Genomic DNA, 57,208 nt, shown 5'->3' with positions numbered 1-57,208 from the left:
TCCAAGGTTGTCACCGACTACTACGAGAAGTCCGGCCTGACCCCCTACCTGGAGAAGCTCGGCTTCTACATCGTGGGTTACGGTTGCGCCACCTGCATTGGCAACTCGGGTCCGCTTGAGCCGGAAATCTCCGAGGCCATCCAAGCCAACGACCTCTCTGTGACGGCTGTCCTGTCGGGTAACCGTAACTTCGAAGGCCGCATCAACCCGGACGTCAAGATGAACTACCTGGCTTCGCCGCCGCTGGTCATCGCCTACGCCCTGGCCGGTTCCATGGACTTCGACTTCGAGACTGACGCCCTGGGCACGGACTCCGAAGGCAACGAGGTCTTCCTCAAGGACATCTGGCCGAACCCGACCGAGGTGCAGGAAGTCATTGATTCCTCCATCGACGAGGCCATGTTCGCCAAGGGTTACGAAGGCGTCTTCGACGGCGACGACCGCTGGAAGGCGCTCGACACGCCCGCCGGTGACACCTTTGCTTGGGCCGAGGACTCCACCTACGTGCGGAAGCCCCCGTACTTCGAGGGCATGAAGGCGCAGCCGGATCCCGTCAAGGACATCGCGGGTGCCCGCGTGCTCCTGAAGCTTGGCGATTCCGTCACCACGGACCACATCTCCCCGGCCGGCTCCTTCAAGTCGGACACCCCCGCCGGCCAGTACCTGCTGGCCAACGGTGTGGAGCGCAAGGACTTCAACTCCTACGGCTCACGCCGTGGCAACCACGAAGTCATGATCCGCGGTACCTTCGCCAACATCCGCATCAAGAACCAGCTCCTGGACGGCGTCGAAGGTGGCTTCACCCGCGACTTCAGCCAGGAAGGCGCACCGCAGGCCTACGTCTACGACGCCGCCCAGAACTACCAGGCGGCCGGAACGCCGCTGGTTGTCCTGGCAGGCAAGGAATACGGCTCGGGTTCATCGCGTGACTGGGCGGCCAAGGGCACCGCGCTCTTGGGCGTCAAGGCGGTTGTTGCTGAAAGCTACGAGCGTATCCACCGCTCCAACCTGATCGGCATGGGCGTGCTTCCGCTGCAGTTCCCTGCCGGCGAGTCGGCAGCAACGCTGGGCTTGACCGGTACGGAGACGTTCGCGGTTGAGGGCGTCACCGAGCTGAACAACGGCACCACACCGAAGACGCTCAAGGTGACAGCTACGGCAGAAGACGGAACGTCAAAGTCGTTCGACGCTGTCCTGCGTATCGATACTCCGGGTGAAGCGGACTACTACCGCAACGGTGGCATCCTGCAGTACGTACTGCGCCAGATCTCCGCGTAGCGAACCGGCTGGTTACCAGCTATTCCTAGCCAGACAGCCCCGGCTGGTCGCCCGACCAGCCGGGGCTGTTGGCGTCCGGAACACCGGCTCCCGGAGATCGGTGCCAAGGGCAAACGCGCGGGCCCCGGGCACGCGCTAAAGTTAACGAGCACGTCATTCACCCTAAGGAGGGCCGTTGGGACTTTTGGAAACCGTCAAGGATCCACAGGACCTGGCCAAACTGTCCGGCCAGGAGCTGGAACAACTGGCTGGAGAAATCAGGGAATTCCTGATCACCAACGTAGCCGCTACGGGTGGACACCTCGGTCCGAACCTGGGTGTCGTTGAGCTCACACTGGCTGTCCACCGGATCTTTGAGTCCCCGCGGGACAGCATCGTTTTCGATACCGGGCACCAGTCCTATGTGCACAAGCTCCTGACCGGCCGCCAGGACTTCAGCACGCTCCGCCAGCAGGGCGGACTGTCCGGTTATCCGGAACGGGCCGAGTCCGAGCATGACATTGTGGAGAGCTCGCACGCGTCATCGTCGCTTTCGTGGGCCGATGGCATTTCACGTGCCCGCCAGCTGACCGGCGAAGGCGACCGGTTCGTCGTCGCGGTTGTCGGGGACGGCGCCCTTACAGGCGGCATGACGTGGGAAGCAATCAACAACATTGCCGCTGACAAGCGGCGACGCGTGGTCATTGTTGTCAACGACAACGGGCGCTCGTATGCCCCTACCGTCGGTGGCCTTGCCGATTACCTTGCGTCCCTGCGACCCACCATCGACTCGCTGCGTACCGCCCCGGCGTACGAGGGAATGTTGGACTGGTGGAAGCGGAAGCTGCAGAATGGCGGCCCTGCAGGACAATTCACGTACAAGAGCCTCCATGCCATGAAAAAGGGCATCAAGGACTGGTGGGCACCTCAAGGGATGTTCGAAGACCTTGGCATGAAGTACATCGGGCCTGTGGACGGACACAACCTTCAGGCCATGGAGCATGCGCTGAATACAGCCAAAGCCTATGGCGGACCCGTGATCGTGCACGCGATGACGGAGAAGGGCCATGGCTACGCTCCGGCACTTGCCAATGAGGCCGACCAATTCCATGCGGTGGGAATCATCGACCCCGAAACGGGCGAGTCCACCGAAATGCCGGGTGCCAGGTCCTGGACCTCAGTGTTCGCCGAGGAGATCGCGGACATCGCGGACGAGCGTCCCGACATCGTAGGCATCACCGGCGCCATGCTCATTCCTGTGGGGCTGCATAAGTTCGCCGAGCGCCACCCGGAGCGTGTCATTGATGTTGGCATTGCCGAGCAGCACGCCCTCACTTCCGCTGCGGGCATGGCCTTCGGCGGCCTGCACCCGGTGGTGGCGGTTTATGCGACCTTCCTGAACCGCGCCTTTGACCAGCTCCTCATGGACGTGGCGTTGCACAAGGCCGGCGTTACGATCGTCCTGGATCGTGCCGGTGTGACCGGACCGGATGGTCCAAGCCACCACGGCATGTGGGACATGGCCATGGTCCAGATCGTGCCGGGACTCCACTTGGCCGCCCCTCGCGATGCCAGCCGGCTCCGCGAGGAACTGCGGGAGGCTGTCGCCATCAATGACGCCCCCACGGTGGTGAGGTTCTCCAAAGGCAGCGTGGGATCCGAGGTGGAGGCCATCGAGCGTCTCCACGACGGCGTGGACATCCTCGCCCGGCGCCCGGAGGGTTCCACAGAGAACGACGTCCTGATCGTCAGCGTGGGTGCCATGTCGGAGCTCGCACTCGATGTTGCCGCTCGCTTGGGCGCCCAAGGCATCAGTTCAACGGTGGTGGACCCCCGTTGGGTCCTTCCTGTCCGCAAATCCATCATTGCCCTCGCTGCACGCCACCGCTTGGTGATCTGCATTGAGGACGGCGTCAGGGCCGGCGGCGTAGGATCGCGAATTCGCCAGGAAATGCGCGCCGCAGGGGTAGACACTGCCCTCAACGAAGTAGGTCTGCCGGTGGAATTCCTGGTCCACGGTTCCCGCAGTCAAGTACTTGAGCGCGTAGGGCTCACCGCCCAGAAGATCACCCACGACGTCGTAGCCCAGGTTTTGGGCACGAAGGTCCCCTTTGCCAGGCCCCTCCCGGGCCAGGAGCACCCCACCACCGGCAGTCTGCCCACGTTGTGAGCGACGGTCGCGGTCCGGGCGCACTGCAGCCCGGCGATCTGGTTGTGGCGAGAAACAGGAAGTGGAACGGCACCGCGCATTGGGTTGTGCCCGGCACCTACCTCGGTGAAGACGTCCACGGCTGGTGGATCTTTCAGGGAGCAGGTGAGTTTTGTTCCCGTCCGGGGGCGGCCTTCTACACCGCCTCGGACGCGGTCCTGCTGGTCCCGCGAGCGGGGGAGTTCGTGGCCACGTTCTACGACGACTCGTATCCTGGCGACTTCCGGATTTACGTAGACCTCGCCACTGCCCACGCCTGGAACCCGATCAGACCGGGTGTCACTGAGTTCCACATGATCGACATGGACCTGGACGTCATCCGCTCCACCAGGCACGGGGTGTTCGTGGATGACGAAGACGAGTTCGATGATCACACGGTGGCCATGGGCTATCCACAACCAACGGTGGCCGCCATGCGGGCAGAATGCACGGCCCTTTTCGAAGCAGTGGACACCATGAAAGCACCATTCGACATCACCGGCCATAACAGCACCAGTGCTGAGTGGTTCAGGAAAGGACGAGCATGAGCGGCATTATCCGTACGTACAAGCGGGACGAAGAGGGAGTCCTTCACTTCCGGGAGGCCTGGTACGACGACGAAGACCAGCAGTTCGTGGTCAACCACGGCGTGGTTGGCCACCAGAGCAAGACTGATGAAACAGGCGTGGACGACGACTCCACGGTGGAAGGGCTGATGGATGCCTTTGCCGCCCAATGCGAAGAAGATGGATACGCCGAAATTCCCGAGTCCGAGCAGTTTTGGGTTGTTGCCCAGCTGGCCCTTAAGACCAAGGACGGTACCGAGCGGGATCGGCACCTTGAACGAAAGGCAAAGGCAGCCCTCACTGGTGAATTGGCGTGGCGGGGCCTCGGCATCGTGGATCGCTCCGAAATTGGCAATAGCCGCCTGAACATCTTCTGCCTTTGCCCGGACGTCAGCAAGGCAGTGAACGCCATCAAGATCTGCGTTCGTGGCGAGGACCTGGATTTCACCAAGCTCACCATCGCGGCAGCACCCCACAGCGATCCCACTGCGTTCAAGGTCAAGCACTCGCCCAAGCAGGGCGTGGGCTTTACTCTCTAAGTAGCACCCAACGCACCAGGAGGATCTCCATGCCGTCCAAGAGCAACTGGCCCGGCCATACGCCCCTCCCCAAGGGACTTGCTGCGCCGGCAAAGAGGGCGCTGGCCCACGAGGGGATCGAGACATTGGAGCAGTTGGCTGAGTTCGGTGAAGTGGAAGTGTCAAAGCTCCACGGAATGGGTCCGGCGGCCATTGCCCAACTGGAGGACGCTATGGAAGAGTCCGGAATCTCGTATGGGCCTCGGTAGCGTCGTGTGATCTTTTTGTTGCCTCAGGTGACAATCTGCCCGCAGGCGCGATATAGGCTGAATCCATGACTGAATACCGACGCCTTGGCCATTCCGGACTCACCGTCTCAGCTGTTGGGCTGGGCTGTAACAATCTGGGCCGCGCCAACACCCCTACAGAGTCCCAGGAAGGAACAGACGCTGTTGTCCATGCCGCCGTTGACGCCGGTGTGACCTTCTTCGACGTCGCCGATGTCTATGGTCGTGAGCCGGGCCTCAGCGAGGTCATGCTGGGGAAGGCACTCAAAGGTCGCCGCGACGACGTCGTGATCGGTACCAAGTTCGGCATGGACATGCGTGGCGTCAACGGTAACGATTTCGACGCCCGTGGCTCGCGTCGGTACATCGTGAAAGCGGTTGAAGCGTCGCTTCGCCGCTTGGATACGGAATGGATCGATCTCTATCAGTTCCACACCCCGGATCCGCGGACTCCCATCGAGAAGACGCTCTCCGCCCTGGATGACCTGGTGTCCAGCGGGAAGGTTCGCTACATCGGACATTCAAACTTCGCGGGCTGGCAGATCGCCGAGGCTGAGTATGTGGGACGACAAGGCGGTGGTGCACGGTTCATTTCGACCCAGAACCACTACAACCTCCTGGACCGTCGCGCTGAGCTGGAAGTACTTCCGGCCGCCGGGGCGTTCTCCCTGGGTGTCCTCCCGTACTTCCCCTTGGCCAATGGACTCCTCACTGGAAAGTACTCCGCTGGAAAGGCCCCGGAAGGCTCGCGGCTGAGCCACACCCGCACCAACTTGGTTCACGACGCCGACTGGGAGCAGCTGGGCCGCTTTGGCCAGTTCGCCAAGGAACGTGACATCAGCGAACTCCAGTTGGCTTTCTCCTGGTTGGCTGCGCAACCAGGTGTCAGCAGCGTCATCGCCGGTGCAACCCGCCCCGAGCAAATCCGTGAGAACGCCGAAGCAGTGTGCTGGGTGCCAACACAGGAGGACCGCGAGGAACTCGACGACATCTTCCCCCGCGCTCCGAAGGTGGCACTCTTCTAGGCAAGACGCAGGACGCAGGACGCAGGACGCAGGAGGGCCGTGGCTGGAGCAGGTGCTCCAGCCACGGCCCTCCTGCGTTAAGCGTCTGGTTGCTTAGGCAGGTGCCGAAGCAACGCCCGGAGCAAGGAATCGCTTGCCGTTGACACGCTCTGAGGCGCCCACCCGATCCAAGTATGGTGTGATTCCGCCCAGGAACATCGGCCAGCCGGCACCCATGATGACGCAGAGGTCGATGTCTTCGGGGCCAGCCACGACACCTTCTTCCAGCATGAGCCCAATCTCTTCCGCCAGTGCATCCTGCGTGCGCCGCAGGACCTCCTCGCCAGTGGACGGCGTGTTGCCGAAGGACATGATGGCCAGCGTCTCAGCGGGGATGACAGGCGTTCCGTCCGGGCCGGGTACCCAGAGGGACTTGACGCCGTTGTCGATGAGTTTTTGCAGGTTCTGCGATACAGGGAACCGTTCGCCGAAGGCTGCGTGCAGGGACTCCTGGACGTGCTGGGCTACCGGCAGGCCCACCATTGCACTGAGGGTGAACGGAGACATGGGCAGGCCCATGGGTCGCAGGGCGGTGTCCGCCACTTCGGCAGGTGTTCCTTCATCGAATGCGGCGATGACCTCGCCCATGAGGCGCAGCAAGATGCGGTTCACAACGAACGCGGCAGCGTCCTTGACGAGAACAGCCGTCTTCTTCAGACCCTTGGCGAGTTCGAAAGCGGTGGCCAGGACGGCGTCGTCGGTCTTGGGGGCCCGCACGATCTCCAGGAGGGGCATCACTGCAACCGGATTGAAGAAGTGGAAGCCCACCAGCCGTTCCGGATGCTTTAGGTCCTCGGCCATGGCCGTGACGGACAACGAGGACGTATTGGTGGCGAGGATGCACTCCGGTGAGACGATTTCCTCCACCTCGGCGAAGACCTGCTTCTTGATGTGGAGTTCTTCGAAGACGGCTTCGATGACGAAATCGGCATCAGCGAACACCGCCTTGGACACGGAACCTGTAACAAGGGCCTTGGTCCGGTTGGCGGCGTCGGGCTTGATCCGTTTCTTGGCCAGCATCTTGTCGACTTCGGCGTGGACGTACGCCACTCCCTTGTCCACCCTGGCCTGGTCGATATCCGTCATCACCACGGGGACCTTCAGCTGCCGGGCGAAGAGCAACGCCAGCTGGCTGGCCATGAGGCCGGCACCAACGACGCCGATCTTGGTTACCGGGCGGGCCAACTTACGGTCGGGGGCGCCTGCCGGGTGCTTGGAGCGCTTCTGGACGAGGTCCAGGAACGCGTACACCGTGGAACGGAACTCGTCCGTCTGCATGAGGCCGGCGAGGGTCTCGCATTCCAGCGCAGCAGAGTCCGCCTGCGTCATGGTGCGGTTTGCCTCCATGACGTCAAGAACCTTGGCCGGCGCGGGTGAGGCGTTGGACGTCTTGGCCTCAACGAAGGCGCGACCTGCAGAAATCGCGGCCGCCCAGCGCGCGGCGACACCTTGGTCAGCGGGATCAACAGCGTTGTTACGATCCGGCGTCACATCGCCGGTGATGACGCTGGCCGCCCAGGCGAGGGACTGCTCCACGAAGTCGGCCGGTTCAAAGATGGCGTCCGCAACGCCGAGTTCAAAGGCCTGGGGTCCGGTGAGGGTCCGGTTGTTGCTGAGGGGGTTCTCGATCATCACCTTGACTGCGTTCTCGGGACCGACGAGGCGCGGCAGGATGTAAACGCCGCCCCACCCCGGCACGAGGCCGATGAACGCTTCAGGTAGGGCAAGTGCGCCCGCACCTGTGGAGACGGTCCGGTAGGTGGACTGCAGTGCTATTTCAAGCCCGCCGCCCAGGGCAAGGCCGTTGATGAAGGCAAAGCTGGGAACGCCAAGATCGGCCAACGTAGCGTAAACGGCGTGGCCGAGCTGGGCCATCCAGAGGCCGTGTTCGCGTTCTTTGAGCGTCTTGACCGCGGAGAGATCGGCACCTGCCACCAGGAAATACGGCTTGCCTGTGACTCCGACGCCCACGATTTCACCGCGGGAGGCCCGGTCCTTGAGGTCCTCCAGGACGCCGCCGAGTTCCACCAGGGTGTTGGGACCCAGGGTGGTGGGCTTGGAGTGGTCCAGCCCGTTGTCCAGGGTAATCAGGGCAAACGTCCCGGCGCCGCCCGGGAGCTGGATGTCCTGGACGTAGGAATGCGTCACGATTTCATCGGGGAACAGGGCGGCGAGCTTCTGGAATTCGGCGGCGCTCATGCTGCGGCTCCTTCTGTGACGGCTGTGGCGGCTGTGGTGGCTTGGTCAGAGGTGGAAGATGCGTAGTCGGCGTGGTGGGGGTTCTCCCAGATCACCGTGGCTCCCATGCCCAAGCCTATGCACATGGTGGTGATGCCGTAGCGAACCGAGGGATCCTCCTGGAACTGGCGTGCAAGCTGGTTCATGAGGCGAACGCCGGATGATGCGAGCGGATGTCCGACGGCGATGGCCCCGCCATAGCGGTTGACGCGGGGGTCGTCATCAGCGATGCCGAAGTGGTCCAGGAAGCTGAGGACCTGGACGGCGAAGGCCTCGTTGATCTCGAACAGTCCGATGTCTTCAATGCCCAACCCGGCGTTCTTGAGGGCCTTCTCCGTGGCGGGAACCGGGCCTATGCCCATGACCTCAGGCTCGACGCCGGCGAAGGCATACGAGACCAGGCGCATCTTGACGGGCAGGCCGAGTTCCTCGGCGGCTTCGGCCGATGCCAGGACCGCTGCTGTGGCGCCGTCGTTCAGTCCCGCGGCGTTGCCTGCGGTGACCCGGCCGTGAGCGCGGAATGGAGTACGCAGTTCGGCCAGGTCTTCCACAGTGGTTCCGGGGCGCGGAGGCTCGTCTGTCGTGTGGAGAGTCCAGCCCTGGCCCGGCTTCATGGTGGCCACGGGCACGAGGTCGTGCTGGATTTGCTCGTTGGCGTAGGCCGCGGCGAGCTTGGCCTGGGAAGCTGCCGCGTAGGTGTCCGTGCGGTCCTTGGTGATGGCGGGGAAGCGGTCGTGCAGGTTCTCGGCCGTGTTGCCCATGTTCAGCGCTGCGGGGTCTACCAGTCGCTCGGACATGAAGCGAGGATTGGGGTCGGCGCCGGCGCCCATGGGGTGGTTGCCCATGTGTTCAACGCCTCCGGCGATGACGACGTCGTAGGCGCCGAAGCCGATGCCGCTCGCCGTCGTCGTCACTGCCGTCATGGCTCCGGCGCACATGCGATCGATCGCGAAGCCGGGGACGGTGCGGGGGAGTCCGGCCAGCAAAGCGGCCGTGCGGCCGATGGTGAGGCCCTGGTCTCCGGTCTGGGTGGTGGCTGCGATGGCCACCTCGTCGACGCGGTCCGCGGGCAACGAGGGGTTCCGCCTCATGAGTTCGCGGATGCACTTGACCACGAGGTCATCGGCGCGGGTACCGGCGTAGATGCCTTTCTCTCCGGCCTTGCCGAAAGGGGTGCGGACCCCGTCCACGAAGACAACGTCACGGACGATCCTCTGAGCACTGCGTGTTGGACTCATGTATTACTCCTCGTTGAGACGTGCCGCAGGATCCGCAAGGCGGGTCCCGTTGGCATTACTGCAATGTTACTCATGAGTAACTTAGCTTGCAAGGTCAGTTAAGCCGGCGGCGGGAGGAAGATGCTGGCACGCAAAAGGCCCGCCACCGCGAAGGGAGATTCGGGTGACGGGCCTGCAGACCAACGCAATCAGTCGGAGTCCTTGGATTGTTGCGCTTCCTTGGATTTGGACTCCTTGGCCGGAAGCGGTTGGGGGTTCAGGCATGCTTCGGTGAGGATCGGAGCGGCGAAGGAGATTTGCCATTCGCGTGCACCGAGCGCCCGCAGCTCCGCCGAGATGGATTCCAACGAGGCATCAGCCGGGGGTCGCCAGGCAACCCGACGCAAGTAGTCGGGAGTCAGCAGGTTTTCGACGGGCAGGTTGAGTTCGTCGGCCTTGGCTTGCAGGGCCGGCCGGGCGGTGGCCAACCGTGCCGCCGCTTCCGGATCCCGGTCAACCCACACCCGTGGTGGGGGTGGCGCGTTGGTGGGCAAATGCAGGGGCGGGAGATCCGTGATGGTGCGGGCGTTCGTGATGCAGCGCAACCAACGGGGAGCTTCACGTTGGGCGGACCTGCCGTGGAACCCCTTGGTCGCCAGAAGTTGCGGGACCGTTGTGGGCATGGCCTTTGCTGCAGCGACGAGGGCAGAGTCGGGGATGAGTCGACCGGGCGCTACGTCGCGTTTCCTTGCGAGTTGATCGCGTTCCTGCCACAGTTCACGGACGGCTGCCAGTTGGCGGCGGTCACGGATCTGGTGGAGCCCGGAGGTTTTGCGCCATGGATCGACCCGCGGCGGGGAGATGCCGGCGGCGAGGATTCCCGCGAACTCCTGCTCTGCGTACTCCAGCTTGCCGTCCGCTTCCAGCAGTTCAATGAGTTCCTCGCGGAGTTCAGCAAGGACTTCGACGTCCAGGGCGGCGTACCGCAGCCACGGTTCCGGAAGGGGACGGGTGGACCAGTCTGCGGCAGAGTGTTCCTTCGCGAGTCCGAAGCCGAGAAGCTGCTCGATAACAGCTGCCAGCCCGACGCGGGGGAGTCCGGCGAGCCGGGCCGCCAGTTCTGTGTCGAAAAGCTTGTCCGGCCACATCCCCAGCTCCGACAGGCAAGGCAGGTCCTGGGTGGCTGCGTGCAGGATCCATTCGACGCCACGGAGGGCGTCATTGATGATGTCCAGGTTGTCGAAGGGCTCGGGATCGATCAGCCAGGTGCCCGCACCCTCACGCCGGATCTGCACCAGGAAGGCGCGCTGGCCGTAACGGAATCCGGATGCGCGCTCGGCGTCCACGCCGGCAGGTCCTGTGCCGGCGGCGATGGCGGCTGCGCACCGCTCCAAACCGGCCGCTGTGTCGATGACCAACGGCACGCCTTCGCGTGGGGTATCGAGATCGATAACTTCAGGAACGTGGCTGTCGAAGCCGTCAACCTTGATGTGGGTGGTGGGATCAGCAACCGGATCGCCGGCTGTGGTTTTATCCAGATTTTCAGGGGTCATGGTGGCTTAAGCTTACCGATTCCCGCCGGAGCAGGGTGCCTTCGGGTTGTGGCCAGTCAATTGAGCCTCCTGTTGGGTAGTCCCGTGACCCCTGGCGGAAGGGGCGGAAGGCCGGCGAACGTGCAGACCATGTCTGACCACGCCTCCAAATGTGCTTGGACGTCGGCACTGGCGGGAGTCCAGGACGCGCGAAGTTCGATGTCTATGGTGTCCGGACGGTCAGCCAGGGTGCCAAAGCTTTCGGAGAGAATCCGGGTGGCAGTGCCTCCAGCAGCGCGGTACGGGGCTGCGTGGTTTTCCAAGGCGTCCACGAGCCACGTCCAGGCAACCGACCCAAGCATGGAGTCGTTTCCCATCTCGGCGTCCATTTGGGCCCGGATGTAGGTGACGATGCGGAACTCGCCTTCCCAAACGGCGGAACCATCGGGGTCGTGCAGAAGGATAAAGCGGCCCGTGGCCAACTCGTCGTCCTCTTCACTGGCCGGAGCGTTGCTCTGGCTCGCGGCGAAGGCTTTGGCCGCGGGCCCATGGACGGGGACCTGCCGGGTGGCCGCGGTGGGGCTGAAGACTTCTGCGCCCAGGGCAACTGCGTAGGGTGCCAGACGTGCGGGTGCGGGGATCTCGTCAAGCCGCAGTTCGCTGCGGCATTGTGCTTTTCGTAGCGTTCCCAGGGCGAAGAGAAAGTCCGCGGGAACCTGTGCGAGGGCGTTCACCCTCGCAGGTTATGCGCCCGGGACGGCGATTCTGTGCAGGCTCGCCGCCCCGGATTGCATAGGGTTGCGCGTCAGGCCAGCTCGCCCTTGATCGCCGCCACAAAGGCGTCGATGTCTTCCTCTGTAGTGTCGAAGGAACACATCCACCGGACCTCGCGTCGTGCAGCGTCCCAGTCGTAGAAAGCGAAGGACTGACGCAGGCGATCGGCAACCCCGGCGGGGAGAATGGCGAAGACGCCGTTGGACTGCGTGGCCTGGGTGGGTTCCACGCCGTCGATTTCTTCCACGGCGGAACGCAGGCGCGCCGCCATGGCGTTGGCGTGGGCTGCCGAGCGCAGCCACAGTCCGTCTTCAAGCAAGGCGATGAACTGGGCGGAGATGAAGCGCATCTTGGAAGCCAGCTGCATGTTCATCTTGCGCAGGAACTTCAGGCCGTAGGCGGCTTCAGGGTTCAGGGCCACCACCACCTCACCGAAAATCAGGCCATTCTTGGTGCCACCGAAGGAAAGTATGTCCACGCCTGCGTCGCGGGTGAATGCCCGAAGGGGGACGCCCAAGTACGCCGCTGCGTTGGCGAGCCGGGCACCGTCCATGTGCAGCTTCATGCCCTTGGCGTGCGCATGGTCGGCAATGGCGCGCACTTCCTCCGGCGTGTAGCACGTGCCGAGTTCGGTGGTTTGGGTAATGGAGACCACCAGTGGTTGGGCACGGTGTTCATCGCCCCAGCCCCATGCTTCCCGGTCGATCAGTTCGGGCGTGAGCTTTCCATCATCGGTGGGCACCTGCAGGAGCTTGATCCCGCCGATGCGCTCCGGTGCGCCGTTCTCATCCATGTTGATGTGGGCAGTGGAGGCACAGATCACCGCTCCCCAGCGGGGCAGCAGGGACTGCAGGGACAGGACGTTGGCGCCGGTACCGTTGAACACCGGGAAGCACTCGATGCCCTGGCCGAACTGCTGCTCCATGACCTCCTGGAGGCGGGCTGTGTACACGTCCTCACCGTAGGAAACCTGGTGCCCCCCGTTGGCTGTGGCCAGCGCTGCCAGGATTTCGGGATGGACACCGGAGTAGTTGTCCGACGCGAAGCCGCGGACCGAAGGGTCATGCAGCTGTCCTGATGCTGCTGTCCCGCTCTGGATTGCCTCTGTTGTGCTCGTCACTTGTTCATTCACGCTTTCAAGTCTATTTGGCCAGCAGGATGCGCTGGCCGTTCAGGGTTGCTGCCGGTTGTTCAAAAAGTCCGACGGCGGCAGCGGCCAGGTCTTCGACGTCCGTGTAACCGGGGAATCGACGTTCAGGATGCTCACGACGCATGGCATCGTCAACGAGAGCCTTGACCACGAAGATGACTGCTGCGCTGTGCTGCTCGGTGGTCGGGTGGGGCTGCTCGGTGATTGCGTCGCCATTACCGGACTGGGTGCGACGGAAACCGTCGGCCACTGCCATGGTCCAGGCTTCCGCCGCTGCCTTCGCCGCTGCGTAGCTGGCGACGGCGGCGGTGGGAGCCGAGGCGCTGGTGGACGAAACCATGGCGAATCGTCCGCGCGCAGAAGCTTCGAGCTGGCTGTAGAAAACCCTGGAGACGTTGCGCAGCGTGGTGATCGCGCCCCGCTCCAAGGCTTCCCAGTCCTCATCGCTTTGGTCCTCGATGCCCTTCGCTCCGCGCCAACCGCCGACGAGGTGGATGACCCCGTCGACGCCCCCAATGCCGAGGCCCTCGATGGCTGAAGCCAGTTGACGTACGGATTCAAGACTGGCGAGATCGCAGACCAGTGGCGTAACGCCGTCGCCGGCCTCAAGGGCAGCAGCCTGGATTCTGTCTTCGTCCGAGCCCACGGTGAGCACCCTGTGGCCAGCCGCAGCCAGCGCCCGGGCGGCAGCGACGCCGGAAGCGCTGCTGCCGCCCGTCACCAGAACAGTCAAAACGGTCATCAGGCCGCCGTTGCGCCGGTGATGCCGGTGGTGGATTCGATAACGGGGCGCATCTTCTTCTCCAGTGCTTCGTAGAACATGGACAGCGGGAACTCATCGTCCAGGACCTGATCGGTGAGTCCGCGGGGCGGGCCGTCCAGGGGCAGCGCGTCAGGTCCCTTGGCCCAGATGGATGCGGGGTGGGGAGTCACGGTGCTGGAGATGAGCTCGTAAGCCGCCAGCCAGTGGGCAGCCTTGGGACGATCAATGGAACGCCAGTATAGTTCTTCAATTTTGGCGCCGAGTTCAACCACGACAGCTGCTGCGTCATCCCAGTCGATGGAGAGCTTGCTGTCCGTCCAGTGGAGTACGTGGTGCTGGTGCATCCAGGCGAACAGGAGCTGTCCACCCAAGCCGTCGTAGTTGCGGACTCGGCTGCCGGTGATGGCGAAACGGAAAATCCGGTCGAAGATGACGGCATACTGAACGAGTTTTGCGTGCTTACGGGCATCGGGATCGGCCTCTTCGTCCTTCTCGATGCGCACGGACTCGCGGAACGCCGTGAGGTCGCAGCGCAATTCCTCGAGGGAGTAGAGGAAGAACGGCATGCGCTGCTTGATCATGAACGGATCAAACGGAAGGTCGCCCCTCATGTGGGTACGGTCGTGAATCAGGTCCCACATCACGAACGTGCGCTGCGTCAGTTCCTGGTCCTCGATCAGCTGTGCTGCATCCTCCGGCAACTCCAGGGAAGTTGTTTCCGCGGCTGCCTTGAGGACGCGGCGGAAGCGGGCGGCCTCGCGGTCGGCGAAGATGGCGCCCCACGTGAAGGTAGGTGTCTCACGGACGGCGACGGTCTCGGGGAAAAGGACCGCGGAATTGGTGTCGTAGCCGGGCGTGAAATCAACAAAGCGGATAGGAACGAAGAGCTTGTTGGAGTAGTCGCCGGCTTCCAGGCCGCCGATGAACTCGGGCCAGATGACTTCGATCAATACCGCTTCGACCAGCCTGTTGGTGCTGCCGTTCTGCGTGTACATGGGGAAGACCACCAAATGCTGGAGGCCATCGATCCGCTGCTCCTGGGGCTGGAACGCCTGGAGGGAGTCCAGGAAGTCCGGGACTCCGAACCCGCTGTTCACCCACCGGTCAAAGTCCTCAACCAGGAGCGACAGGTACTGCGCGTCGTGGCGGAAGTGCGGAGCGAGGGCCTTGATGGCGTTGGTGATCGTGGCGACGAGGCCGGCTGCTTCACCATGGACTGCAGGATCGGCAATGGAACCATCCTGCTCCTGGTGCGCTTGGAGGGCCGTTGCTGCGGCCTTGAGGGCGGTCCACTCTGCGTTGTCGGCGGTGACACGCGGGAGGGTGGGGGTGGCGATAGTGGTCATGGTGCTCGGCCCTTTCCGAAGTGGTTATTGCTTCTGGGCCGAGCGTAGCAAGCGGATAGCATCGCTAATCCAAGATTGAGCTGAGCATAAGTAATTCTTGCTCATTCGGCCCCTGAGTGAGCCCTGAGATTCAGTTCGGGAAGAGGATGCGGCGTGGAGGGGCCACTCCGGGCGGACCGCCACCGACGACGGTCCGCCCGAAAGGCCCTAGCCCTCGTCCGGGTTCACCAAACGAAGTGAAATCGAATTAATGCAGAACCGCTGGTCCGTGGGCGTACCGTAGCCCTCGCCTTCGAAGACGTGACCCAGGTGGGAATCGCAGTTGGCGCAACGGACTTCAACCCGGTCCATCCCCATCGTCCGATCATGGAGGTACCGGACGGTGCCCTCAGCCAGCGGCGCCCAGAAGGACGGCCAGCCGCAGTGGGAGTCGAACTTTTCCCGGCTGGTGAACAATTGGCTGCCGCAGGCCCTGCATTGGTAGACGCCTTCAGTGTGCGTGTCCCAGTACTCGCCCGTATACGGCCGTTCCGTTCCCGCCTGCCGCAGGACGCGGTATTCCTCCGGCGTCAACTCCTCACGCCATTGGGCATCGCTCTTCTCCACAGGCACGGAAGACGTCTTGCTGGTGTTGTCAGGAGTGTTCATGTCTTGTGCAACGCTCACGAGTCGCCGATAAATCCCGAGCCTGCATACAAGTGAAGGACCGGAAGCCCAAGCTGGTCCTGAGCCTTGTTGGCCCAGTCCGTATGGAACGTGTCGGCGATGGCATGCGGACGGGTCACCACCACGGCCTGCGCCGCGTCCAAGGACCGAACCTTCGCCACCAAGCCGGCCACGGCACCGCCGTCGACGATTTCACCGGTGACGCCGCCACCCAAGCCATCCAAGGCTGCCAAGGATGCAGCCAGCGTCTCTGCGGCTTCGGCGCGCTCCGCCTCCGGGTCCGGTGATTGCGCAGTGAGTTCACGGAACGCCTTGGCAATATCAAGCAGCGAGAGGTTCTCCAGGAAATCCACCAGGAGGTGTCGCTCAGTATTGGAGGGGACCAGCACCACAAGTGGCGCGTCGCCGCCGTCGAGCAGCTTGGCGATGTTGATGCGGTCGTCGGGGCCCAGGGGCTCTTCAGTCAGGATGACTATGGGATCACTCATGGCTACAGCGTAGTCCCGGGGAACGGGAGTCCGCAGGCTTTCGGGAGCCGATTCCGAGGAACGGTCCGCCGCGCGGTCCGCACCTGCACCAGGCAGCGCTGATCAACGGCAACAATGGAAGCATGGCATCGAATTCCCGGTCAGCGAGAGACGCTGCAGACACCAAACTGTCCCCCCGCACCAAATGGGCGATCGCAGGCTTCCTTGCCGGCGGAACCCTTGCAGGGCTTGTGGGGGCCGGGTCCTCCGCGCTCGCCGTGTACTTTGCCCGTCGTGTCATTACCCCTGCCGCGCGGCACGAGGACCAGGAAATCCTCGCGGTGATCCGCGGGGACAAAGGACTGCAAGTCATCCTGGCCGCCACCCCGGACACCATCATTGATGGCGTTTTCAGCCTCTTCTTCTCCGCCGGCCAGGGGCACGCGCGCATTGGTCGGATTGTGTCCTATTCACCGGCCGAACAAACTGTCCTGCGCGAGGTGGAGGAGGTCTACAGCGGCAATCTTTCCGAGGCCCGCCGCGCCTGGTGGAGCGGCGCAACCTATCCGGATCCGGCCGCAATCGGCCTCGCGGCGGAAGACGTTGAAATAGACGTCGACGGCGGGAAGGCACCTGCCTGGTTGATCCGCGCCGATGCGTCAGCGTCGGCACCGGTGTGGGCGATCATGGTGCATGGCCGCGGGGCTACGCGTCTCGAAGGCCTCCGGGCCGTACGCACCGCACGCGACCTCGGACTGGACAGCCTCCTGATTTCGTATCGTAACGATGGGCTGGCGCCGTCCGCCCTGGATGGACGGTACGGCCTGGGGTCGACGGAATGGCGTGACGTCGAGGCTGCCATCGAGTACGCAATGGACCACGGGGCGCAGGAGGTGGTGCTCTTCGGGTGGTCGATGGGCGGGGCGATCAGCCTGCAGACCGCCGACCTCTCCAAGCACCGCCTCGTCATCCGGGCCCTGGTCCTGGACGCCCCGGTCATCAATTGGGTCAACGTCATGGCCCATCACGCGGAAATGAACAGGATTCCCTACAACGTGGGGCGTTATGGGCAGATGATGCTCAGCCATCCGTTGGGACGCCGGCTCACAGGCCTTGCCGCTCCCGTGGATCTGAAGGCAATGGACTGGGAAGCGCGGGCTGTTGAGTTGCGCACGCCGACGTTGCTCATCCACAGCGTGGACGACGACTATGTTCCGTTCGAACCGTCGGCAAGTCTGGCCGAAAAGAACCCGGAGATGGTTACATTCGAACCCTTCGACGGCGCGCGGCACACCAAGGAGTGGAACGTTGATCCCGAGCGGTGGGAGCGAGTGGTGCGTTCGTGGCTCCAGCGACAACTCGCCCCGCGGAACAACCCCGGCCAGTCGAGTGCAACGGCGCCGGCCCCCGGGGCAGATAAGGGCGCTTGAAGTCAGCCTTTACCGGAACCTATCGCGGCGGTAACGGCTTGTGTGAGCCGGATGAGGTCAACCGGAGCGAGTTCGATGTCCAACCCCCGCCTTCCCCCGGAAACCAGAATGGTGTCAAAGGCCAGGGCCGATTCGTCCAGGACGGTGGGGGAGGACTGGCGTTGCCCCAACGGAGAAATCCCACCGAGCACATATCCCGTGCGGCGTTCTGCCGCTTTGGGATCCGCCATGGCCGCCTTTTTGGATCCCAAGGCAGCTGCTGCGGACTTCAGATCCAGGTTCCCGGACACCGGGACGATGGCCACAGCCAATCGGCCCTCTACCTCCACCATCAAGGTCTTGAAAACCCGTGCAGGCTCGATACCCAGGACCTCTGCAGCTTCCAGCCCGTAGCTGGCCACCGCGGGATCGTGGGCGTAGGGGTGCAGCACAAAAGGAACGCCGGCCGCAGCGAGTGCTGCTGTAGCCGGCGTTCCCTGCGAAGCCATTTTCTTGGCCATGCCGCGCGGCGGAACCCTTCAGTGCTCCAGCCGACTGGCGGCTGAGACTTTCCGCTTGATACGGCCGAGCATTGCCGTCATGCCCCGCATGCGCAGGGGAGTGATGGCCCGGGTCAGCCCCAGCAATTCCGGCATGTCATCCGGAACCGCAAGGATTTCCTGGGCCGTCAGCCCATCGAGTCCCTCATGCAGGACACCGGCGAATCCACGGGTGGTGGGCGCCTCCTGCGGTGCCTTGAAGTAGAGGCGGTAGGCGCGGGGGCCATTGGGCACCTCTGTGTTCTTCTCCGACTCAATGGTGAGGAACAGCGGGGACTGGCACTCGACGACCTGCTCCAACAACTCGGGGTGGTCTTTGAGGCGCTCTGGAAGCTCCGGCAGGCCCCTTGAGAATTCGAGCAGCAGTTGCAAACGGTCAGGCTCCGTCAGTGCCTGGAAGTCATCGACGATTTCCGCCAGCGCGGCGGGCAAAGTGTTGGTACTCATCTCTTCCAGCTTACGCACAACGGCGGCGATTGCATCTTGTGTGCCGGAACACTACGGGCCTTGAAGAACGGGACTAGTTGCTTGCGAAGGCCGCAGGAACGGAACCACGCTCGGCACCCTTGACGATGGGAACACGCACGGCGTTGCCCCATTCGGTCCACGAGCCGTCGTAGTTGCGGACGGTGTCGAAGCCCAGCAAGTACTTCAGGGCGAACCACGTGTGGCTGGAACGCTCGCCGATGCGGCAGTAGGCCACGACGTCGTCGCCGGCCTTCAGGCCGGCCTCACCCAGGTAGAGGGCTTCGAGTTCTTCGCGGTTACGGTAGGTGCCGTCTTCCGCTGCTGCACGGGCCCACGGAATGGAGGCAGCGGTGGGAATGTGCCCGCCACGCAGTGCGCCCTCTTCCGGGTAGGCCGGCATGTGCGTGCGCTGGCCTGTGTATTCCTCGGGGGAGCGGACATCGATCAGGGGATTGCCCAGGTGCGCCAGGACGTCGTCCTTGAACGCGCGGATGGGAGCGTCATTGCGCTCTACCTCGGGGTACTCGCCGGGAGCGGGCGTCGGCACATCGGTGGTCAACTCGCGGCCTTCGGCGATCCACTTGTCGCGGCCGCCATCCAGGAGGCGGACGTCGTCGTGGCCGAACAGCGTGAAGACCCAGAGGGCGTAGGCTGCCCACCAGTTGGACTTGTCACCATAAATCACCACGGTGCTGTCCCGGGAGATGCCCTTGGACGCAGCGAGGGTGGCGAATGCTGCGCCATCCACATAGTCTCGGGTGACCTCGTCGTTAAGGTCGGTGTGCCAGTCGATCTTGACGGCGCCCGGGATGTGGCCGGTTTCGTACAGGAGAACGTCTTCATCGGACTCGACGACAACCAGCTTGCCATCGGCAATGGCGCCGTCAGCAAGTGCTGCCGCGAGCCACTCGGTGGACACAAGGCGTTCAGGGTTCGCGTACGACGCGAACTTTTCGTTCTGTTCAACGGGGTAGGACATGGTGATGGCCTTTCACTGACAACGGACGGAGCCAGGCCGCGGGAATGGTGCAGACGCCGGCCCGGCGTGCTTCAACACTAACCACGGGCTCCCGTGAATGCTTCCCTGGGGTCATACGGTGAAACATGGGCTTGGTCACGTGTCCGTTCCAGGGCGTCCGATGCCGGTATTCTTGCTGGGGACCTAATACCGAAGGAACGGACCACCGTGGTACAGATCGAACAACTGGCTGCCCGCACACCGGCAGTCTCCGTGGAGGAACTCCTCAAGGGTTTCTACCCGTCTCCGCGATTCGGAGAGGTATCGTTCGACAGCTACCGGCCAGACCCTTCGCAGCCGAGCCAGGCCAATGCAGTGAAGCTGCTGTCCGCCTTCGCCGATGGCGTGGGCAACGACGACGGCGGTGGGCTCTTCAAGAAGCTGTTCGCCAAGAAAGCGCCCGCCGCCAGGGCTGGGATTTACCTCGATGGTGGCTTCGGTGTTGGTAAGACCCACCTCCTGGCGTCCCTGTGGCACAGGTCCCCTGGGCCCAAGGCATTCGGCACCTTCGTGGAATACACCAACCTTGTGGGTGCGCTCTCCTTCCGCAAGACCGTGGAAGCGCTCAGCAGCTACAAGCTGGTTTGCATCGATGAGTTCGAACTCGACGATCCAGGCGATACGGTGCTGATGTCGCGCCTGATGCGCGAGTTGGCCGACGCCGGCGTCAAGCTTGCCGCCACGTCCAACACTCTGCCCGGCTCGCTCGGCGAAGGCCGCTTTGCCGCCGTCGACTTCCAGCGTGAGATCCAGGTCCTCGCAGATCAGTTTGACGTCGTGAGGATCGACGGCGAGGATTTCCGCCACCGTGGCCTGCCGGCCGCCCCTGCACCGCTCAAGACCGAAGAACTCAAGCACCGCATGCGGGCCGAATTCGATGGCAAGACTGTGGCCGTGGATGACTTCCGGACCCTCGTCAACCACTTGGCCGCAGTCCACCCCAGCCGCTACCGTCAGCTGATCTCCGGCGTGGAGGCAGTGGTGTGGAGCGACGTGGAAACCATCACCGAACAGGCCGTCGCGTTGCGCTTTGTTGTCCTCGCAGATCGCCTTTACGACAAGGATGTCCCCATCCTGGCCAGCGGCGTAGCCTTCGACAAGCTCTTCACCGAAGAGATGATGACCGGTGGCTACACGAAGAAATACTTCCGGGCAGTGTCACGGTTGACTGCCTTGGCACGCGAGGCACAAAACCACGAGCCCGCCTGATTCAGGCCTTCTGAAGGGGCTCGCGGCTCTTCAGCATCCAGCGCACCAGGATGCCGCCGGCCAAAGCCCAGAAAGCAGCGCCGACACCGGCGAAGCTCAGGCCGGACGCTGCCAGCAGGAAAGTAATACAGGCCGGGATGCGTTCCTCGGCCACAGCCAGGGCAGATGAAATGGACGATGCCAAGGTCCCGAGGAGTGCGAGGCCCGCGACGGCCTCAAGGAGTCCCGGCGGAGCCGCAGCCACCAAGGTAACCAGGGCGGCAGAGACTGCAGCCAGCATCAGGTAGGCAAAACCGGACACGAAAGCAGCGATCCAGCGTCGGCTGTGGTCCTTGCCCGCCTCCTCGCCTGCGGCCAGGGCCGCACTCAGCGCGGCCAGGTTGATGGCGTGCCCCCCGAAAGGAGCCCCTGCGATGGTCCCCACTCCGGTCACCAGCATGGAGGGACGCCACGGCGTGGTGTAGCCGAAAGATTTGAGGACTGCGACGCCGGGAATGTTCTGCGACGCCATGGTGACGATGAACAAGGGCAGGGCCAGGCCTACCGCGGCCTCCAACGTAAAGGCCGGGGTGGTCCACTCCAGCCGGGGGAGGAGACTGTTGGCCGGGACATGAACGCCGTTGGAGGCGATATGGATGCCGATGACCCCCAAGGCCACCATCAGGGACGCCGGCACGGACCAGCGTGGCGCAAATTTCATGAGGACTATCCAGCACAGAACTACAGGGGCAATGAACAAGGGAGCCGATCCCAGCGATTTGAACGGTGCCAGGCAGAGGGGGAGCAAGACCCCGGCGAGCATGGCCTGTGCCAAGGCGGTGGGGATCTTCGACATGACGCGGCCGAGGAACGGGAGCAGGCCCGTGAGGAGGATCAGCGCCCCGACGATCAGGAACGCACCGACGGCAGCCGGCCAGCCGCCGTCGACCATTCCTGCTGAGGCGAGCAGTGCCGCGCCGGGCGTTGACCACGCGAGAGTCACTGGCATCCTGGATCGCCATGACAGCCAGAGGATGCCCACACCGAAGGTCAGGGTCAATGCCAGCAGACCGCTTGATGCCTGTGCCTGATTGGCGCCCACAGCCTGCAATCCGGCCAGTACTACGGCAAAGGACGAAGTGAATCCCACCAAGGCGGTGACGACGCCTGCAGTAATCGGCGGTCCCAACATTTCCCTCGTGGCGCGGCTGTTGGTGGCTGGCGGGGAGACGGAAGGCATAGGGTCCAAAATACCCGACCCATGGGTGGAACCTGTGACGGGCGAAGTCCAGTTAAACGCCAAGGGCACCGGTGGCGCCTCGCGGCGGGACCGGTGCCCCCTTGACGTATCTGGTACGGCGGCTCAGGCAGCTACGGCTGCTTTGGCTCATCCGTGACGGGAGCCTGCTCAGGCTGACCGTCGTTCTTGGCCACGAAGTCGGAAGCGGCATTCTGGACCTTGTCGACGTGACCGGCATACTTGCCGCCCGTCTTCTCGTCCACAAAATCCCCGGCCTTTTCGATGCCATTCTTGATGGCTTCTTCGTTGCCTTGAATGAGACCCTGAGCCTTGCCCTTCAGGTCGTCAATTAAACCCACGGGCACCTCCCTTCCATCGCGGAGCCAGTTCGCTCCTCCGCGTCCGACCCTAACACCAGTTCACTGGGGTGCCAAGGGTTCTGTCGCGGACTACGCCAACGGCTGACTGTCCACCTTGTGGCGCGGGCTGTCCGGGTTCATGAGGGAGTGCCTGCGGCCATAGGCGAAGTAGATGATCAAGCCGATGACCAGCCACACACCGAATCGAAGCCACGTTTCCCAGTGCAACTGGAACATGAGGAACGCAGAGGCGAGCACGCCGAACGCGGGAACGACAGGCATGAAGGGCAGCCGGAAGGTGCGCGGTGCGTTGGGCTTGGTGTAGCGGAACACGATTACTGAGACACAGACCACCACGAACGCGGCCAGGATGCCGATGTTGGTGAGGTCGGCAACTTCCTTGATGGGGAAGACGCCGGCGAGGAACGCAGAAGCGACGCCTGCGATCCACGTGACACGTTGCGGGGTTCCGTGGCGGTCCGTCTTGGCGAACCAGCCGGGCAGGAGGCCATCGCGGCTCATGGAGAACCATACGCGGGTGACACCGAGCAGGAACGTCAGCATCACGGTCAGGATGGACAGCACAGCAAATACCGAAATGATGGTGGCGATGACCGGCAATCCGACGCCGGTGAACGCAGATGCGAAGCCAGCGGTGGGATCGATGTCCTTGTAGTTCTGCATGCCCGTGAGGACCAGTGTGGCGGCAACGTAGAGCAGCATGGCAACGATCAGGGACAGAATGATGGCCTTGGGCATGTGCTTCTTGCCGTCCTTGGCCTCTTCCGCCGCGGTGCTCATGGCGTCATAGCCGAACACGGCGAAGAAGACCGTCGCAGCACCGGCAACAACAGGCCCGAAGCCACTGGGCATGAACGGGTTGTAGTTCTCGGTGTTCACGTAGAAGATGCCCAAGCCGATGATGAACAGGATCAAGATGACCTTGATGGCCACGGCCACGAGTTCGAAGCGGCCAAATGCTTTGGTTCCACGGCTCAGGATCCACGTGACCAGGAGGCAAACGAGGATTGCTGGGAGGTTGATGATGCCGCCCTTGCCCTCATCGGCCGTGGATGTCATCCAGGTGGGCATGTGGATTCCGATGCCGGACAGGAAGGCATCGAAGTAGCCGGAGATGCCGATGGCCACCACGGCGACGATCGCGATGTATTCAAGCAGCAGGTCCCAACCAATGAACCAGCCGATGATCTCGCCCAACGCCACGTAGCCGTAGGTGTAGGCCGAACCTGCGCGGGGGATCATGCCGGCGAATTCGGCATAGGACAGTGCCGCCGCACCCGAAGCCAGGCCGGCGATCAGGAAGGAAAAGAGGACCGCGGGGCCCACGCCCGGATTGCCCTCGCTGCCGTGGGCCACAAGGCCGGCAAGCGAAAAGATGCCGACGCCGATAATTCCGCCGACGCCGATGGCCGTCAGCTGCCACAGGCCAAGACTCTTGAAGAGTCCGCTGTGCTTGTTTTCTTCCTCGATGTCGTCGATCGGCTTGCGCCTCAGGACGGACTTGGAAGCCGTCTGTTGATTCATGGGGGTACTCCTGCCAGTTGGCGTGGAACGGTGATGAGCTCGCAGTACATTATGCGAGCCGAATCACATTAGATAAAGCGAATTCTTCCGAGGGGTATCGGTTACTTCAATTGATGAATTGGATAGCCTGCGTTTGCGGGCATAAAAAAAGCAGCTCCGAAGAGCTGCTTTTCTTATTCTGGAGCGGACGACGAGATTCGAACTCGCGACATCCACCTTGGCAAGGTGGTGCTCTACCAGCTGAGCTACGTCCGCATACTTTGCCGGCCTGGCTGATGCCTGGCCAACAACTACAAACAAGTTGCCTTGTTCTGGTGGGCGATACTGGGATCGAACCAGTGACCTCTTCCGTGTCAGGGAAGCGCGCTACCGCTGCGCCAATCGCCCATGCATCCAGCAGAAGCTGGAAGACATGGTTTTCACCGAGGTGGGTACGGGATTCGAACCCGTGTATACGGCTTTGCAGGCCGCTGCCTCGCCTCTCGGCCAACCCACCGTGTAAGCAGGATTCCGAGGAATTCATGCCTTGACAGTGCCTTGCGAGCGGACGACGAGATTCGAACTCGCGACATCCACCTTGGCAAGGTGGTGCTCTACCAGCTGAGCTACGTCCGCAGTGTCGTATCGGCGGGCAGCCCTGCAGGCATTCCGTCGCTTTCCGACGAGTAAAAACTCTATAGGAGGTTCCGGCAAACTCCAAATCGGCAGCTTGCTTTGGGGTTCGAAGGCCGTTGGATCGTTGATTTTGCGCGGAATCCGAGGAGTTTCATGGCTGTAATTCCATGGTTGTAGTTCAGTCGAGGTTGTGGGGTTCGGATGGGTTTTGCATTCCGGCCACCGTCCGTTAGTGTTTTCTATGCACCCGGGCGATTGGCGCAGTGGTAGCGCGCTTCGTTCACACCGAAGAGGTCACTGGTTCGAACCCAGTATCGCCCACCAATAGAAACCCCCGGACCTCCGGGGGTTTCTTGTTTCTCCGGCACTCTCGCCGGCGCTGACATCTCAAGCCGGCTGCGCTCCACCTGGCCGGATGCGCTCCACCTGGGTTGCTGCTTCCTCGCTCGTCAAGAGCAGGAGGCCCCCAAAGGGAGGCTTGATGTATGGCCCCCTCCGCGCTCCCGTTGTGGACCGGGCGGACTTACTTCCGGGCGAAGTGAAGCAATCCTCTCCACTGAGACACTGAGACACTGAGACACTGAGCTTCAGGGCTGGACTGCGTGATCGACATCGAAAACGAGCATGCACGGACACCTGCGCATCGGGCTGCAGGCAACCGCCCCGGCCGGGGTTCAGGCTGAACCGCCTGCAACCAGCAAGACCGGGTTGACGATCGTGATGATGGCAAAGAATATTGCGAGTCGCCGATTGGAGGCAGCAAGCGTCCGACGGGCGCAGCCGACAAAAACAGCGGCGCCCAGATTGCCAAATAGAATCCGTAGCCACGCTTCGCCGAGCGTTCCGATCGCACCGGGCCCGGGCGCCCTGTCCCAAAGGAGTGAAATTCGAGCCAACACTTCCGTGCTTCGTTTGGTCTTTCTGCGTCACGAAGGAGACGCACGAAGCACATTCCCTATATGCGTGAGCAAGCAGAACCTGAGCGCCCCCCATCCGCCGAGGCTCCAGTCCCGTCCTTTGGGGATCTTTCCTCGACTGCCCCTATCCTGGCGCGAAAGCTGGCCCGGCTATCCCCGGAGCAGCTGACGATGATCTTCGCGCGGGAGAATTCTGTCGGCCCTCTGTGACAAAGTCTTTGTATGACTGCTCCACTGCTTGCCCACGCTACCGATTACGGCCGGATGTACGCCCGCTCCACCACAGAGCACTTCTCCGTGCCATCCATCACTACAGTGATCGGACAACAGGCCCACGCCTTGGACGGTTGGTTCAGTTACATGGGCGCGAGCAGCCTGGCCGCTGATCCCGAGCTTCCAGCGATCCTTGGAAGTCCAGCCAAGACCCGCCAAGCCATCAACAAAGCATCCAAGGCCGCTGAAGTTTACCGGGACCAAGCTGCGGCCCGCGGTGACCGCGTCCACACCTACTGCGAGCAGGTGGCCTTGCGCGCGCTCGGACGCCCGCACCGCATGCAGGAATGCCGGGACGAGCTCGCAGCCAACGGCGAGCAGGCCTTTGCCGCCCGCTTTGACGAGTGGTGGGAGCTTTACCAGGTGGAGCCACTGGCCCCGGAAATCACCGTCTGGAACAAGACCGTTGGTTATGCCGGAACACTTGACCTCGTGGCCCGAATCAACGGGCGCATCTGCCTCATCGACTACAAGACAAAAGGCACCACGCGGGACGGCACAGTCAAGGCACTGGACGACAAAGTGGTCATGCAGCTGGTGGCAGGCATGAAAGCCGAGGAGAGTCTGGTGGATCCCGTGGCCGGCGAATGGGAACCGTGGAAGTACGGGGACAACCCCATGCTGCTTGCGGTTGCCATCGGTGAGACGGAAGTCCGTCCGCAGCGGGCCAACCCGGAGATCCTTAAACACCATTGGTGGAAGTTCTGTGCCTTGCGGCGGGTATGGGAAATGTCGGCGGACGTCACTGCGGCAGGGCAAGCGCTGCTGCCGATCGCCCCGCCCGTGTTCGCGACGGCCGGTGCTGCTCCCACAAACACCGGCAGTGCGATGACCTCAACTAAACTGGCTTAGGCTCCGCAACGCACGGACCAGGTTTGACGATCGTGAGGACTGACAGCACATGGCAATTTTGAGTATCCGAATCATCGGGGATCCGGTGCTTCGCACCGTGGCCGACCCCGTCACTGACTTCGGTCCGGAGCTCGCCAAGCTGGTAGCCGACATGACTGAAACCATGGAGGACGTGGAGGGCGCTGGCCTGGCCGCGCCGCAGGTGGGCGTCAGCCAAAGAGTATTTACGTACCGCATCGGGGGAGTGGAAGGCCACATCATCAACCCCGTCCTGGAAAACAGCGAGGACTTCCAGCCTGACGAAGTCGAGGGGTGCCTCTCTATTCCAGGTCTTGGTTTTCCCGTGCGCCGGTACAGGTCTACACGCGCAACCGGCGTGGACCTTAACGGCAACCCGGTCTCGGTGGAGGCCGAAGGCATGCTGGCCCGCTGCTTCCAGCATGAAACGGACCACCTTGACGGTGTGCTGTACACGGACAGGTTGGAAGGCGAGGACCGTAAAGCCGCCCTTCGCGCCATCCGCAACGCCAATTACCACGCCATCACCGAACAGACCACGTCCAAGCGAGCCAACACTGTGGGCTCCAGCTTCGGTGGCGGCAGTTTCGGGGTTCCCGAGTGAGGGTACTCTTCGCAGGAACCCCCGCCGTCGCCGTACCCTCTCTGGAAGCGTTGGTTAAGGCCGGCTTTGACGTCGTCGCCGTCCTCACCCGACCGGACGCGCCATTGGGCCGCAAGCGTGTCATGACTCCCTCTCCTGTAGCGGCCCGCGCCGAAGAGTTGGGCATCGAGGTCATTCGAGCGGCCAAGGTTGACGCCGCCACCACGGCGCGCATCGCGGAGTACTCGCCGGATGTAGCGGCCATCGTTGCTTACGGCGGCATTGTTCCGCGCGCCGCCCTTGGTGTCCCCACTCATGGTTGGGTCAACCTGCATTTCTCACTTTTGCCCGCCTGGAGGGGCGCGGCCCCTGTTCAGCGCTCCATCATCGCCGGGGATGACATCACCGGCGCCGCCACGTTCCAGCTCGAGGAAGGCCTTGATACCGGCCCCGTGTTTGGAACGCTCACCGAAACTGTCCGCCCGGAAGACACCGCCGGTGACCTGCTTGAGCGGCTGTCCATCAGCGGGGCTGTACTGCTGAGCCAGACCCTTTCAGCCATCGACGCCGGACAAGCTGCTCCGCAGCCGCAAGCAGGGGAGGTGTCATTGGCTCCCAAACTGACTCTGGACGACGGGCGCTTGGACTGGCAGCTGCCAGCGCTCGCCTTGAACCGCCGTGCACGTGGAGTCACCCCGGAGCCCGGGGCATGGACCATGTTGGAGGGCCAACGGGTAAAGCTTGAACCTGTGAAGCTGAGGCCCGAGGTCAAGGATCTCGCACCAGGAGCCATCCGGGTGGATGGTAAATCCGTACTCGTGGGCACTGGTTCCCACGCCGTGGAGCTTGGCCGAATTCAGCCGGCCGGCAAGAAAATGATGTCGTCGGCCGATTGGGCCCGCGGCTTGGCATCGCCTGAGAGAGTGGTATTCGAATGAGTGAGTCCGGCCGTCGAGGCCCCAACAACAGCGGGAGCCGGGACGGCGGAGGGCAAGGAAACCGTGGTGCCGGGGGGCAGAGCAGACGCAACGCCCAAGGGCGGGAGCGGAACAGGGGGCCCCAAAGGGGCTTCTCCAATAACGCCCCGTCGCAGCGCACACGCCGTGCTGACCCAGCGCGGTTGGTTGCTTTTGAAGTGCTCCGCGCCGTCGCTTCCGAGGACGCCTACGCTAACCTTGTCCTTCCAGCACGCATCCGCGAACACCGCCTCGATCGGCGCGATGCCGGATTCGCCACTGAGCTGAGCTACGGCGCCCTGCGCGGTCAGGGCACCTACGATGCCATCCTGGCCCGCTGTGTGGACCGTCCCCTCGAGCAGTTGGATCCAGCGATCCTGGATGCCTTGAGGATCGGTGCCCACCAGCTCCTATCGATGCGCGTTCCCGCCCACGCCGCCTTGGACCAGACGGTCGGCCTGGCGCGGGCGGTCATTGGGGCCGGACCGTCGGCCCTTATCAACGCCGTGCTCCGCAAAGTCACTGCCCACAGCATGGACGAGTGGTTGGACATCCTGCTGGACCAGGAAACGGACGAGACTAGAATTGCTGCCCTGCGCCATGCCCACCCGGAGTGGATTGTCCGGGCCTTGCGCCAATCGCTGGTGAACCATGGTCGGCCCAAGACCGAGATCAACGATCTCCTGGAGGCCGACAACGCCGCGCCGGTGGTTAACCTCGTGGCGTTGCCGGGCTTGGGCAACTTGGATGAAGCCTTTGACAATGGTGCCACCGCTGGTGAATTGGTGGAAGATTCAGCCCTCTCTGCCGGCGGCGACCTCGGCCGTTTTGAGTCGGTCCGCCGCGGCAGTACCCGTGTCCAGGATGTCGGATCACAGTTGGTGGCACGTGCTTTGGCCGGCGTCGAGTTGGCGGGGTCTCCTGGCCAACATGAAAAGTGGCTGGACCTGTGTGCTGGCCCCGGCGGCAAAGCTGCGCTCCTGGCCGCGCTGGCACATCGCGATGGGGCCACCCTCCTGGCCAACGAGCCCGCACCTCACCGGGCCAAGCTGGTTCAGCAGGCGCTCTCTGCTGTTCCTCACGATTCCTGGACTGTGCGGACCGGTGATGGGCGCGAAGTCGGCGCTGAACAGCCTGAGACTTTTGATCGTGTCCTGGTGGACGTCCCGTGCAGTGGTCTCGGTGCCTTGCGCAGGCGGCCGGAGTCTCGCTGGCGCCGCTCACCCAAGGACATCGGCGACCTCGGTCCCTTGCAGCGCGAACTGTTGAAGTCCGCCATTGACGCCGTTAAACCGGGCGGTGTAGTGGCTTATGTGACGTGCTCGCCGCATCCGGCTGAAACCACCGCTGTTGTGGGTGACGTGCTCGGCAAGCGTGACGACCTGGAACTGCTCGACGCCGGACAGGCACTGGACCATGTCAGCCTCACCGGCAACCTGGGCGCCGGTCACGAACTCACGGCCCAGCTTTGGCCCCACGTCCATCAAACGGACGCCATGTTCATGGCAATTATCCGTAAAAAGGCGTAACCGCAAACACCGGCTGCAGCAGGTGGGGCCCTACGCCCGGCCGCCGCAGCACTCCCTCGACAACCACTCACCCGAAGGGGCTGCCTTGTCTCAGTGCTGTATCAACCCGAGCATCCTGTCCGCAGATTTCGTCAACCTTGAGGCGGAGCTACAGCGGATCAGCAACGCCGACGCCGTCCATGTGGACGTCATGGACAACCATTTTGTGCCCAACCTGACGCTCGGCTTACCGGTGGTGCAGAGGATTCAGGCTGTCAGCCCCATCCCTTTGGACGCCCACTTGATGATTTCCGACGCCGATCGATGGGCTCCTGCCTACGCGGACGCAGGAGTCGCGTCGGTGACGTTCCATGCTGAAGCTGCCATGGCTCCGGTCAAACTGGCTCGCGAACTGCGGGCCCGTGGCTCAAAGGCTGGCATGGCGTTGCGCCCTGCCACCCCGGTGGAGCCCTTCTTGGACATGCTCAGTGAGTTGGACATGCTGTTGATCATGACGGTGGAGCCCGGCTTCGGTGGACAGTCGTTCCTGGACATCACGTTGCCCAAGATCCGGCGGGCCCGGGCAGCAATCGAAGGTTCGGGTATTGGAGTGGCCATCCAAGTGGATGGCGGAATCACCGAAGAAACCATTGTTCGGGCGGCAGAGGCCGGTGCGAACGTTTTCGTTGCAGGTTCGGCAGTTTACGGGCACGAGGATCCCGCAGTGGCGATTGACCTGCTCCGCGCTGCGGGTCAGGCGGCTGCTGCTTCGACGAAAGCCTGACGACCGTCACCACATGTTACGAAGATGGCCGGGAATAGCCCGGCCATCAGGGTAGTTGTGGCAGAATAACAACACACATACGTGCTCCGGGGTCGGTGTAAGTCCGAACCGGCGGTTATAGTCCGCGACCCGCGCGCCAGTGGGTTCCAAGTGATTGGGATTCGGTGGCAGACGGTTGAACCGGTGGAATTCCGGTACCGACAGTTAAAGTCTGGATGGGAGAAGCACGTACAGTCATGCCGTGGGAGTTCCTTGAGCGACGCCCGGCATTGCGCTGTCGTACACCCCCGGAGTCATCGCGGCTTACTGGGAAGGAACGGCATGGACTTTCTGCGATGGCTCTTCGAAGCACAGATCCCCGTTGGAGGGTCTGCTCTTGTCTTACGCGAAGTGCTTGGAAACATCTTTGGGCTCCTCAGCGCCCTCGGCGGCATGCGCCGAAAAGTCTGGGCATGGCCGATCGGTATCCTCGGCAACATCCTGCTGCTGACGGTCTTCCTCGGCAATGTTTTTGGCGCGGCCGCTCCGGCTACGCTGTGGGGCCAGGCCGCACGGCAGGTCATGTTCATAGCGGTCGCAGTCTATGGCTGGTACCGCTGGCAGCAAGGAAGGCAATCCAGCACCCAAGGACGAGCGATTGTCCCGGGCTGGGCCAGTAACAAGGTCCGCATTGCCCTGATTGGTGCGATGGTGGCAGGCACCGCGGCGTTGACACCGGTGTTCGACTCCCTTGGCTCCTACCCACCCGTCTGGGCTGACGCCTGGACTTTCATGGGATCGCTCCTGGCTACCTACGGGATGGCTCGTGGATGGACCGAGTTTTGGCTGATCTGGGTTGCCGTGGACATCGTGGGTGTCCCCCTCCTCTTCAGTGCCGGCTACTATGCCAGCGCCGTCATGTACTTGTTCTACGGCTTCTTCACCCTCACTGGATTCTTCGTGTGGTGGCGGGCGGAAAAGCGTGAACGTGACCGCCCCAAGCCAGCAGCCGTTCCCGTGGGAGCTGCCCAGTGAGCATTTCAGACGTTGTCTTCACCAGCGCGGAAAGCACCGCCATGGACGCAGCGCTGGCGGCCGCGCTGGCTGGTCCCCGCGGTGCGAATCCATTGGTTGGTGCAGTGATCCTCAGCCCGGAAGGCGAGCGACTTGCCACCGGCTACCATCGCGGCGCGGGAACCGCCCATGCCGAAGCCGACGCGATCCTTGAGGCCCGTCGGCAGGGTATCGACACCAGTGGGACCACCATGGTGGTCACACTTGAGCCGTGCAACCACGTGGGCCGCACCGGTCCCTGCGCGCAGGCCATCATTGAAGCCGGAATCGCAAAGGTGATTTACGCCGTCGACGATCCCCACGATCCTGCCGCGGGCGGCGCCCGTACCCTCCGCGAGGCGGGCGTTGAGGTCCGGTCCGGGCTGGCGCTTGCCGAGTCGCTGGACCTCAACCGCGAGTGGTTCGACGCCGTTGCCTCCAAACGCCCCTTCGTCACCTTGCACATCGCACAGACGCTGGACAGCCGGATAGCCGCTGCAGACGGCAGCAGCCAGTGGATTTCCAGCCCGGAATCGCTGGCGGACAATCATGGGTTGCGCCGACTTATCGACGCGATCCTGGTGGGGACGGGGACGGTCCTCATCGACGACCCCCGGCTTACGGCCCGCACACCTGACGGTGAACTCTCCGAACGCCAGCCACTTCGGGCAGTCATGGGCCTGAGGGATGTACCCGAAGACGCAGCCGTGCGTGCGGCTGACGGGCGCTTCGTGCACCTTCCCACAAGGGACCCGGTGGAAGCCCTCAGCAGGCTCTTCGATGAAGGAGTCCGCCACGTGATGGTGGAGGGTGGCTCGAGCATCTTGAGTACCTTCCTGGCCGCCGAGCTGGTGGATGAACTGATCATTTACCTGGCACCCACGCTCCTTGGCTCCGGAACGCCCGCCCTCAATGACCTGGGGATCACCACCTTGGCCGATGCCCAGCACTGGTCCTGGGACGAGGCGGGCGGCGGCGCGGTCCAGACCCTCGGAAACGACCTTCGGCTGCACTTGCGGTCCACAAGGACCGCCGCCAGCACCACCAAAAATTCGATTCCGCGCAGGGAAGCTGCGGAATATGTCACAGGAGGACACTGATGTTTACCGGAATCGTTGCAGAACAAGGCACTGTGCTGGGCATTGAACATGACGGCAGTGCCAGCGCGACCCTGCGCTTGAAAGCCCCAACCACCACAGGCGACCTGGCTCTGGGCGGATCCATCGCAGTTAACGGAGTTTGCCTGACAGCTACGCAGATCAAAGGCCAGGATTTCAGCGTCGATGTCATGGGCGAAACCCTCATCCGCACCACCATTGGGGAACTGGCGCCAGGAGACACGGTGAACCTGGAACGCTGTGTTCCTGCCGGTGGACGCCTTGACGGCCATGTGGTCCAAGGGCACGTGGACGGCGTGGGTGAGTTGCTGGAGCGCGAGGCGCTGGGCAACTGGGACCGCCTGCGGTTTGGCGTCCCGGCCCCGCTGGCACGTTACATTGCCGAGAAAGGTTCGATCGCCGTCGACGGTGTTTCGCTGACGGTGACTGCCGTCAGTGCAGCTGCCGAAGCGGAGCCATGGTTCGAAGTGGGCCTGATTCCCACCACCCTGGAAGAAACCGGGCTGGGAGCCAAGGCCGTAGGAGGCCGCGTCAACCTGGAAGTGGATGTGCTGGCCAAATACACCGAGCGGCTTTTGTCGTTCGCGCCGACGCAGGGGGCAAAGCGATGAGCGCCCCGGCCAAGACGTCTGCCCCCGTGCGGCGTACCGGACTCGATCCCGTGGAAACGGCCATCGCCGCGATGGCTGCGGGCCAGGCCGTGGTTGTTGTGGACAACGAGGACCGTGAGAACGAGGGCGACATCATCTTCGCCGCCCAGCACGCCACCCCCGCCCTCATGGGATGGACCATCCGGTATTCATCCGGCGTCATCTGCGTCCCGTTGGAAGGGGAACGGGCGGACGCCCTCGTCCTGCCGCCCATGGTGGAGATCAACGAGGACGCCAAGGGAACTGCCTACACTGTTTCCTGCGACGCCGCGATGGGGGTCAGCACCGGCATTTCGGCAACGGACCGTGCTTTGACGGCCCGCATCCTGGCTGATCCGAGCAGCACTCCGGCCTCCATTACGCGGCCCGGGCATATTTTTCCGTTGCGGGCCGTTAAGGGTGGAGTGCGTGAACGTCCGGGACACACGGAAGCTGCCGTGGACTTGTGTCGTCTTGCCGGGCTTGCCCCGGTGGGTGTGATCGCAGAGTTGGTACATGACGACGGTGAAATGATGCGCTTGGACAGCCTGCGAGGGTTTGCCGCAGAACACGGATGCCCCCTCATCTCCATCGAGGACCTGGTGTCATACGTTGAAGCGGTAGAGTCCCAGGCGGGACATATTTCACGGGCAGACGAGGAGAAGCGATGACCGCATCGACAACACGCAGTGGCGACCACACGGACCCCTCGCCACACCCGGTAAGCGGTGGGCCGATCGTCCAACTGCCCACTGCCTTTGGCGACTTTGTGGCGCAGGCCTGGACGGACCACGTCACCGGCGTTGAACATCTTGCCGTCAGCTCGCCGAACCCTCCCAAAGGTGGACGTGCGCCGCTGGTCCGCCTTCACTCGGAGTGCCTGACAGGCGATGTTTTCGGTTCCTATCGTTGCGATTGCGGCGAACAACTCGCGTTCGCCTTGGAACTCATCCACGAAGAGGGTGGAACGCTGCTTTACCTGCGTGGACAGGAAGGACGCGGCATCGGACTGGCCAACAAAATCAAGGCCTATGCCTTGCAGGAAGCCGGGTTCGATACCGTCGAAGCCAACGAGCAGCTTGGCTTGCCGGTTGATGCCCGGTCCTACACTGCGGCGGGACAAATCCTCGCCGAGATGGGCCTCCACGAGGTCCGGTTGCTGAGCAACAACCCGGACAAGCAGCACCGCCTGGACAAGGCCGGCGTGACCGTCGTGGAAATGGTGCCCACCGAGGTGCCCTCACGCGAACAGAACCTGCGCTACCTGCAGACCAAGAAGGACCGGATGGACCACCGGCTGACACTTGACGTCGAGCCCGTCAGCAACGGTAAGACACCTTCAACGCACACCTTTGACACCAACCAAGACTGAACGGATTCACAGCACACCATGAGCGGACACGGCGCGCCCACCATCGACCTCACCACACTCAACCCCGAGGAAACCTCGCAGCTGAAGCTCGCCATCGTGGCGGCCAGTTGGCATACCCAGATCATGGACGGACTGGTAGACGGTGCCCTTCGCGCGGCCAAAGAAGCCGGCATCGCTGAGCCCACCTTGCTGCGTGTTCCGGGAAGCTTCGAACTCCCGGTCGCGGCAGCGCGGCTGGCACCGCACTTTGACGCCGTGGTTGCGCTCGGCGTCGTGATCCGTGGCGGCACGCCGCACTTCGACTACGTCTGCCAGGCCGCGACGTCGGGACTCACCGATGTCAGCGTCCGCACCGGCGTGCCGGTTGGCTTCGGCGTACTCACCTGCGACACCGAACAGCAAGGTCTTGACCGTGCCGGCCTTCCCGGTTCCCAGGAAGACAAGGGCCACGAAGCCGTAACGGCCGCCCTTGCCACGGCGGTGACCCTCAAGCAATTCAGCTAGGCGTATTGCCCTCAGCGGGCGCCGGAAGGGCTGTGAGTGTGTCTTCACTCACATCCCTTCCGTCATGCAGCGCCCCAACAAGCGGCACCAGCCCCGGAGCAAGTAGTCTGGAGGGCGTGAAGAATTTCGAGACGCTGTTCGCAGAACTGAGTGAGAAAGCAGCGACCCGCCCGGCAGGTTCGCGCACGGTGACCGAACTGGACTCCGGAATCCACGGCATCGGCAAGAAGGTGGTCGAAGAGGCCGCCGAAGTCTGGATGGCCGCGGAGTACGAATCGGACGAGGCCGCTGCTGAGGAAATTTCCCAGTTGCTGTACCACCTGCAGGTCCTCATGCTCGCCAAGGGCCTCAGCCTGGAAGACGTTTACAAGCATCTCTAGCCACGCCACTTCGCCCTCCCGAGGCGAAGCCAAACGCGTGGCCGATGTGCCTGAAACCTCCATTCCAAAAAGAAAGTCTCCCCAATGCTCCGTGTAGCAGTCCCCAACAAGGGATCCCTGTCCGAAGCCGCCTCGGCAATGCTGTCCGAGGCCGGTTACCGCCAGCGCCGCGATTCGCGTGAGCTGGTGATGGTTGATCCCGACAACGACATCGAGTTCTTCTTCCTCCGTCCCCGCGACATTGCTGTTTACGTAGGCCAGGGCACCCTGGATGTCGGCATCACCGGCCGGGACCTCCTCCTTGACGCAAAGGTGGAAGCCGAAGAACTGCTTCCCCTGGGATTTGCCCCCTCGACATTCCGGTTCGCTGGCCCCGTGGGCGACTTCACCGGCGTCGAGCAGCTCGAAGGCAAGCGCCTGGCCACCAGCTACGACGGTCTCCTGCGCGACTACCTCCAAGAGCGCGGCGTCAACGCCAAGGTTGTCCGCCTTGATGGCGCGGTGGAATCCTCTGTACGTCTCGGCGTCGCGGACGCGATCGCCGACGTCGTGGAGACCGGTAATACGCTCAAGGCCGCCGGCATGGAAATCTTCGGCGATCCCATCCTCAAGTCCGAGGCCGTGCTGATCCGCCGCTCCGGTTCCGGTGGTGCTGCCAACGGAACAGCCAAGGAAATCGAGATCCTGATTCGCCGCCTGCAGGGTGTCCTCGTGGCGCGCCAGTACGTGCTGATGGACTACGACATCCGTAAGGACCTCGTTGAAGACGCCGCCGCGTTGACCCCAGGCCTTGAATCTCCCACTGTATCGCCGCTCCGGGATTCCGAGTGGGTTGCCGTGCGGTCCATGGTTCCCAAGAAGGAAACCAACCGCATCATGGACGAACTCTACGACCTCGGAGCACGCGCCATCCTGGTCAGCAGCATCCACGCCTGCCGCATCTGATCCCGGACATCGATCAAGCAGAGCCCAGCAGAATCTAGGAGCAGCACATGGCTGTAGCCGTACGCGTCATTCCTTGCCTGGACGTAGACGCAGGCCGCGTCGTCAAAGGCGTTAATTTCGAAGGCCTTCGGGACGCCGGCGATCCGGTGGAGCTCGCGCACCGGTATGACAATGGCGGGGCGGACGAACTGACGTTCCTCGACGTCACTGCGTCCTCGGGTAACCGCGAAACCACCTTCGATGTTGTCCGTCGCACTGCCGAGGAAGTGTTTATTCCGCTGACCGTGGGCGGTGGCGTCCGCGGTGTGGCGGAGGTGGACAAGCTCCTGCGCTTCGGTGCAGACAAGGCATCCATCAATACTGCGGCAGTCGCACGGCCGGACGTGATTGACGAAATCACCCGCCACTTCGGCTCGCAGGTACTGGTGCTCTCCGTGGATGCCCGCCGCACCCGCGAAGGTGAGGTCCCGACGTCGTCCGGTTTTGAAGTAACCACCCACGGAGGCCGCACCGGCACCGGAATCGATGCCGTCGCCTGGGCCAAAGAAGCCGCAGACAGGGGGGTGGGAGAAATCCTGCTCAACTCGATTGACGCCGACGGTACCAAGGACGGTTTCGACCTTGAGCTGATCCGCCTGGTTCGCGCAGCCGTGAACATCCCGATCATCGCCTCGGGCGGTGCCGGGGTGCCTGCGCATTTCCCGCCAGCTGTTGAAGCCGGCGCGGACGCCGTGCTGGCAGCCTCAGTGTTCCACTTCGGTCCGGACGATATGATCGCTCAGGTCAAGGGAGCGATCCGTGCGGCAGGTTTCGAGGTCCGCTAGTCTGAGCGTTCAAACAGCAATGGAGGGTCACCGCAGGGTGACCCTCCATTCCTGTTATGTCCTGTGGGTGGTTAGAGGCCGATGTCTGCGGACTGCAGAAGTGCGACGGCGTCCGGCTGGCCTTCGAAAGTGACCAGGGCCTGACTGGTGCGGCCATGCGCATGCATGAGCAGTTCGCCCGGCTCGCCAACGATGGCCACGGAAACTGGAGCGCGCTTGGCAACGTGCCGGGGACCGGTAGGCCGAACCAGGACGATGCCGAGATCCACTCCGCGGTACAGGAAGGCCGCGCGCTTGATCAGTTCGTCCCAGAGTGCGTCCGAATAGGCTTCGTCGAGTGCTCGGGGCGCCCAACGATCACCGGCGCGGCGGATGTCTTCGGTGTGCACAAAATACTCGATGAGGTTGGACGTCTCATCCAGGGCTTTGATCTTCAAAGGAGATAAGGCTGGAGGTCCCGCGCGGAAAGTTTTCACGAGATCGGCGTAGGCGTCCGTGTTCTTCAGCTTGGCTGCGAGCTTGGACGTTGCCTTCTCGGACGCCTTGCCCAAGCTGGGGATCAGGAGCCCCAGGCCCACCGCGATTTTCCGTTCGCGAAGATACAAGTGCGCAGCGAGGTCCCGTGTCTGCCACCCTTCGCAGAGCGTGGGGGAGTCAGGCCCGGCCGCCAGCAGGGTTTCGGCCAGTACTTCTCGGGAGGGATCGACGAAATGCATCACTTGTGAAACTAGCACGATCAGGCCACTCTTGCGCAGTGGAACCGCCGCAGAATCCGGCTCCCGCCAAAGGCACTAGACTTAATCCGATGTCAGAGCAGTCCGCCCCCAGCCCAACTCCTGCCCCGGAGCTTTCCAGCGACCCCGCAGGTCCCTTGCCGCAGGAGATCGCAAACGCCCTCAAGCGTGACGCCGCCGGCCTCGTTGCCGCTATCGTCCAGCAGCACGACACCAACGAGGTCCTGATGCTCGGCTGGATGGACGACGAAGCGCTGCACCGCACCATGACCTCCGGGCGCGTCACGTTCTACTCCCGCTCCCGCCAGGAGTACTGGCGTAAGGGCGACACCTCCGGACACGTACAGTTCGTGAAGTCTGTCGCCCTGGACTGCGACGGCGATGCCCTCCTGATCCGCGTGGACCAGATCGGCGCAGCCTGCCACACCGGAACCCGGACCTGCTTCGATGGTCGAGACTTCAGTGTCGTTACGGGCCACCGCGACTAAGGCATCCACCACTTTCCACTGACGCACCACCTCAGACCAAAGGCGGAGAACTATAGCCATGCAGGACCTTGGAATCATCAGCCCGGGCCTGGAAGAGTTCCGCGAACTCGCCGTCCACAGCCGTGTCATCCCCGTGCGCCTCAAAGTCCTCGCAGACGCCGAGACTCCCATCGGCCTCTACCGGAAGCTGGCCAAGGGGCAGCCAGGGACGTTCCTCCTGGAATCAGCAGCGGTTGGGGGTGCGTGGTCCCGCTATTCCTTCATCGGTTCCAAGTCGCGCGCCACGCTGACAACCAAGGAAGGCCAAGCACACTGGATCGGCGAACCACCTGTCGGTGTGCCGGTATCCGGTAACCCGGTGGAAGCGGTCCGCGACACTATTGCCGCTCTGCAGACGGACCGCTTCGAGGGGCTCCCGCCATTCACTTCCGGGCTGGTGGGCTTCCTTGGGTGGGAAGCCGTTCGTCACTGGGAGCGGCTCACGTCTCCGCCCGAGGATGACCTGCAGTTGCCCGAGATGGCGCTGAACCTGGTGACCGACATGGCGGTCCACGACAATGTGGATGGAACCGTCCTCCTGATTGCCAACGCGATCAACTTCGATGACAGTTCCGACCGCGTGGACGATGCGTGGCACGACGCCGTGGCCCGGGTGAAAGGCTTGCTGGACCAGGTCAGCACACCGGTTGCCCAACCGGTGTCCGTGCTGGAGACGGCCGCTCTGGACTTCGCCTCCAGCGTGCAGGAGCGTTGGGACGAGGCCAAATACCTGGAAGCGATCGACCGCGGCAAAGAAGCAATCGTGGACGGTGAAGTTTTCCAAGTGGTGATCTCCCGACGCTTCGAAATGGAGTGTGCAGCGGATCCCCTGGATGTCTATCGCGTACTGCGCAACACCAACCCCAGTCCGTACATGTACCTCTTCAGCCTGCAAGATGCGGACGGCCGCGAGTATTCGATCGTGGGTTCATCGCCGGAGGCCCTGGTCACGGTGACCGGCGAGGAAGTCATCACGCACCCGATCGCCGGATCGCGTCCTCGTGGGAAGACCGTGGAGGCGGACAAAGCGCTGGCGACGGAACTTCTGGCAGACCAAAAGGAGCGTGCCGAGCACCTGATGCTGGTTGACCTGTCCCGCAACGACCTCTCCAAGGTGTGCGTGGCCGGTACCGTCGACGTCACCCAGTTCATGGAGGTGGAGCGGTTCAGCCACATCATGCACCTCGTTTCCACGGTGGTGGGCGAGCTCGCCCCCCAGGCCAAGGCCTACGACGTCCTGAAGGCCACGTTCCCTGCAGGCACGCTCTCCGGAGCGCCCAAACCGCGTGCTTTGCGCCTCCTCGACGAACTCGAACCACACCGTCGCGGAATCTACGGCGGTGTGGTGGGTTACCTGGACTTCGCCGGCGATATGGACATGGCCATTGCCATCCGGTCCGCCCTGCTCCGGGAGGGCCGCGCCTACGTTCAAGCCGGAGGTGGAATCGTAGCCGATTCGCATAAGCCTTCCGAGGCCTTGGAAACAGTGAACAAGGCTGCGGCACCCCTGCGGGCGGTCCACACTGCCGGTTCACTGCAGAACATTTCCGGTGAAACCGTGCGGGACGCAGGAATTGTCGACGGCGGGACTTCAGCCCCATGAGCACGGCCTCTTCCGCTCCAACCAGCACGAAGCCGCCACGGTGGGCGCGCAAGTCCACCCTGATCCTGGCCACGGCGGTCCTTGCGCTGGTGGTCTTTGGAACCACCACCCAGACGTGGATCGAGGTGCAATTGGACCCCACCGGTGCCTCCAACAGCAACCTCCACGTCCAAGGCAGCAAAGCCGCCACTGCCGTCACCGCCCTGGCGCTGGTTGCCTTGGCCGGCGGCTTGGCCGCCTCCATTGCCGGGAAGATCGCACGGTGGATCATTGCGGCCATCATCGCCCTGACTGCCGTAGGGATCATCCTGGCGGCCATTACGGTGCTGGCTGATCCGCTTGGTGCTGCACAGGGTTCCATTGCCGCAGCCACTGGCATCTCCGGAGGCCAGGCGAACGTGGCTGCGACGGCTTTCCCCATCGTCGCCGTCTGCGCAGGCGTCCTGTTGGCCGTCTGCGCAGTCCTGTTGCCGTTCGCCGGGCGCCACTGGAAGTCACGCACCAAGTACGACGCTGCTGCCAGGAAACAGGGCAACGAACCCGTGGACGAGATTGACAGCTGGGACAGGCTGTCGCGTGGTGAAGACCCTACGTAGCAGCGAAAATCGGGCTTTCGGGCCGGTCCGGCGCAACAAAAGCGCCTCGGCCGGTCCTGACGTCGGACGATGTCCCGGACGCCGTCAATAAATGGCAGAATGTAAGCAGTATTCATCCTGAGGAGATTCCACATGAGCAAAACCACAGTGTCCGCAAACCAAGCTGAATCCACCATGGCCAGCCACGCTGACGCCATTGGCCACGGTAATAGCCCGGCTGCCTGGACCTGCGTGATTGTGATGCTGGTTGGCGCCCTGATTTCCTCCATCGCTTTCGTCATCGCCAGCACGCCCATCTTTGTTGGCGGGCTGGTTGTCATGGTCATCGGCCTCATCGTGGGCTTGGTAATGCGCAAGGCGGGCTACGGAGTTGGCGGCAGCAAGCTGCAGAACAACGGCCACTAGTCGTGACCGTTCTTGATGACATCATTGTTGGCGTCAAGGAGGAGATGGACGCCCGCCGCCGGCTCGTGTCCCTCGTCGAGCTGAAGGAGCGCGCCGCAGGTTCCGCTCCTGCCCGTGATGCCTGGGCCGCCTTGGGCGGTCCCTCCTCCGTGCGCAACGACCTCAAGGTCATCGCGGAAATCAAGCGGCGCAGCCCCTCCAAGGGCGACCTCGCACCGATCGCCGACCCCGCGTCGCTTGCGGTGCAGTACGCCGACGGCGGAGCATCCGTCATCAGCGTCCTTACAGAACAGCGCCGGTTCGGCGGGTCGCTGGCCGATCTCGATGCTGTTCGTGCCGCCGTCGACGTTCCCCTGCTGCGCAAGGACTTCACCGTTGACGAGTACCAGATCTGGGAAGCCCGTGCCCACGGTGCCGACCTCATCCTGCTCATCGTGGCGGCCTTGTCCGACTCCGAGCTTGCCGAGTTCAGCGCACTGAGCCACGAGCTAGGCATGAACGTCCTGGTGGAAACCCACACCGAAGAAGAAATTGAGCGCGCCGTTGCGGCGAAGGCCAAGATTGTTGGCATCAACGTCCGCAACCTTAAGACGCTCGACGTCGACCGCTCGGTTTTCGGGTCTTTGGCGGGATTGATTCCGGCTGGGTCCGTCATCGTCGCGGAATCGGGTGTCAGGGGTCCAGAGGACGTATCGCATTACGCAGCGGGTGGTGCCAACGCCATCCTGGTGGGGGAGGCGCTGGTCAGCGACTCCACCCCACGCGAACGTATTACCGAATTCAAGGCAGCTGGAGCTGCAGCCATCGCCGTCAGGAACTGAGGCAGTAACTGAATCACGGCGAATAGTCATAAGGCAGCCCGGGCAAGCGCCCGCGGCTGCCTTGTGGCACGTGGAACTACCCAAAGAACTATCTGGAACAGGACGGTGAGACTGATGGTCGACGCGCCAACAGCCGGCTCAGAAGAGAATGCGGCCGACGCATTCCTGCAAGGTGGCCCTTCGCTGCGTAACGCCTCCGGGCCCTACTTTGGCAGCTATGGCGGACGCTGGATGCCTGAATCCCTCATCGCCGCCCTCGATGAAGTCCAGGACACCTTTGAGAAAGCCAAGGCTGATCCCGATTTCATCGCGCAGCTGAAGGACCTCAACAAGAACTACTCGGGCAGGCCGTCCTTGCTCACGGAGGCCAAGCGCTTCTCGGAGCACGCCGGTGGGGCACGCATCTTCCTTAAGCGGGAGGACCTCAACCACACCGGTTCCCACAAGATCAACAACGTACTGGGCCAAGCCCTTCTGGCGAAACGCATGGGCAAGACCCGCGTTATCGCTGAGACGGGCGCCGGACAGCACGGCGTGGCCAGTGCTACCGCCGCCGCCCTGTTGGGCCTCGAGTGCGTGGTCTACATGGGCGCTGAGGACTGCCGCCGCCAGGCGCTGAACGTGGCCCGCATGCAGCTGCTTGGGGCCACAGTGGTCCCTGTGACCAACGGTTCCCAAACGTTGAAGGACGCCATCAACGACGCCCTTCGTGACTGGGTTTCGAACGTGGAGCACACGCATTACCTGCTGGGCACCGCCGCCGGCGCGCATCCTTTCCCCGCCATGGTCCGTTACTTCCATGAAGTCATTGGTGAGGAAGCCCGCGGCCAGATCCTGGAGCAGACCGGAAAGCTTCCGGACGCTATCTGTGCATGCATCGGTGGCGGCTCGAACGCCATTGGCTTGTTCCACGCGTTCCTGGATGACGCGTCTGTAAAGATCTATGGCTTTGAGGCCGGCGGCGAAGGCGTAGAGACCGGCCGGCATGCTGCAGCCATCTCCCTGGGCCGCCCGGGCGTACTGCACGGCGCCCGTTCGTACCTCATGCAGGATGAAGATGGTCAGACCATCGAGTCCCACTCAATCTCGGCCGGTTTGGACTACCCCAGTGTTGGGCCCGAGCACTCGTACCTTGCGGACATCGGGCGGGTCACCTATGAGGCCGTCACCGACACCGAAGCCATGGACGCGTTCAGCCTCCTGTGCCGGACCGAGGGCATTATTCCTGCCATTGAGTCCTCGCACGCCTTGGCCGGTGCCATCAAGATTGGCCAGCGCCTCACAGCAGGCAAGGAAACGCCCTCCGACGTCTCCGTGATCGTCAATCTGTCCGGGCGTGGCGACAAGGATGTTGAGACGGCCGCCGCCTGGTTCAACATGTTGGATGAGGAAGGGCACGTCAAGGGCACCACGTTGTCCACACGCAAGCCCAAGGGACCCACAGACCGTACGTCCGAAGCAACCGCGGACGTCAACGAGGACCAGAAGTGATGACTGAACAATTCGCCAGCAAATCCGCTGCCGCCATTGACCGGGCCAAGTCCGAAGGCCGGGCAGCCCTGGTGGGCTACCTGCCTGCGGGTTACCCGACGGTACGGGAGAGCATCGAGGCCGGTATTGCGCTGGCCCGCAACGGCGCTGACCTCATCGAAATCGGCATCCCTTACTCGGATCCTGTGATGGACGGCCCCGTCATCCAGGCCGCCACCACCGAAGCCATCTCCAATGGTTTCCGCGTTGCGGACGTTTTCGACGTCGTTGCCGGGATTACCGCGGCAACTGACGCCGCGGTCTTGGTAATGACGTACTGGAACCCGGTGATGCGGATGGGCGTTGACGAGTTCTCCCGCCGCCTGGCCGAAGCCGGGGGAGCAGGGCTCATTACGCCGGACCTCATTCCGGACGAAGCCTCAGAATGGTTTGAAGCCTCGGACAAGTACGGACTGGACCGGGTGTTCCTCGTGGCACCCTCATCGACTCCCGAACGCCTCGACATGACAGTCAAGGCCAGCCGCGGATTCGTCTATGCGGTCTCGATCATGGGCGTCACCGGAACACGCACTTCGGTCAGCAGCAGCGCGGAAGACGTCGTCGCCCGCGCCCATGCAGCCGGAGCGGAGAGGGTCTGTGTTGGTTTGGGTGTCTCCAACCCGGACCACGTCCGTGAAATCGCCGCCTATGCCGACGGCGTCATCGTTGGCACCGCCCTGGTGGCGGCCCTCCGCGACGGCGGCGTGGACGCCGTCGGGCAACTCACCAAGAACCTCAGCGCCGGCCTGGGCCGCGCAGCTGCAGAAGCCTAGGAAAAGGAAACAGCGAAGCGAATGCAGACCGTCCTCCACGCAGCGGCAATGGTCCCCCTGAGTATCCCGAGCCCGTCGTGGTCCGGTTTCGACATTCCGCTGCCGTGGGGGACGTTGCGTATCCACGCCTACGCTCTCTGCATCCTGGCGGGCATCATCGTGGGCCTTTGGTTGACCTCTGCCCGATGGAAGCGCAGGGGCGCCCCTGAAGGAAGCCTGTGGGACATTGCCATCTGGGCGATCCCGTTCGGCATCATCGGTGGACGCCTTTACCACGTGTTCTCGTCTCCCGACGCCTACTTCGGTCCTGGCTTCGACGGCACGGGAGACCTCTCGCTGATTCCGCAGATTCAGCGTGGCGGGCTTGGCATCTGGGGTGCGGTGATCCTCGGCGCCGTGGGCGCTTGGATTGGCTGCCGGCGCGCAGGCGTCAAGCTGACGGCGTTCCTGGACGCAGCAGCGCCCGGCCTCCTGCTGGCGCAGGCCATCGGCCGCCTGGGCAACTGGTTCAACCAAGAGCTCTTCGGTGCGCCCACCACCTTGCCGTGGGGCCTGGAGATTGATCCTGCCAATGCCAATTTCCCGGCCGACATGGCTGCGGGCACCCTCTTCCACCCGACGTTCCTTTACGAGATGGTGTGGAACCTGGTTGGCGTCGCCATCCTCTTGCTGCTGGACAAGAAGTTCAGCTTCCGTTGGGGTCGCTTGTTCTGGCTGTACGCCGTGTACTACACCCTTGGCCGTGTTTGGATAGAGGCTCTCCGCATTGACGACGCAGAGCAAATCACCCTGTTCGGCATCACCACCAGGCTCAACGTGTGGACCAGCATCTTGGTCTTCATCGTGGCACTGGCGATCTTCTTCGCCCTCGGCCGACGTGGCCGGCCGGTGCCCGACACCCCTTATTTGCCGGGCCGGGAGCCAGAAGAGAAGGCCGAAAACGGCCCCTCTGCGGTGACGAGCGTCACCAGTCATGATGTGGACGCATCTGTCTCAGATACTGGTTCGCGTGGTAATCTCCCAGATAACCAAAGCGATCCGGGCCACGTTGACGAGCCGCAGGATGCAGCAGGGGATTCTACGAAGGACACCACGTCCGCCGCGGATTCCACACCTGCTGCGACTGCCGCGAGGAAGGCCCCCGGATCCTCGCCGAAGGCAGACGACACCAAGTAGTCGCCGTCGGTTCAGGGGCAACAGAGTCACCGCTCGTAGGGCCCAGTCCACAGCGTCGTGGCACCCCGGAAACCGGATCGCAGCATACCGATGTTCACTGGTCAAGCCGGGGCCAGAGGTCTGCGTAACTGTTCGTTGCGCTGGATCGGCTGGCCTACAATTCCAATAACTAGCGCTTTGTTGTGCCCGTCACAGGGCAGGCAAGGTGGGGCCAACGTTGTCCCTTCCATACGCACGATCTCGAGGAAGGACGTCTCCCATGACCCATCTTCATAACCCCGGTTGGTCCGAAAATATCGAACCTCAGGGTGCCATGTCTCCGTTCAAGCGCTTTGCCGCGCTCCCGGAGGCCCAGGGTCTTTACAACCCTGATAAGGAGAAGGACGCCTGCGGCTTGGCTATTATTGCCACGCTCCGCGGGGAACCGGGATACGACATCGTGGAAGCGGCACTGACCGCCCTCCGCAATCTCGAACACCGCGGCGCCGTGGGCGCCGACGAAGGTACCGGCGACGGTGCGGGCCTGCTCATGCAGGTTCCGGACGAGTTCTTCAGGGCCGTCACCGAATTCGAACTGCCTGCCCCCGGACAGTACGTTGTGGGCACTGCCTTCCTGCCTGCTGAATCCCGCGAAGCAGACAACGCGAAGGCCGGCATTGAGGCGCTTGCTGCCGACGAGGGCCTCACAGTCCTCGGCTGGCGTGAAGTGCCCGTCGTGGCCGACCTCGTTGGCGCCATGGCGCGGGCTTGCATGCCGTACTTCGCGCAGCCCTTCTTTGCTTCGGCCACCGGCGAGCAGCTCGAACACAATGAGCTGGATTCCCGTGCCTGGCGAATCCGCAAGCGCGCCCAGAACAAGTTCGGCGTGTACTTCCCGTCGCTGTCCTCGCGCACCATTGTGTACAAGGGCATGCTGACCACGGCCCAGCTTGAGCCGTTCTACCCGGACCTTTCGGACAAGCGCTTCAAGACGAAACTCGCCATTGTGCACTCGCGCTTCTCCACCAACACGTTCCCGTCGTGGCCATTGGCGCAGCCTTTCCGCACCATCGCGCACAACGGTGAAATCAACACGGTCAAGGGAAACCGCAACTGGATGCGTGCGCGCCAGTCGCAGCTTGCCAGCCCTCTGCTGGGTTCCGTGCCCGAGGAGCTGTACCCGATCTGCACCCCGGGTGCCTCGGACTCCGCTTCGTTCGACGAAGTAGCCGAGCTCCTGTGGCTCTCCGGCCGCCCCATCACGCACTCCATCATGATGATGATCCCGGAAGCGTGGGAGAACCACGCCACCATGGATCCCGCCCGCCGCGCGTTCTACGAGTACCACTCACTGCTCATGGAGCCGTGGGACGGTCCTGCTGCTGTCTCCTTCACCGACGGCAACCTCGTTGGTGCAACGTTGGACCGCAATGGCCTGCGCCCGGGACGCTACTGGATCACCGAAGACGGCCTGATCATCTTCGCCTCCGAAGTCGGCGTGATCGAGGTTGAGCCTTCCAACGTGGTCAAGAAGGGACGCGTAGCTCCCGGCAAGATGTTCCTGGTGGACACTGAGGCCGGCCGCATCATTGACGACGCCGAGGTCAAGGCCGAGGTCGCCGCCGCCAATCCCTGGGCTGAGTGGCTCAAGGACAACCTGATCGACATCAACGAGCTCCCCGAACGCGAGCACGTGGTCCACACGGCTGCCTCCGTGAACATCCGTCAGCGCACTTTCGGTTACACCACCGAAGAGCTGAAGATCCTGCTTGGCCCGATGTCCCGCACCGGTGCCGAGCCCCTGGGTGCCATGGGTTCAGACACTCCCGTTGCCGTGCTCTCCAAGCGTCCGCGCTTGTTGTTTGACTACTTCGTGCAGTCCTTCGCCCAGGTCACCAACCCGCCGTTGGATGCCATCCGCGAAGAGCTGGTTACCTCGCTGAAGTGCGCGATTGGTCCGAACGGTAACCTGCTGGACGGCAAGCAGGTCCGGCAGCCGCAGATCTCGCTGCCGTTCCCCGTGATCAACAACGACCAGCTCGCCAAGATCGCGAATATCGAAAGCCCCGACGGCGACCGCATCGCCATGAAGGTCCGTGGCCTATACCGCCCCGAAGGTGGGGAAGCGGCGCTGCGTGCCCGCCTGACCGAGATCTGCGAGCAGGTTTCCGGTGCGATCAACCGTGGCGTGCAGTACGTTGTGTTGTCCGACCGTGACTCGAACGCCCAGTGGGCGCCGATTCCTTCGCTGCTCCTTGTCAGTGCAGTCCACCACCACTTGCTCCGCAGCGCCAACCGCACCAAGACCGCACTTGTGGTGGAGGCCGGCGACGTCCGCGAGACGCACCACGTGGCAGTACTTATCGGTTACGGCGCTTCGGCCGTGAATCCGTACCTTGCCATGGAGTCGGTGGAACAGCTGATCTCCAACGGCGACGTTGTGGGTGTGACTCCGGAAGACGGCGTCTACAACCTCATCAAGGGCCTGGGCAAGGGCGTCCTGAAGATCATGTCCAAGATGGGTATCTCCACTGTGGCTTCGTACACGGGTGCCCAGACGTTCGAGGCACTTGGCTTGTCGCAGGAACTCGTGGACGAATTCTTCTCCGGAACGCATTCCCAGCTGGGCGGCGTTGGTTTGGACGTCATCGCAGCCGAGGTTTCAGCCCGGCACCAGATGGCATACCCGGAAGGTGGCATCGAACACCCGCACCAGCCGCTGCTCGGTGGCGGCGAGTACCAGTGGCGTCGTGATGGCGAACCCCACCTCTTCAACCCGGAGACGGTGTTCCGCCTGCAGCACGCCACCCGCGAACGCCGCTATGACATCTTCAAGTCCTACACCAAGGGCATTGACGACCAGTCCGAGAACCTGATGACCCTCCGCGGTCTCCTCAAGTTCAAGAACGATGTCCGTCCGGCTGTTCCCCTCGAAGAAGTGGAACCCGTTTCCAGCATCGTCAAGCGTTTCTCCACGGGTGCCATGAGCTATGGCTCCATCTCCAAGGAAGCGCACGAGACACTCGCAATCGCCATGAACCGCCTGGGCGCCAAGTCCAACACCGGTGAAGGTGGCGAGGACGTGGACCGCCTGCTGGATCCGGAGCGCCGCTCCGCGATCAAGCAGATCGCATCCGGCCGCTTCGGTGTGACCAGCCTCTACCTGACCAACGCCGACGACATCCAGATCAAGATGGCACAGGGCGCCAAGCCTGGCGAAGGTGGCCAGCTGATGGCCCAGAAGGTTTACCCCTGGGTTGCCCGGACGCGCCACTCAACCCCCGGCGTTGGACTCATTTCCCCGCCCCCGCACCACGACATCTACTCGATCGAAGACCTCGCGCAGCTCATCTATGATGCCAAGCGCGCCAACCCTTCGGCCCGAGTGCATGTGAAGCTGGTTTCGGAGGTCGGGATCGGCACGGTGGCGTCCGGCGTCACCAAGGCGAAGGCCGACGTCGTGCTTGTTTCAGGTCACGACGGCGGTACCGGCGCCTCGCCTCTGAACTCGCTGAAGCACGCGGGTGTGCCGTGGGAACTCGGCCTTGCCGAGACCCAGCAGACCCTGATGCTGAACGGTCTCCGTGACCGTGTTGTGGTTCAGGTGGATGGCCAGCTCAAGACCGGCCGCGACGTGGTCATCGCTGCCTTGCTGGGTGGAGAAGAGTACGGTTTCGCCACTGCTCCGCTGGTGGTTTCGGGCTGCATCATGATGCGCGTTTGCCACCTGGATACCTGCCCTGTCGGTGTTGCTACGCAGAACCCCGAACTCCGTTCCCGGTTCAACGGCAAGCCCGAATTCGTGGTCAACTTCTTCGAGTTCCTCGCAGAAGAAGTCCGCGAAATCCTCGCTGAGCTCGGTTTCCGCAGCCTGGAAGAGGCCATCGGCCACGCTGAGGTCCTGGACACCCGTGAGGCGATCGACCACTGGAAGGCCGAAGGCCTGGACCTCGATCCCATCCTGCACGGCCTGGAATTCGACGACGACGTGCCGCTGCGCAACATGACCGGCCAGAACCACGAGCTGGACAAGCACTTTGACCAGCGACTGATCACCATGGCCCAGGAAGCGCTCAGCGACCGCATGCCCGTCAAGATCACCCTGGATGTCATCAACACGGACCGTTCCGTGGGCACGATGCTCGGCCACGTGGTGACCAAGACGTTCGGCACCGATGTGTTGGCGACAGACACGATTGACGTGACGCTGAACGGCACTGCCGGCCAGTCCCTTGGTGCCTTCCTGCCCGCCGGCATCACGCTGCGCATGTTTGGGGACTCCAACGACTACGTCGGCAAGGGTCTTTCGGGTGGCCGCATCATCGTTCGCCCGGACCGGACCAACGTGTTCCAGGCAGAACGCAACGTCATCGCCGGCAACGTCATCGGCTATGGTGCCACCAGCGGCGAAATGTTCCTCCGTGGACAGGTGGGCGAACGCTTCCTGGTCCGCAACTCCGGCGCGACTGCCGTCGTCGAAGGCATTGGCGATCACGGTTGCGAATACATGACCGGTGGCCAGACGCTGATCATCGGCCGCACCGGCCGCAACTTCGGTGCCGGCATGTCCGGTGGTACGGCATACGTGCTGGACCTGCAGCCTGAGCGCGTCAACAAAGCAGCCCTCGATACCGGCGAACTCCAACTTCTGGAGCTCGACGCCGAGGACCGCGACATCGTCCACGGCCTGCTCACCAAGCACGTCGAGGAAACCGAATCCGTCCTGGCCGGCCGTCTGCTCGAGAACTTCGACGACACTGCCGCCCGCATCACCAAAGTGCTGCCGCGCGACTACGCCGCAGTCCTGCAAACCCGTCTCGACGCCATCGAAGAGGGCCTTGACCCCGATGGCGAAGAAGTATGGTCTCGAATCCTGGAGGTAACCGGTGGCTGATCCACGCGGATTTCTGAAAGTCCGGCAGCGCGAGACGCAGCCACGCCGTCCCGTTCCCGTCCGCATCATGGACTGGAAAGAAGTGTACGAAGCCCAGGAAAAGGGCGTCCTGAAAAGCCAGGCAGGACGCTGCATGGACTGTGGCGTTCCGTTCTGCCACCAGGGCTGCCCGTTGGGCAACCTGATTCCCGAGTGGAACGACCTCGTATGGCGGGACAAGGGTGAAGAAGCGATCGAGCGTCTTCACGCAACGAACAACTTCCCGGAATTCACGGGTCGGTTGTGTCCCGCACCCTGCGAAGCGTCCTGCGTGCTGGGCATTAACCAGCCTGCCGTGACCATCAAGCAGGTTGAGGTCTCCATCATCGACCAGGCTTTCGACAACGACTGGGTCCAGCCCCTTCCGCCGACGCGCCTCACCGGCAAGACGGTCGCCGTCGTCGGTTCCGGCCCCGCCGGCCTGGCCGTTGCGCAGCAGCTGACGCGTGTTGGCCACACCGTTGCCGTGTACGAGCGTGACGACAAGATCGGCGGCCTGCTCCGCTACGGCATCCCCGACTTCAAGATGGAGAAGGAACAGGTTGACCGCCGCCTGGAGCAGATGAAGGCCGAAGGTACGCGGTTCCGCACCGGAGTAGCCGTCGGTACGGACGTGACCTGGGAACAGTTGCGTCGCCGTTACGACGCCGTGGTGGTCGCCACCGGGGCTACCGTCCCGCGCGACCTGCCCATCCCCGGCCGTGACCTCGACGGCGTGCACTTCGCCATGGACTACTTGGTTCCTGCGAACCGCGTCGTGGCGGGGGAGACTCCCGAGAACCACATCGATGCCCGCGGCAAGCACGTTGTCATCCTCGGTGGTGGCGATACCGGTGCTGACTGCATTGGCACCGCACACCGTCACCAGGCTGCTTCGGTGACCACGCTCGCGATCGGCAAGCAGCCGCCAGCCGAGCGTGCAGCGCATCAGCCGTGGCCCACCTTCCCCACCCTCTTCGAGATGGCCAGCGCCCACGAAGAAGGCGGCGAGCGTACATACCTTGCGTCCACCGTTGAGTTCGTTGGTGAAAACGGCAAGCTCACCGGAGTCAAGGTTGCTGAAACCGAGTTCGTGGACGGCAAGCGCCTGCCCAAGGCCGGTACGGAGCGGATTATTCCTGCTGACCTGGTGTTCTTGAGCCTCGGCTTCACCGGCCCCGAGCCGGCTGGAATCACCGAGCAGGTCAGCGCAGAATTCGACGGTCGGGGCAACGTTGCCCGCGACGGCTACTACATGACGAACACCGAGGGCGTGTTTGTTGCCGGCGATGCCGGGCGTGGCCAGTCACTGATTGTGTGGGCCATTGCGGAAGGCCGCGCCTGCGCGGCCGCAGTGGACAAGTTCCTGATGGGAAGCACCATTCTCCCGGCACCGGTCGCCCCCACCGACCGGGCGATAGCGGTCTTATAGCGCCGGCAGGAACAATCTTTAACTCAATCAGCATGACACTACTTAGGGTAGGTATATGAGACGCGCGAAAATTGTGGCAACTTTCGGCCCGGCTATCTCCAGCTTCGACAACACCCTCGCGGTGCTGGAGGCCGGCGTCGACGTTGCTCGCATGAACATGAGCCACGGCGACTACTCCGTGCACGACAACACCTACGAGAATGTCCGCAAGGCTGCCGCCCAACTCGGCAAGCCTGTGGCCATCATGGCCGACCTGCAGGGACCCAAGATCCGTTTGGGTCGCTTCGTTGACGGCCCCCACGAGCTGGCGGTCGGCGACACGTTCACCATCACCACCGAAGATGTGCCCGGCACCAAGGACATCTGCTCCACGACGCTTAAGAGCCTCACCGAGGACGTCAACGTCGGCGACGCACTGTTGATCGACGACGGCAAGGTGGCGCTGCGCGCCATCGAAGTTGACGACGTCAAAGTTGTTGCCACCGTTACGGTTGGCGGCAAGGTGTCCAACAACAAGGGCATCAACCTGCCCGGTGTTGCCGTCAACGTCCCCGCGCTGAGCGAAAAGGACGAGGACGACCTCCGTTGGGCCCTCAAGCGCGGTGCTGACCTCATCGCCCTCTCGTTCGTGCGTGATGCCTCGGACATCAAGCGCGTCCACGAGATCATGGACGAAGAAGGCCGCCGCGTTCCGGTGATCGCCAAGATCGAAAAGCCGCAGGCCGTGGAGCAGCTCCACGAAATCATCGACGCGTTCGACGCCATCATGGTTGCCCGTGGCGACCTCGGCGTTGAACTGCCGCTCGAAGAGGTGCCGATCGTCCAGAAGCGCGCCATCGAACTGGCACGCCGTTGGGCGAAGCCGGTCATCGTGGCCACCCAGGTCCTCGAATCCATGATCGACAACCCCCGCCCGACGCGCGCCGAGGCTTCCGACTGCGCCAACGCAGTTCTCGACGGTGCCGACGCAGTCATGCTGTCCGGCGAAACCTCCGTGGGCCAGTACCCGATCGAAACCGTCAAGGTCATGGCACGGATCATCGAATCCACCGAGGTACACGGTCTTGAGCGCGTCCCCCCGCTGGGTACCAAGCCCAAGACGCGCGGTGGCGCCATCACCCGTGCCGCCGTCGAAATCGCAGACCAGCTGGACGCCAAGTTCATCTGTACCTTCACGCAGTCCGGTGACTCCGCCCGACGCCTCTCGCGCCTGCGCCCGGTCAAGCCGGTCTTCGCTTTCACTCCGGTGGAACACGTCTGGAACCAGCTGGCCCTCACCTGGGGCATCCAGCCGGTACTGGTCCCCACCGTGGGGCACACCGACGAGATGACCGCACAGGTTGACCGCAGCCTCCTGGACATGAAGATCGTGGACGAAGGCGACCTGGTTGTCATCGCTGCCGGTTCCCCTCCAGGACAAGCCGGTTCCACGAACTCGCTGAAGGTCCACAAGGTGGGCGACCTCGCCGACACCTCCGCCGTGGACTCGTCGCGCAAGGAGCCCGTTGGCCCGTGGCCTGAAAAGAAGTCCAAGACCAAGGCCTAGTCTTCCGGTTGTGAAAGCGGACCCCGCCGTATGGCGGGGTCCGCTTTTTTATTCTTGTGCGAGTACGACGGCGGCCGCGCACCCCATGTGGGGTACGCGGCCGCCGTCGTGAGTTGCTGTTTGTTAGTTGACCTGGTTGATGATGGTTTCGGCAACCTCACGCATGCTGAGGCGGCGGTCCATGGAGGTCTTCTGGATCCAGCGGAAAGCTTCCGGCTCCGTCAGCCCCATCTTGGTGGTCAGGAGGCTCTTGGCGCGCTCTACGAGCTTGCGCGTGGCGAACTGCTCCTGGAGGTCGGACACCTCGTTTTCGAGCGCCTTGATCTCCTCGTGGCGGGAGAGGGCGATCTCGATGGCCGGGATAAGGTCTGCGGGGGAGAAGGGCTTGACGACATATGCCATGGCGCCGGCGTCGCGTGCCCGCTCCACCAGTTCCTTCTGGCTGAACGCGGTCAGCAGGACCACCGGAGCGATCCGGGCCTTAACGATCTTCTCAGCTGCCGAGATGCCATCCATGACGGGCATCTTGACGTCCATGAGGACGAGGTCAGGCTTGAGTTCCTCAGCCAGCTGCACGGCCTTCTCGCCGTTGTCTGCCTCGCCGACGACGTCGTACCCTTCGCCCTTCAGGATCTCGATAATGTCCAGGCGGATGAGGGTTTCATCCTCGGCTACGACAACGCGTCGGGCCGGCTGGGCTGTGGACGTGGACTCCGTCTGTTCGGTCACGGGATCTCCTTGAAAAGGTTCGGCGGGTTCATGTCCATCTTAGTGTGGACTCTTTGATGGCAGGTTTTTGTTGCATCAGCGCGCCCGGTTCTTTGAATCAGCCTATCTGCATGTATAGTAATTTCGCGTGCTGGGAAAGGATCGCGTTGCTCACAGAAGTGAGCAGTCAGCGAGATTTAACTTCCCGGTAATCCGCGCCCGAGTGGCGGAATTGGCAGACGCGCTGCACTCAAAATGCAGTATCGAAAGGTGTGTGGGTTCGAGTCCCACCTCGGGCACGGCATACCCCCTCGTCAGAGGGGGTTTTTGCTTTAACTGGTGGATGTGTCTGGGCGGGCCCCTCGGGCGTTAGCGGCCCCCTCTGCCCATCGTCCCGGCTGGTGCCTGGCCACCATGTCCGGCCTGTTCAGTTTGGGTGGGGAGCGGGGTGAGCGTCCTGGCGTCTGGGGGCGTTCGGTGTCTTGTCTTTAGGTGTTCCGGCGGCCGTCGTTGGCCGCTCACCATATGAATGACAGCGTAGATCGGTGCGGACGCGGCAGGGGCCGTGCCACGCGGTATTTTCAACCGGGCAGCACGGCCTTCCATTAGTCCCTGTTGTTCCTCACGATGAACGATGCGAAGAGTGCAGTGATCACGGGGATCAGCACTGTCAGCGTCGCACTGAGAATGGTCTGGGAGTCTCCGAGCAGGCTTCGGATCCCGAGGGTTATCAGCCCCACCAGTAACCCGAGACCAAGCCACAGGACCCGCCGCTTCGTTGAGGGCGCGTTTCGTCCGGGCATCTCAGCAGCTGGTTGCACTCTGAATTCCCGAGAAGATAGCGCCGGTCAAACCACCGATAAAGATCCCGGGAATGCCCGCTCCCGCCCCGGTGAGCGCCCCAGTCCCCAACCCCCAGAGAAGATTGTTGAGGGCACACCCCTGGTTTATCCTGAGTGATGGGACCGCGGCGGATGCGCCACCGGCGGGCTGAAAGTAGACCTCTACCGTTTTCCGGTTCGACGAGACCTTGAACGACAACGTGTAGTTGACGCCTCCAACACTGGCCTTGGCAGGGGCCGTCTCCAGGACGTTGCCGCGGACATCTCTTGCGTTGAGCGTCCCATCCGCAGCGACTTCGAACTTCGCACGGACAGCGCTCAATCGGATGACCTTCTGCCCCTGGACGGTCTCCAAGGACGAAGACAGATATGCGCCATCAGCATCGGATGTGTTGGCCCGGAAATTTCCCTCAGATACGGTCTGGTGAGTGGCAGCCATTGCCGGTACGGGCGCCATCAGCGTAGAAACCAGCACGAAGCCCAAGACGGGCAGCAGCACGTTCTTGCGATTCATCTTCTCCCCAAATCTGCTCGATCTGCGCATTCATTCCTACCTAGATGTTTTGTTTGATTCCGGGACGCCACCGTACTGACATCGGAACGGACAGTCGGTGTGGTGGATGGCATCGTCGGTCTCTTCGGCGGCGAACATTGGTATTTCGCTATCTGGTAGTGCACTGAAGGGCGTTTTCATGACGCGTCAAGGGCAGTTTCGAGAGAGTCTTGTGATCCGTTTGGGCGAATTACGGCGACTTCCTGTCGGTATGGTGCTCATGCTCGGCCGTCGCACCAGGCCTATTCTCTTGGACTCACATGACTGGTAAACGCGCGAGGACGCCGTTGAGCTAGGGAGCACCCATCAGACCCGCAGCTGATTCCGTCATGCCGTTGCTTCGTTCTCTCGACATGAATAGGTGATCCCTTCATAGGGCCGTCTGGAAGCACGAAGGATGGCTGTCGTGGCCTCTGCATCTGAACCGAACGCCGACGCAAGCGGTGAATCGGAAGCCGGCGTCCCGCCGTCGAACGTTCGCCTGTCACCCGAGGAACGCATAGCCGACCTGACCAGGGGACTCCACACAGCACTTGAAGAAGCCATCGAGTCGCCCACACGCTGGCAAGCCCTCCTCGATGCCTCTGCAACACTGTGGCGGTACTCCGGGGGTAACGTCGCCCTGCTGATGATGCAGATGGCCCAGCGCGGTACCCAAGAACCGACGCTGGTGGCCGGCTACAAAGAGTGGGCCCGGCATGGGCGAACGGTGCTGCGGGGAGAGCACGCGCTCTGGGTCATCGCGCCGCGAACGGCCTCGATGCAGGAACTGATTTTGCCTGACGGGCAGCGCAAGCTCTTGCCAGCGAATCAGACTGCGCCTGTAGATGCCATCAGCAGAGGCAAGAAGAACGTGATCACGGGCTGGCGCGGGCAGGCCGTTTTTGACGTCACTCAAACCGAGGGCACGCCGCTGCTGGTGCCTCGCGCGGATGCTCGAGGTGGGGCGGATGTGGGTGACTTATGGAGTTCCCTACGGGAGGTTGCGAAGGAACACAGCTTCCGGGTTGAGGTGTCGGGATGTCAACAGGGGTACACCAGTGGCTATACCGACTTTGATGCTCGTCGAATTCAAGTTGGTGCCTGGATGAACGACGAGGAGTGGGTAGCGGTTCTTTCCCACGAACTCGGTCACGTCCTTTTGCACGGACCAGACGACCGCCTGGGGCGACTATATGGCAGCAGCGCGAACCATCGCGGCCTAGCGGAGGTAGAGGCCGAATCGGTTGCCTATACCGTCCTGCGGGCCCACGGCATCGATCGTGGACCGCAGTCAGCGTCCTATCTGGCTGGATGGGCCGACGCTGTGATCCGCGCGGAGAAGGACTTGAAGCACGACTCCGCGGATAGCTGGGTGCCGACGTCTCGAGTCGACATCGCGAAGTCCGTGCTGGGGAGAGTGACCGGGGCTAGCAAGGGCATCCTGGCGGTCTCGGACCCTCCTGGGTTCGGTGGGAAGTTCGCTGCCGCCAGTACTGATCCGTCCGTTGTGACCAGTCCAACCTATGCCGGTGTCCGTGGACCGACCGCGTCATTTAACGGTCCTGAAATTGCTGGTCCCTGAACGCGCAGATGTCAGTCGGGAGAGGCCCGTCGACTAAGGAAGGTAACCCATCATGAATACAAAGATCCCCATCACCATCGCGGGAAACCTGGTCGCAGATCCCGAACTGACCATCGGGGAATCCGGAACTCCGCACGCGAAACTCCGTGTCGCCGTGAACCAGCGGATTCCGAACCCGGATGGCACTTGGCGGGATGGCGAGCCGGTCTTTCACAACGTGTCTGCCTTTCGGATGCTCGCGGAGAATGCTTCTACTTCTCTGAAAAAGGGTGACCCGGTGACTGTGTCGGGAGAGCTAGATGTAGTGTCCCGGCAGGTTGGTGACACGGGATTGATGTGACGCAATAAGAGGACCTCCGGGTGTTGTGTGGTGCTTG

54 protein-coding genes, 6 tRNA genes and 1 riboswitch (1 of these 61 cut by a window edge) are annotated in these 57,208 nt (G+C 63.0%); of the genes, 37 read left to right on the top strand and 23 right to left on the bottom strand.

Going from position 1 to position 57,208, the window contains the following annotated elements:
* The 6 genes from acnA to FQP90_RS17920 form a co-directional block, all read left to right on the top strand.
* Positions 1-1,278: the final stretch of an aconitate hydratase AcnA gene (acnA, locus tag FQP90_RS17945; protein ID WP_144652428.1), read on the top strand. 1,530 nt of this gene lie to the left of the window's left edge; the window shows 1,278 of its 2,808 coding nt (coding positions 1,531-2,808); its start codon lies off the left edge, out of view; its stop codon occupies positions 1,276-1,278.
* A gap of 175 nt (positions 1,279-1,453) precedes the next feature.
* Positions 1,454-3,427: a 1-deoxy-D-xylulose-5-phosphate synthase gene (gene dxs / locus FQP90_RS17940; protein ID WP_144652427.1), complete on the top strand. Its 1,974-nt coding sequence runs from the start codon at positions 1,454-1,456 to the stop codon at positions 3,425-3,427.
* Positions 3,424-3,993 carry a DUF402 domain-containing protein gene (locus FQP90_RS17935; protein WP_144652426.1) on the top strand — a complete coding sequence of 190 codons (570 nt, stop codon included), beginning with the start codon at positions 3,424-3,426 and terminating at the stop codon, positions 3,991-3,993. Before dxs ends, FQP90_RS17935 begins: the two co-directional genes overlap by 4 nt.
* Positions 3,990-4,550: a hypothetical protein gene (locus FQP90_RS17930; RefSeq protein WP_144652425.1), complete on the top strand. Its 561-nt coding sequence runs from the start codon at positions 3,990-3,992 to the stop codon at positions 4,548-4,550. The genes FQP90_RS17935 and FQP90_RS17930 overlap by 4 nt, the downstream gene beginning before the upstream one ends.
* A 29-nt stretch (positions 4,551-4,579) precedes the next feature.
* On the top strand, positions 4,580-4,798 hold the full coding sequence (locus FQP90_RS17925) for a hypothetical protein (RefSeq protein ID WP_144652424.1): 219 nt from the start codon (positions 4,580-4,582) through the stop codon (positions 4,796-4,798).
* Between the two features lie 65 nt (positions 4,799-4,863).
* Entirely contained in the window at positions 4,864-5,841 is a 978-nt protein-coding gene (locus tag FQP90_RS17920; RefSeq protein WP_144652423.1) for an aldo/keto reductase, read from the top strand.
* A 93-nt stretch (positions 5,842-5,934) separates the two neighbouring features.
* Here FQP90_RS17920 and FQP90_RS17915 read toward each other — a convergent pair whose 3' ends face one another.
* The 9 genes from FQP90_RS17915 to FQP90_RS17875 form a co-directional block, all read right to left on the bottom strand.
* The gene (locus tag FQP90_RS17915; RefSeq protein WP_144652422.1) at positions 5,935-8,079 is read right to left on the bottom strand and encodes a 3-hydroxyacyl-CoA dehydrogenase NAD-binding domain-containing protein; all 2,145 of its coding nucleotides are present in this window, start codon (positions 8,077-8,079) and stop codon (positions 5,935-5,937) included.
* A complete protein-coding gene (locus FQP90_RS17910) occupies positions 8,076-9,356 on the bottom strand; it encodes a thiolase family protein (protein WP_144652421.1) in 1,281 nt (426 codons plus the stop codon). The genes FQP90_RS17915 and FQP90_RS17910 overlap by 4 nt, the downstream gene beginning before the upstream one ends.
* A gap of 188 nt (positions 9,357-9,544) precedes the next feature.
* A complete protein-coding gene (locus tag FQP90_RS17905) occupies positions 9,545-10,888 on the bottom strand; it encodes an HRDC domain-containing protein (RefSeq protein ID WP_144652420.1) in 1,344 nt (447 codons plus the stop codon).
* Between the two features lie 56 nt (positions 10,889-10,944).
* Positions 10,945-11,601 (bottom strand): DUF3000 domain-containing protein, encoded by a 657-nt coding sequence (locus FQP90_RS17900; protein WP_144652419.1) that lies wholly within the window; start codon positions 11,599-11,601, stop codon positions 10,945-10,947.
* Between the two features lie 71 nt (positions 11,602-11,672).
* On the bottom strand, positions 11,673-12,773 hold the full coding sequence (locus FQP90_RS17895; RefSeq protein ID WP_144652418.1) for a threonine aldolase family protein: 1,101 nt from the start codon (positions 12,771-12,773) through the stop codon (positions 11,673-11,675).
* Positions 12,774-12,783: 10 nt separating this feature from the next.
* Entirely contained in the window at positions 12,784-13,533 is a 750-nt protein-coding gene (locus FQP90_RS17890; protein ID WP_144652417.1) for an SDR family NAD(P)-dependent oxidoreductase, read from the bottom strand.
* Positions 13,533-14,900: a DUF6421 family protein gene (locus FQP90_RS17885; protein ID WP_144652416.1), complete on the bottom strand. Its 1,368-nt coding sequence runs from the start codon at positions 14,898-14,900 to the stop codon at positions 13,533-13,535. Before FQP90_RS17885 ends, FQP90_RS17890 begins: the two co-directional genes overlap by 1 nt.
* Positions 14,901-15,107: 207 nt before the next feature.
* Positions 15,108-15,548, bottom strand: a complete 441-nt coding sequence (gene msrB, locus FQP90_RS17880) for a peptide-methionine (R)-S-oxide reductase MsrB (protein ID WP_144652415.1) — start codon at positions 15,546-15,548, stop codon at positions 15,108-15,110.
* Positions 15,549-15,562: 14 nt separating this feature from the next.
* The gene (locus FQP90_RS17875; protein WP_144652414.1) at positions 15,563-16,054 is read right to left on the bottom strand and encodes a hypothetical protein; all 492 of its coding nucleotides are present in this window, start codon (positions 16,052-16,054) and stop codon (positions 15,563-15,565) included.
* 122 nt (positions 16,055-16,176) lie between these two features.
* On the opposite strand from FQP90_RS17875, the gene FQP90_RS17870 reads away from it, so the two are divergent.
* On the top strand, positions 16,177-17,463 hold the full coding sequence (locus FQP90_RS17870) for an alpha/beta hydrolase family protein (RefSeq protein ID WP_144652413.1): 1,287 nt from the start codon (positions 16,177-16,179) through the stop codon (positions 17,461-17,463).
* A gap of 2 nt (positions 17,464-17,465) precedes the next feature.
* Here FQP90_RS17870 and ybaK read toward each other — a convergent pair whose 3' ends face one another.
* From ybaK to FQP90_RS17855, 3 genes are all read right to left on the bottom strand, one after another.
* Positions 17,466-17,963, bottom strand: coding sequence for a Cys-tRNA(Pro) deacylase (ybaK, locus tag FQP90_RS17865; protein ID WP_144652412.1), 498 nt, complete (start codon positions 17,961-17,963; stop codon positions 17,466-17,468).
* A gap of 18 nt (positions 17,964-17,981) precedes the next feature.
* Positions 17,982-18,449, bottom strand: a complete 468-nt coding sequence (locus FQP90_RS17860; protein WP_208760036.1) for a SufE family protein — start codon at positions 18,447-18,449, stop codon at positions 17,982-17,984.
* Between the two features lie 73 nt (positions 18,450-18,522).
* Positions 18,523-19,449, bottom strand: coding sequence for a sulfurtransferase (locus tag FQP90_RS17855; protein WP_144652410.1), 927 nt, complete (start codon positions 19,447-19,449; stop codon positions 18,523-18,525).
* 207 nt (positions 19,450-19,656) lie between these two features.
* Here FQP90_RS17855 and zapE point away from each other — a divergent pair, with 207 nt between their 5' ends.
* Positions 19,657-20,697, top strand: coding sequence for a cell division protein ZapE (gene zapE / locus FQP90_RS17850; protein ID WP_144652409.1), 1,041 nt, complete (start codon positions 19,657-19,659; stop codon positions 20,695-20,697).
* Position 20,698: 1 nt separating this feature from the next.
* On the opposite strand, the gene FQP90_RS17845 is transcribed toward zapE, so the two are convergent.
* From FQP90_RS17845 to FQP90_RS17815, 7 genes are all read right to left on the bottom strand, one after another.
* Positions 20,699-21,916, bottom strand: a complete 1,218-nt coding sequence (locus FQP90_RS17845) for a benzoate/H(+) symporter BenE family transporter (protein WP_144652408.1) — start codon at positions 21,914-21,916, stop codon at positions 20,699-20,701.
* Positions 21,917-22,047: 131 nt separating this feature from the next.
* Positions 22,048-22,281 carry an antitoxin gene (locus tag FQP90_RS17840; protein WP_018778655.1) on the bottom strand — a complete coding sequence of 78 codons (234 nt, stop codon included), beginning with the start codon at positions 22,279-22,281 and terminating at the stop codon, positions 22,048-22,050.
* Positions 22,282-22,365: 84 nt separating this feature from the next.
* Positions 22,366-23,820, bottom strand: a complete 1,455-nt coding sequence (locus FQP90_RS17835; protein WP_144652407.1) for an amino acid permease — start codon at positions 23,818-23,820, stop codon at positions 22,366-22,368.
* A gap of 179 nt (positions 23,821-23,999) precedes the next feature.
* Positions 24,000-24,075 (bottom strand) — tRNA-Gly (locus tag FQP90_RS17830).
* 57 nt (positions 24,076-24,132) lie between these two features.
* Positions 24,133-24,207, bottom strand: a tRNA-Val gene (locus FQP90_RS17825).
* Positions 24,208-24,245: 38 nt separating this feature from the next.
* Positions 24,246-24,316, bottom strand: a tRNA-Cys gene (locus FQP90_RS17820).
* Positions 24,317-24,362: 46 nt separating this feature from the next.
* Positions 24,363-24,435 (bottom strand) — tRNA-Gly (locus FQP90_RS17815).
* 249 nt (positions 24,436-24,684) lie between these two features.
* On the opposite strand from FQP90_RS17815, the gene FQP90_RS17810 reads away from it, so the two are divergent.
* The 15 genes from FQP90_RS17810 (at position 24,685) to hisF (ending at position 37,130) form a co-directional block, all read left to right on the top strand.
* Positions 24,685-24,759 (top strand) — tRNA-Val (locus FQP90_RS17810).
* Between the two features lie 815 nt (positions 24,760-25,574).
* Positions 25,575-26,477: a cytochrome gene (locus FQP90_RS17805; protein ID WP_144652406.1), complete on the top strand. Its 903-nt coding sequence runs from the start codon at positions 25,575-25,577 to the stop codon at positions 26,475-26,477.
* A 49-nt stretch (positions 26,478-26,526) separates the two neighbouring features.
* Positions 26,527-27,099 carry a peptide deformylase gene (gene def / locus FQP90_RS17800; RefSeq protein WP_144652405.1) on the top strand — a complete coding sequence of 191 codons (573 nt, stop codon included), beginning with the start codon at positions 26,527-26,529 and terminating at the stop codon, positions 27,097-27,099.
* Positions 27,096-28,016: a methionyl-tRNA formyltransferase gene (gene fmt / locus FQP90_RS17795; RefSeq protein WP_144652404.1), complete on the top strand. Its 921-nt coding sequence runs from the start codon at positions 27,096-27,098 to the stop codon at positions 28,014-28,016. Before def ends, fmt begins: the two co-directional genes overlap by 4 nt.
* A complete protein-coding gene (locus FQP90_RS17790) occupies positions 28,013-29,563 on the top strand; it encodes an RsmB/NOP family class I SAM-dependent RNA methyltransferase (protein ID WP_144652403.1) in 1,551 nt (516 codons plus the stop codon). Before fmt ends, FQP90_RS17790 begins: the two co-directional genes overlap by 4 nt.
* Positions 29,564-29,648: 85 nt before the next feature.
* Positions 29,649-30,326 carry a ribulose-phosphate 3-epimerase gene (gene rpe, locus FQP90_RS17785; RefSeq protein WP_144652402.1) on the top strand — a complete coding sequence of 226 codons (678 nt, stop codon included), beginning with the start codon at positions 29,649-29,651 and terminating at the stop codon, positions 30,324-30,326.
* Positions 30,327-30,403: 77 nt separating this feature from the next.
* Positions 30,404-30,558, top strand: a riboswitch (FMN riboswitch).
* Positions 30,559-30,647: 89 nt separating this feature from the next.
* Positions 30,648-31,340: a nicotinamide riboside transporter PnuC gene (pnuC, locus tag FQP90_RS17780; protein ID WP_144652401.1), complete on the top strand. Its 693-nt coding sequence runs from the start codon at positions 30,648-30,650 to the stop codon at positions 31,338-31,340.
* Positions 31,341-31,381: 41 nt separating this feature from the next.
* Positions 31,382-32,458, top strand: a complete 1,077-nt coding sequence (gene ribD, locus FQP90_RS17775; protein ID WP_144652465.1) for a bifunctional diaminohydroxyphosphoribosylaminopyrimidine deaminase/5-amino-6-(5-phosphoribosylamino)uracil reductase RibD — start codon at positions 31,382-31,384, stop codon at positions 32,456-32,458.
* On the top strand, positions 32,458-33,087 hold the full coding sequence (locus tag FQP90_RS17770; RefSeq protein ID WP_144652400.1) for a riboflavin synthase: 630 nt from the start codon (positions 32,458-32,460) through the stop codon (positions 33,085-33,087). Before ribD ends, FQP90_RS17770 begins: the two co-directional genes overlap by 1 nt.
* Entirely contained in the window at positions 33,084-33,776 is a 693-nt protein-coding gene (gene ribB, locus FQP90_RS17765; RefSeq protein ID WP_144652399.1) for a 3,4-dihydroxy-2-butanone-4-phosphate synthase, read from the top strand. The genes FQP90_RS17770 and ribB overlap by 4 nt, the downstream gene beginning before the upstream one ends.
* Positions 33,773-34,477 carry a GTP cyclohydrolase II gene (ribA, locus tag FQP90_RS17760; RefSeq protein ID WP_144652398.1) on the top strand — a complete coding sequence of 235 codons (705 nt, stop codon included), beginning with the start codon at positions 33,773-33,775 and terminating at the stop codon, positions 34,475-34,477. Before ribB ends, ribA begins: the two co-directional genes overlap by 4 nt.
* Positions 34,478-34,495: 18 nt before the next feature.
* Positions 34,496-34,981: a 6,7-dimethyl-8-ribityllumazine synthase gene (ribH, locus tag FQP90_RS17755; RefSeq protein ID WP_144652397.1), complete on the top strand. Its 486-nt coding sequence runs from the start codon at positions 34,496-34,498 to the stop codon at positions 34,979-34,981.
* A gap of 116 nt (positions 34,982-35,097) precedes the next feature.
* A complete protein-coding gene (locus tag FQP90_RS17750; RefSeq protein WP_144652396.1) occupies positions 35,098-35,361 on the top strand; it encodes a phosphoribosyl-ATP diphosphatase in 264 nt (87 codons plus the stop codon).
* An 84-nt stretch (positions 35,362-35,445) separates the two neighbouring features.
* A complete protein-coding gene (hisG, locus tag FQP90_RS17745; RefSeq protein ID WP_144652395.1) occupies positions 35,446-36,306 on the top strand; it encodes an ATP phosphoribosyltransferase in 861 nt (286 codons plus the stop codon).
* A gap of 47 nt (positions 36,307-36,353) precedes the next feature.
* Positions 36,354-37,130: an imidazole glycerol phosphate synthase subunit HisF gene (hisF, locus tag FQP90_RS17740; protein ID WP_144652394.1), complete on the top strand. Its 777-nt coding sequence runs from the start codon at positions 36,354-36,356 to the stop codon at positions 37,128-37,130.
* A 71-nt stretch (positions 37,131-37,201) separates the two neighbouring features.
* Here the strand turns inward: hisF and FQP90_RS17735 are convergent, their stop codons facing one another.
* Entirely contained in the window at positions 37,202-37,846 is a 645-nt protein-coding gene (locus FQP90_RS17735; protein ID WP_144652464.1) for a TIGR03085 family metal-binding protein, read from the bottom strand.
* Positions 37,847-37,935: 89 nt separating this feature from the next.
* Between FQP90_RS17735 and hisI the strand changes: the two genes are divergently transcribed.
* The 11 genes from hisI to pyk all read left to right on the top strand — a co-directional run bounded on the left by hisI (position 37,936) and on the right by pyk (position 53,164).
* Entirely contained in the window at positions 37,936-38,352 is a 417-nt protein-coding gene (gene hisI / locus FQP90_RS17730) for a phosphoribosyl-AMP cyclohydrolase (RefSeq protein ID WP_144652393.1), read from the top strand.
* A gap of 58 nt (positions 38,353-38,410) precedes the next feature.
* Positions 38,411-39,994, top strand: a complete 1,584-nt coding sequence (locus tag FQP90_RS17725) for an anthranilate synthase component I (RefSeq protein WP_144652392.1) — start codon at positions 38,411-38,413, stop codon at positions 39,992-39,994.
* A complete protein-coding gene (locus FQP90_RS17720) occupies positions 39,991-40,590 on the top strand; it encodes a Trp biosynthesis-associated membrane protein (RefSeq protein ID WP_144652391.1) in 600 nt (199 codons plus the stop codon). Before FQP90_RS17725 ends, FQP90_RS17720 begins: the two co-directional genes overlap by 4 nt.
* 132 nt (positions 40,591-40,722) lie before the next feature.
* Positions 40,723-40,995, top strand: a complete 273-nt coding sequence (locus tag FQP90_RS17715; protein ID WP_090825336.1) for an HGxxPAAW family protein — start codon at positions 40,723-40,725, stop codon at positions 40,993-40,995.
* Positions 40,996-40,997: 2 nt separating this feature from the next.
* A complete protein-coding gene (gene trpC, locus FQP90_RS17710; protein ID WP_144652390.1) occupies positions 40,998-41,816 on the top strand; it encodes an indole-3-glycerol phosphate synthase TrpC in 819 nt (272 codons plus the stop codon).
* A 114-nt stretch (positions 41,817-41,930) separates the two neighbouring features.
* Entirely contained in the window at positions 41,931-43,307 is a 1,377-nt protein-coding gene (gene trpB / locus FQP90_RS17705; RefSeq protein ID WP_144652389.1) for a tryptophan synthase subunit beta, read from the top strand.
* Complete coding sequence (gene trpA, locus FQP90_RS17700) at positions 43,307-44,119, top strand: tryptophan synthase subunit alpha (RefSeq protein ID WP_144652388.1); 813 nt, start codon at positions 43,307-43,309, stop codon at positions 44,117-44,119. Before trpB ends, trpA begins: the two co-directional genes overlap by 1 nt.
* Positions 44,120-44,140: 21 nt before the next feature.
* Positions 44,141-45,295: a prolipoprotein diacylglyceryl transferase gene (lgt, locus tag FQP90_RS17695; RefSeq protein WP_144652387.1), complete on the top strand. Its 1,155-nt coding sequence runs from the start codon at positions 44,141-44,143 to the stop codon at positions 45,293-45,295.
* Positions 45,296-45,554: 259 nt separating this feature from the next.
* Positions 45,555-50,168, top strand: a complete 4,614-nt coding sequence (gene gltB, locus FQP90_RS17690; RefSeq protein WP_144652386.1) for a glutamate synthase large subunit — start codon at positions 45,555-45,557, stop codon at positions 50,166-50,168.
* Positions 50,161-51,618 carry a glutamate synthase subunit beta gene (locus FQP90_RS17685; protein ID WP_144652385.1) on the top strand — a complete coding sequence of 486 codons (1,458 nt, stop codon included), beginning with the start codon at positions 50,161-50,163 and terminating at the stop codon, positions 51,616-51,618. Before gltB ends, FQP90_RS17685 begins: the two co-directional genes overlap by 8 nt.
* A 55-nt stretch (positions 51,619-51,673) precedes the next feature.
* Complete coding sequence (pyk, locus tag FQP90_RS17680; RefSeq protein WP_144652384.1) at positions 51,674-53,164, top strand: pyruvate kinase; 1,491 nt, start codon at positions 51,674-51,676, stop codon at positions 53,162-53,164.
* 123 nt (positions 53,165-53,287) lie between these two features.
* On the opposite strand, the gene FQP90_RS17675 is transcribed toward pyk, so the two are convergent.
* Complete coding sequence (locus tag FQP90_RS17675; protein WP_011774540.1) at positions 53,288-53,893, bottom strand: ANTAR domain-containing response regulator; 606 nt, start codon at positions 53,891-53,893, stop codon at positions 53,288-53,290.
* A 196-nt stretch (positions 53,894-54,089) separates the two neighbouring features.
* Between FQP90_RS17675 and FQP90_RS17670 the strand changes: the two genes are divergently transcribed.
* Positions 54,090-54,171 (top strand) — tRNA-Leu (locus FQP90_RS17670).
* Positions 54,172-54,477: 306 nt separating this feature from the next.
* Here the strand turns inward: FQP90_RS17670 and FQP90_RS17665 are convergent.
* Together FQP90_RS17665 and FQP90_RS17660 are read right to left on the bottom strand one after the other, a co-directional pair.
* On the bottom strand, positions 54,478-54,675 hold the full coding sequence (locus tag FQP90_RS17665; RefSeq protein WP_144652383.1) for a hypothetical protein: 198 nt from the start codon (positions 54,673-54,675) through the stop codon (positions 54,478-54,480).
* 1 nt (position 54,676) lies between these two features.
* Positions 54,677-55,228, bottom strand: coding sequence for a hypothetical protein (locus tag FQP90_RS17660; RefSeq protein WP_144652382.1), 552 nt, complete (start codon positions 55,226-55,228; stop codon positions 54,677-54,679).
* Positions 55,229-55,673: 445 nt separating this feature from the next.
* On the opposite strand from FQP90_RS17660, the gene FQP90_RS17655 reads away from it, so the two are divergent.
* Positions 55,674-56,831 (top strand): ArdC-like ssDNA-binding domain-containing protein, encoded by a 1,158-nt coding sequence (locus FQP90_RS17655; RefSeq protein WP_144652381.1) that lies wholly within the window; start codon positions 55,674-55,676, stop codon positions 56,829-56,831.
* 52 nt (positions 56,832-56,883) lie between these two features.
* Positions 56,884-57,171 (top strand): single-stranded DNA-binding protein, encoded by a 288-nt coding sequence (locus tag FQP90_RS17650; RefSeq protein WP_144652380.1) that lies wholly within the window; start codon positions 56,884-56,886, stop codon positions 57,169-57,171.
* The last annotated feature ends 37 nt before the right edge of the window (positions 57,172-57,208 follow it).

This window comes from Paenarthrobacter nitroguajacolicus (genome assembly GCF_007786235.1).
GTDB classification, from domain to species: Bacteria; Actinomycetota; Actinomycetes; order Actinomycetales; family Micrococcaceae; genus Arthrobacter; species Arthrobacter nitroguajacolicus_A.
This window is presented reverse-complemented; position numbering and strand designations above follow the sequence as displayed.

Coding starts and splice junctions, on each gene's coding strand:
- lgt (WP_144652387.1), top strand. CDS start 44,141: ATGCAGACCGTCCTCCACGCAGCGGCAATGGTCCCCCTGAGTATCCCG.
- FQP90_RS17920 (WP_144652423.1), top strand. CDS start 4,864: ATGACTGAATACCGACGCCTTGGCCATTCCGGACTCACCGTCTCAGCT.
- FQP90_RS17665 (WP_144652383.1), bottom strand. CDS start 54,675: ATGCCCGGACGAAACGCGCCCTCAACGAAGCGGCGGGTCCTGTGGCTT.
- ribD (WP_144652465.1), top strand. CDS start 31,382: ATGGACGCAGCGCTGGCGGCCGCGCTGGCTGGTCCCCGCGGTGCGAAT.
- FQP90_RS17860 (WP_208760036.1), bottom strand. CDS start 18,449: ATGAGTACCAACACTTTGCCCGCCGCGCTGGCGGAAATCGTCGATGAC.
- trpB (WP_144652389.1), top strand. CDS start 41,931: ATGGTCGACGCGCCAACAGCCGGCTCAGAAGAGAATGCGGCCGACGCA.
- hisF (WP_144652394.1), top strand. CDS start 36,354: ATGGCTGTAGCCGTACGCGTCATTCCTTGCCTGGACGTAGACGCAGGC.
- FQP90_RS17720 (WP_144652391.1), top strand. CDS start 39,991: ATGAGCACGGCCTCTTCCGCTCCAACCAGCACGAAGCCGCCACGGTGG.
- msrB (WP_144652415.1), bottom strand. CDS start 15,548: ATGAACACTCCTGACAACACCAGCAAGACGTCTTCCGTGCCTGTGGAG.
- FQP90_RS17790 (WP_144652403.1), top strand. CDS start 28,013: ATGAGTGAGTCCGGCCGTCGAGGCCCCAACAACAGCGGGAGCCGGGAC.
- ribA (WP_144652398.1), top strand. CDS start 33,773: ATGACCGCATCGACAACACGCAGTGGCGACCACACGGACCCCTCGCCA.
- FQP90_RS17870 (WP_144652413.1), top strand. CDS start 16,177: ATGGCATCGAATTCCCGGTCAGCGAGAGACGCTGCAGACACCAAACTG.
- hisI (WP_144652393.1), top strand. CDS start 37,936: ATGTCAGAGCAGTCCGCCCCCAGCCCAACTCCTGCCCCGGAGCTTTCC.
- FQP90_RS17650 (WP_144652380.1), top strand. CDS start 56,884: ATGAATACAAAGATCCCCATCACCATCGCGGGAAACCTGGTCGCAGAT.
- FQP90_RS17725 (WP_144652392.1), top strand. CDS start 38,411: ATGCAGGACCTTGGAATCATCAGCCCGGGCCTGGAAGAGTTCCGCGAA.
- hisG (WP_144652395.1), top strand. CDS start 35,446: ATGCTCCGTGTAGCAGTCCCCAACAAGGGATCCCTGTCCGAAGCCGCC.
- pyk (WP_144652384.1), top strand. CDS start 51,674: ATGAGACGCGCGAAAATTGTGGCAACTTTCGGCCCGGCTATCTCCAGC.
- ribB (WP_144652399.1), top strand. CDS start 33,084: ATGAGCGCCCCGGCCAAGACGTCTGCCCCCGTGCGGCGTACCGGACTC.
- trpA (WP_144652388.1), top strand. CDS start 43,307: ATGACTGAACAATTCGCCAGCAAATCCGCTGCCGCCATTGACCGGGCC.
- FQP90_RS17855 (WP_144652410.1), bottom strand. CDS start 19,449: ATGTCCTACCCCGTTGAACAGAACGAAAAGTTCGCGTCGTACGCGAAC.
- ribH (WP_144652397.1), top strand. CDS start 34,496: ATGAGCGGACACGGCGCGCCCACCATCGACCTCACCACACTCAACCCC.
- FQP90_RS17910 (WP_144652421.1), bottom strand. CDS start 9,356: ATGAGTCCAACACGCAGTGCTCAGAGGATCGTCCGTGACGTTGTCTTC.
- gltB (WP_144652386.1), top strand. CDS start 45,555: ATGACCCATCTTCATAACCCCGGTTGGTCCGAAAATATCGAACCTCAG.
- pnuC (WP_144652401.1), top strand. CDS start 30,648: ATGGACTTTCTGCGATGGCTCTTCGAAGCACAGATCCCCGTTGGAGGG.
- FQP90_RS17660 (WP_144652382.1), bottom strand. CDS start 55,228: ATGAATCGCAAGAACGTGCTGCTGCCCGTCTTGGGCTTCGTGCTGGTT.
- FQP90_RS17835 (WP_144652407.1), bottom strand. CDS start 23,820: ATGAATCAACAGACGGCTTCCAAGTCCGTCCTGAGGCGCAAGCCGATC.
- FQP90_RS17845 (WP_144652408.1), bottom strand. CDS start 21,916: ATGCCTTCCGTCTCCCCGCCAGCCACCAACAGCCGCGCCACGAGGGAA.
- FQP90_RS17925 (WP_144652424.1), top strand. CDS start 4,580: ATGCCGTCCAAGAGCAACTGGCCCGGCCATACGCCCCTCCCCAAGGGA.
- FQP90_RS17905 (WP_144652420.1), bottom strand. CDS start 10,888: ATGACCCCTGAAAATCTGGATAAAACCACAGCCGGCGATCCGGTTGCT.
- FQP90_RS17915 (WP_144652422.1), bottom strand. CDS start 8,079: ATGAGCGCCGCCGAATTCCAGAAGCTCGCCGCCCTGTTCCCCGATGAA.
- FQP90_RS17930 (WP_144652425.1), top strand. CDS start 3,990: ATGAGCGGCATTATCCGTACGTACAAGCGGGACGAAGAGGGAGTCCTT.
- FQP90_RS17885 (WP_144652416.1), bottom strand. CDS start 14,900: ATGACCACTATCGCCACCCCCACCCTCCCGCGTGTCACCGCCGACAAC.
- FQP90_RS17875 (WP_144652414.1), bottom strand. CDS start 16,054: ATGAGTGATCCCATAGTCATCCTGACTGAAGAGCCCCTGGGCCCCGAC.
- def (WP_144652405.1), top strand. CDS start 26,527: ATGGCAATTTTGAGTATCCGAATCATCGGGGATCCGGTGCTTCGCACC.
- FQP90_RS17715 (WP_090825336.1), top strand. CDS start 40,723: ATGAGCAAAACCACAGTGTCCGCAAACCAAGCTGAATCCACCATGGCC.
- FQP90_RS17735 (WP_144652464.1), bottom strand. CDS start 37,846: ATGCATTTCGTCGATCCCTCCCGAGAAGTACTGGCCGAAACCCTGCTG.
- FQP90_RS17770 (WP_144652400.1), top strand. CDS start 32,458: ATGTTTACCGGAATCGTTGCAGAACAAGGCACTGTGCTGGGCATTGAA.
- FQP90_RS17805 (WP_144652406.1), top strand. CDS start 25,575: ATGACTGCTCCACTGCTTGCCCACGCTACCGATTACGGCCGGATGTAC.
- FQP90_RS17890 (WP_144652417.1), bottom strand. CDS start 13,533: ATGACCGTTTTGACTGTTCTGGTGACGGGCGGCAGCAGCGCTTCCGGC.
- ybaK (WP_144652412.1), bottom strand. CDS start 17,963: ATGGCCAAGAAAATGGCTTCGCAGGGAACGCCGGCTACAGCAGCACTC.